The 56,237-nt window shown below is 72.5% G+C and carries 44 protein-coding genes (2 of these 44 cut by a window edge); 21 read left to right on the forward strand and 23 right to left on the reverse strand.

The genetic code is table 11. The features are described 5' to 3' along the window. The 3 genes in view from AC1Q7O_RS01480 to AC1Q7O_RS01490 are tightly spaced (at most 17 nt apart) and all read right to left on the reverse strand, a layout consistent with a single transcriptional unit that may run on beyond the window. Positions 1–315, reverse strand: the 5' end (the start) of a protein-coding gene (locus AC1Q7O_RS01480) for an energy transducer TonB family protein (RefSeq protein ID WP_492659257.1). 537 nt of this gene lie to the left of the window's left edge; only the first 315 of its 852 coding nucleotides appear in the window; it begins with the start codon at positions 313–315; the stop codon falls past the left edge of the window. Beyond that, on the reverse strand, positions 315–2,348 hold the full coding sequence (locus AC1Q7O_RS01485) for a ribonuclease catalytic domain-containing protein (protein WP_492659256.1): 2,034 nt from the start codon (positions 2,346–2,348) through the stop codon (positions 315–317). Before AC1Q7O_RS01485 ends, AC1Q7O_RS01480 begins: the two co-directional genes overlap by 1 nt. Positions 2,349–2,365: 17 nt before the next feature. Next, on the reverse strand, positions 2,366–2,956 hold the full coding sequence (locus AC1Q7O_RS01490; RefSeq protein WP_492659255.1) for a YqiA/YcfP family alpha/beta fold hydrolase: 591 nt from the start codon (positions 2,954–2,956) through the stop codon (positions 2,366–2,368). A gap of 125 nt (positions 2,957–3,081) precedes the next feature. Here AC1Q7O_RS01490 and AC1Q7O_RS01495 point away from each other — a divergent pair, with 125 nt between their 5' ends. The 6 genes from AC1Q7O_RS01495 to clsB all read left to right on the forward strand — a co-directional run bounded on the left by AC1Q7O_RS01495 (position 3,082) and on the right by clsB (position 9,734). Further along, positions 3,082–5,745, forward strand: a complete 2,664-nt coding sequence (locus AC1Q7O_RS01495; RefSeq protein ID WP_492659254.1) for a zinc-dependent metalloprotease — start codon at positions 3,082–3,084, stop codon at positions 5,743–5,745. A gap of 87 nt (positions 5,746–5,832) precedes the next feature. Then, positions 5,833–6,243, forward strand: a complete 411-nt coding sequence (locus AC1Q7O_RS01500; RefSeq protein WP_492659253.1) for a PaaI family thioesterase — start codon at positions 5,833–5,835, stop codon at positions 6,241–6,243. A 109-nt stretch (positions 6,244–6,352) separates the two neighbouring features. Then, complete coding sequence (locus AC1Q7O_RS01505; protein WP_492659252.1) at positions 6,353–7,150, forward strand: curli production assembly/transport component CsgG; 798 nt, start codon at positions 6,353–6,355, stop codon at positions 7,148–7,150. Between the two features lie 66 nt (positions 7,151–7,216). Beyond that, a complete protein-coding gene (gene nudB, locus AC1Q7O_RS01510; protein WP_492659251.1) occupies positions 7,217–7,690 on the forward strand; it encodes a dihydroneopterin triphosphate diphosphatase in 474 nt (157 codons plus the stop codon). Beyond that, positions 7,687–8,475, forward strand: coding sequence for an endonuclease/exonuclease/phosphatase family protein (locus AC1Q7O_RS01515; RefSeq protein WP_492659250.1), 789 nt, complete (start codon positions 7,687–7,689; stop codon positions 8,473–8,475). Before nudB ends, AC1Q7O_RS01515 begins: the two co-directional genes overlap by 4 nt. Beyond that, positions 8,472–9,734, forward strand: a complete 1,263-nt coding sequence (clsB, locus tag AC1Q7O_RS01520) for a cardiolipin synthase ClsB (protein ID WP_492659249.1) — start codon at positions 8,472–8,474, stop codon at positions 9,732–9,734. The genes AC1Q7O_RS01515 and clsB overlap by 4 nt, the downstream gene beginning before the upstream one ends. Here the strand turns inward: clsB and AC1Q7O_RS01525 are convergent. The 4 genes from AC1Q7O_RS01525 to hutU are packed head-to-tail and all read right to left on the reverse strand — an operon-like array spanning position 9,728 to position 14,923. Beyond that, positions 9,728–10,924: an alpha/beta hydrolase gene (locus AC1Q7O_RS01525; protein ID WP_492659248.1), complete on the reverse strand. Its 1,197-nt coding sequence runs from the start codon at positions 10,922–10,924 to the stop codon at positions 9,728–9,730. The two genes, clsB and AC1Q7O_RS01525, sit on opposite strands and share 7 nt — an antisense overlap. Positions 10,925–10,962: 38 nt before the next feature. Then, complete coding sequence (locus AC1Q7O_RS01530; protein ID WP_492659247.1) at positions 10,963–11,700, reverse strand: hypothetical protein; 738 nt, start codon at positions 11,698–11,700, stop codon at positions 10,963–10,965. A gap of 59 nt (positions 11,701–11,759) precedes the next feature. Next, positions 11,760–13,265 (reverse strand): histidine ammonia-lyase, encoded by a 1,506-nt coding sequence (gene hutH / locus AC1Q7O_RS01535; RefSeq protein ID WP_492659246.1) that lies wholly within the window; start codon positions 13,263–13,265, stop codon positions 11,760–11,762. Next, positions 13,262–14,923 carry a urocanate hydratase gene (hutU, locus tag AC1Q7O_RS01540; RefSeq protein ID WP_492659245.1) on the reverse strand — a complete coding sequence of 554 codons (1,662 nt, stop codon included), beginning with the start codon at positions 14,921–14,923 and terminating at the stop codon, positions 13,262–13,264. The genes hutH and hutU overlap by 4 nt, the downstream gene beginning before the upstream one ends. Before the next feature lie 67 nt (positions 14,924–14,990). Between hutU and hutC the strand changes: the two genes are divergently transcribed. The 6 genes from hutC (at position 14,991) to AC1Q7O_RS01570 (ending at position 21,310) form a co-directional block, all read left to right on the forward strand. After that, the gene (gene hutC / locus AC1Q7O_RS01545) at positions 14,991–15,710 is read left to right on the forward strand and encodes a histidine utilization transcriptional repressor HutC (protein WP_492659244.1); all 720 of its coding nucleotides are present in this window, start codon (positions 14,991–14,993) and stop codon (positions 15,708–15,710) included. A gap of 98 nt (positions 15,711–15,808) precedes the next feature. Then, entirely contained in the window at positions 15,809–16,357 is a 549-nt protein-coding gene (locus AC1Q7O_RS01550) for a HutD/Ves family protein (RefSeq protein ID WP_394511394.1), read from the forward strand. Then, positions 16,354–17,526, forward strand: a complete 1,173-nt coding sequence (hutI, locus tag AC1Q7O_RS01555) for an imidazolonepropionase (RefSeq protein WP_492659243.1) — start codon at positions 16,354–16,356, stop codon at positions 17,524–17,526. Before AC1Q7O_RS01550 ends, hutI begins: the two co-directional genes overlap by 4 nt. After that, on the forward strand, positions 17,523–18,323 hold the full coding sequence (hutG, locus tag AC1Q7O_RS01560; protein WP_492659242.1) for an N-formylglutamate deformylase: 801 nt from the start codon (positions 17,523–17,525) through the stop codon (positions 18,321–18,323). The genes hutI and hutG overlap by 4 nt, the downstream gene beginning before the upstream one ends. Then, positions 18,311–19,696, forward strand: coding sequence for a formimidoylglutamate deiminase (gene hutF, locus AC1Q7O_RS01565; RefSeq protein WP_492659241.1), 1,386 nt, complete (start codon positions 18,311–18,313; stop codon positions 19,694–19,696). Before hutG ends, hutF begins: the two co-directional genes overlap by 13 nt. A 60-nt stretch (positions 19,697–19,756) precedes the next feature. Then, the gene (locus tag AC1Q7O_RS01570) at positions 19,757–21,310 is read left to right on the forward strand and encodes a methyl-accepting chemotaxis protein (RefSeq protein ID WP_492659240.1); all 1,554 of its coding nucleotides are present in this window, start codon (positions 19,757–19,759) and stop codon (positions 21,308–21,310) included. An 89-nt stretch (positions 21,311–21,399) separates the two neighbouring features. On the opposite strand, the gene AC1Q7O_RS01575 is transcribed toward AC1Q7O_RS01570, so the two are convergent. The 7 genes from AC1Q7O_RS01575 to AC1Q7O_RS01605 form a co-directional block, all read right to left on the reverse strand. Beyond that, entirely contained in the window at positions 21,400–24,486 is a 3,087-nt protein-coding gene (locus AC1Q7O_RS01575) for an efflux RND transporter permease subunit (protein WP_492659239.1), read from the reverse strand. Between the two features lie 10 nt (positions 24,487–24,496). Beyond that, the gene (locus AC1Q7O_RS01580) at positions 24,497–25,591 is read right to left on the reverse strand and encodes an efflux RND transporter periplasmic adaptor subunit (RefSeq protein ID WP_492659238.1); all 1,095 of its coding nucleotides are present in this window, start codon (positions 25,589–25,591) and stop codon (positions 24,497–24,499) included. A gap of 6 nt (positions 25,592–25,597) precedes the next feature. Beyond that, positions 25,598–27,052, reverse strand: coding sequence for an efflux transporter outer membrane subunit (locus tag AC1Q7O_RS01585; RefSeq protein ID WP_492662652.1), 1,455 nt, complete (start codon positions 27,050–27,052; stop codon positions 25,598–25,600). Beyond that, complete coding sequence (locus AC1Q7O_RS01590; protein WP_492662328.1) at positions 27,049–27,687, reverse strand: TetR/AcrR family transcriptional regulator; 639 nt, start codon at positions 27,685–27,687, stop codon at positions 27,049–27,051. Before AC1Q7O_RS01590 ends, AC1Q7O_RS01585 begins: the two co-directional genes overlap by 4 nt. 94 nt (positions 27,688–27,781) lie before the next feature. Next, the gene (locus AC1Q7O_RS01595; protein WP_492662327.1) at positions 27,782–28,819 is read right to left on the reverse strand and encodes an asparaginase; all 1,038 of its coding nucleotides are present in this window, start codon (positions 28,817–28,819) and stop codon (positions 27,782–27,784) included. A gap of 37 nt (positions 28,820–28,856) precedes the next feature. Further along, on the reverse strand, positions 28,857–31,397 hold the full coding sequence (locus tag AC1Q7O_RS01600) for a cellulase family glycosylhydrolase (protein WP_492662326.1): 2,541 nt from the start codon (positions 31,395–31,397) through the stop codon (positions 28,857–28,859). 174 nt (positions 31,398–31,571) lie between these two features. Then, entirely contained in the window at positions 31,572–33,272 is a 1,701-nt protein-coding gene (locus tag AC1Q7O_RS01605; protein ID WP_492662325.1) for a GGDEF domain-containing protein, read from the reverse strand. Positions 33,273–33,310: 38 nt separating this feature from the next. On the opposite strand from AC1Q7O_RS01605, the gene AC1Q7O_RS01610 reads away from it, so the two are divergent. Continuing rightward, positions 33,311–34,123 carry a DUF429 domain-containing protein gene (locus AC1Q7O_RS01610; RefSeq protein ID WP_492662324.1) on the forward strand — a complete coding sequence of 271 codons (813 nt, stop codon included), beginning with the start codon at positions 33,311–33,313 and terminating at the stop codon, positions 34,121–34,123. A 9-nt stretch (positions 34,124–34,132) separates the two neighbouring features. Here AC1Q7O_RS01610 and AC1Q7O_RS01615 read toward each other — a convergent pair whose 3' ends face one another. Beyond that, positions 34,133–35,176, reverse strand: coding sequence for an alpha/beta hydrolase family protein (locus AC1Q7O_RS01615; RefSeq protein ID WP_492662323.1), 1,044 nt, complete (start codon positions 35,174–35,176; stop codon positions 34,133–34,135). A gap of 183 nt (positions 35,177–35,359) precedes the next feature. On the opposite strand from AC1Q7O_RS01615, the gene AC1Q7O_RS01620 reads away from it, so the two are divergent. Then, on the forward strand, positions 35,360–38,035 hold the full coding sequence (locus AC1Q7O_RS01620) for a TonB-dependent receptor (protein ID WP_492662322.1): 2,676 nt from the start codon (positions 35,360–35,362) through the stop codon (positions 38,033–38,035). A gap of 8 nt (positions 38,036–38,043) precedes the next feature. On the opposite strand, the gene AC1Q7O_RS01625 is transcribed toward AC1Q7O_RS01620, so the two are convergent. The 5 genes from AC1Q7O_RS01625 to AC1Q7O_RS01645 all read right to left on the reverse strand — a co-directional run bounded on the left by AC1Q7O_RS01625 (position 38,044) and on the right by AC1Q7O_RS01645 (position 41,938). Continuing rightward, the gene (locus AC1Q7O_RS01625) at positions 38,044–38,361 is read right to left on the reverse strand and encodes a hypothetical protein (protein ID WP_492662321.1); all 318 of its coding nucleotides are present in this window, start codon (positions 38,359–38,361) and stop codon (positions 38,044–38,046) included. A 70-nt stretch (positions 38,362–38,431) separates the two neighbouring features. Then, on the reverse strand, positions 38,432–39,265 hold the full coding sequence (locus AC1Q7O_RS01630; protein WP_492662320.1) for a metallophosphoesterase: 834 nt from the start codon (positions 39,263–39,265) through the stop codon (positions 38,432–38,434). A 56-nt stretch (positions 39,266–39,321) separates the two neighbouring features. After that, the gene (gene rocF, locus AC1Q7O_RS01635; protein WP_492662319.1) at positions 39,322–40,242 is read right to left on the reverse strand and encodes an arginase; all 921 of its coding nucleotides are present in this window, start codon (positions 40,240–40,242) and stop codon (positions 39,322–39,324) included. Between the two features lie 4 nt (positions 40,243–40,246). Then, positions 40,247–41,122 carry an LOG family protein gene (locus AC1Q7O_RS01640; protein WP_492662318.1) on the reverse strand — a complete coding sequence of 292 codons (876 nt, stop codon included), beginning with the start codon at positions 41,120–41,122 and terminating at the stop codon, positions 40,247–40,249. A gap of 66 nt (positions 41,123–41,188) precedes the next feature. Next, positions 41,189–41,938, reverse strand: a complete 750-nt coding sequence (locus AC1Q7O_RS01645) for a HesA/MoeB/ThiF family protein (RefSeq protein WP_492662317.1) — start codon at positions 41,936–41,938, stop codon at positions 41,189–41,191. A 67-nt stretch (positions 41,939–42,005) separates the two neighbouring features. Here AC1Q7O_RS01645 and AC1Q7O_RS01650 point away from each other — a divergent pair, with 67 nt between their 5' ends. Genes AC1Q7O_RS01650 through AC1Q7O_RS01665 form a run of 4 tightly spaced genes read left to right on the forward strand, consistent with a single transcriptional unit; the run spans position 42,006 to position 47,538 of the window. After that, positions 42,006–42,776: a hypothetical protein gene (locus tag AC1Q7O_RS01650; RefSeq protein WP_492662316.1), complete on the forward strand. Its 771-nt coding sequence runs from the start codon at positions 42,006–42,008 to the stop codon at positions 42,774–42,776. Positions 42,777–42,792: 16 nt separating this feature from the next. Beyond that, on the forward strand, positions 42,793–44,349 hold the full coding sequence (locus AC1Q7O_RS01655; RefSeq protein ID WP_492662315.1) for a hypothetical protein: 1,557 nt from the start codon (positions 42,793–42,795) through the stop codon (positions 44,347–44,349). Continuing rightward, entirely contained in the window at positions 44,330–45,268 is a 939-nt protein-coding gene (locus AC1Q7O_RS01660) for a glycerophosphodiester phosphodiesterase (RefSeq protein ID WP_492662314.1), read from the forward strand. Before AC1Q7O_RS01655 ends, AC1Q7O_RS01660 begins: the two co-directional genes overlap by 20 nt. Further along, positions 45,268–47,538: a hypothetical protein gene (locus tag AC1Q7O_RS01665; protein WP_492662313.1), complete on the forward strand. Its 2,271-nt coding sequence runs from the start codon at positions 45,268–45,270 to the stop codon at positions 47,536–47,538. Before AC1Q7O_RS01660 ends, AC1Q7O_RS01665 begins: the two co-directional genes overlap by 1 nt. A gap of 13 nt (positions 47,539–47,551) precedes the next feature. Here the strand turns inward: AC1Q7O_RS01665 and AC1Q7O_RS01670 are convergent, their stop codons facing one another. Further along, entirely contained in the window at positions 47,552–48,466 is a 915-nt protein-coding gene (locus AC1Q7O_RS01670) for a LysR family transcriptional regulator (protein WP_492662312.1), read from the reverse strand. 73 nt (positions 48,467–48,539) lie between these two features. Here AC1Q7O_RS01670 and AC1Q7O_RS01675 point away from each other — a divergent pair, with 73 nt between their 5' ends. Beyond that, the gene (locus AC1Q7O_RS01675) at positions 48,540–49,706 is read left to right on the forward strand and encodes an MFS transporter (RefSeq protein ID WP_492662311.1); all 1,167 of its coding nucleotides are present in this window, start codon (positions 48,540–48,542) and stop codon (positions 49,704–49,706) included. A gap of 591 nt (positions 49,707–50,297) precedes the next feature. Here AC1Q7O_RS01675 and AC1Q7O_RS01680 read toward each other — a convergent pair. Further along, the gene (locus AC1Q7O_RS01680; RefSeq protein ID WP_492662310.1) at positions 50,298–51,731 is read right to left on the reverse strand and encodes a S41 family peptidase; all 1,434 of its coding nucleotides are present in this window, start codon (positions 51,729–51,731) and stop codon (positions 50,298–50,300) included. Between the two features lie 187 nt (positions 51,732–51,918). Next, entirely contained in the window at positions 51,919–53,304 is a 1,386-nt protein-coding gene (locus AC1Q7O_RS01685; protein WP_492662309.1) for a metallophosphoesterase, read from the reverse strand. A 94-nt stretch (positions 53,305–53,398) separates the two neighbouring features. Between AC1Q7O_RS01685 and pelA the strand changes: the two genes are divergently transcribed. Further along, positions 53,399–54,694: a pectate lyase gene (gene pelA / locus AC1Q7O_RS01690; protein ID WP_492662308.1), complete on the forward strand. Its 1,296-nt coding sequence runs from the start codon at positions 53,399–53,401 to the stop codon at positions 54,692–54,694. Positions 54,695–54,731: 37 nt separating this feature from the next. Beyond that, on the forward strand, positions 54,732–56,237 hold the 5' portion of the coding sequence (locus AC1Q7O_RS01695) for a sensor domain-containing diguanylate cyclase (RefSeq protein ID WP_492662307.1). It continues 336 nt past the right edge of the window; only the first 1,506 of its 1,842 coding nucleotides appear in the window; the start codon lies at positions 54,732–54,734; its stop codon lies off the right edge, out of view.

The raw sequence follows: 56,237 nt of genomic DNA on the forward strand, positions 1-56,237 counted from the left end.
CTGTTGCTGCAGCTGCGCGATCTGCGAGCTCTGGGCCTCGGCCGCGTCGCCCACCTCGCTGTGCCGTGCCGGCGGCAGCGGCGACGTGGCGCGGCCCGTCTCCGCATTGCCGCCCCCCGCGAGGTTGGCCTGGGCCAGCACGGCGGCCTTGGTGGGCAGCTCGTTGGAGCGCGTGTTGACCAGCACCACCTCCAGCGGCGTGTCCTGGAACACGCGGTTGAAGGAGTCCGGCGAGCCCACGCGCCAGGCCAGCAGCACGCCGTGCACGCCCAGCGACGCCGCCAGCGCGATCTGCAGCGTGCTGAACCGGCGCATCAGGCTTGCGCAGCCGGCTCGGCCTCGCCGCCGCCGTCGTTCAGGTCGATGGCCAGTGCGATGGGCGCGGCGGCGGCTTCGAGGTCGTCGTCCTCGCCTTCCGCCTCGTCGGCGGCAGCCTGCTGTTCATCCAGCCGCTCGACCAGCGTGGCGTGCACGTCCAGCGTCATCTCGTCCAGCCCGGTGATGCGCACCTTCACGTGGCTGCCGCGCGGCAGGGGCTCGCAGCCCAGCGCCTTGAACACCAGCGGCAGGTCGTCGGCGCGCACCAGGCCTTCCTTCATGACGGTGGCGGTCAGCTCGGTGGTGCCGTTCTGCTGCAGCCAGCGCAGTGTCCAGAAGCGCTCGATGCCGTTCTGGAAGCCGTTGTAGGCGGCGTAGGCCGACTCGAAGCCCGAGATGATGGAGAACAGCTGCGCGTCCTTGGGCTTGAACGGCGCGGCCAGCGCGGCCGTGCGGCCGTGCCGCGCGCAGGCAATGATCTGCCACTGGTTCACCAGGTCCACGTAGCGGCGCAGCGGCGACGTGGCCCAGGTGTACTGCGCGACGCCCATGCCGGCGTGCGGCAGCGCCTTCACGCCCATGCGCACCTTGATGCCGGGCGCGAGGCTGGCCTGGCTGCGGTAGATGCCCGGCAGGCCCAGCTCGGCCAGCCAGCCGCCCCAGGCGGAGTTGGCCAGGATCATGGCCTCGGCCACGATCAGGTCCAGCGAGCTGCCGCGGGCGCGCACGCCGATCTCGACCGACTCGCTGCCGTTGGGCGGCTCCATGCGCTCGCCGGCCAGGCGGAAGTTGTAGTCGGGCCGGTTGAAGTTCTCCGGCTTGCCACGCACCACCTCGCGCTGGGCCTTCAGGTGCTTGGCCAGGCGCCACGTGAACGCGAGTTCGGGCGCGAACAGGTAGTCGGCCGGCGCGTCGCCCGACAGCGTGGCGTTGGTGACGATGCCGTCCAGCTTGTCATGCCGCAGGTTGGCGGCGATGTGCACGCGCTCCAGCTTGGTCTCGCGGCTCTTGATCTCGAAGGTGGCCTCGTCCATCGTGAAGTAGATGGACACGGCCGGGCAGTCGCGGCCCTCGATCAGCGTGTAGGCCTGCACGACGTCGTCGGGCAGCATCGTGATCTTCCAGCCCGGCATGTAGACGGTGGACAGGCGCTCGCGGGCGACCTTGTCGACGGCCGAGTCCGGCGTGATGGCCAGGCCGGGCGCGGCGATGTGCACGCCGAACGTGACCGTGCCCGTGCCCAGGCCCTGCACGGACAGCGCATCGTCGATCTCCGTCGTCTGCGAGTCGTCGATGGAGAAGGCGCGCGCGGGCGACAGCGCCAGCTCGTCCTTGATCTCTGGCGCCGTGAGCTGCGGGAAACCCACGCCCTTGGGGAAGTTCTCGAACAGGAAGCGCTTCCAGTGGAACTGGTAGGGGCTGGTGATGGCGCCGGCGCCCTGCAGCAGGTCCAGCGGTGCCTTGTGCGCCAACTTGCTGGCCTCGACGACGGCCTTGTACTCGGGGCCGTTCTTGTCGGGCTTGAACAGGATCTTGTAGATCTGCTCCTGGATGGGCGCGGGGCAGGTGCCGGCCACCAGTTCCTGCGCCCAGGCCTCGATCTGCAGCGCCTGCTGGCGCTTGCGCTCGATGCCCAGCAGCGCGGCCTTCACGGTCTCCTCGGGCGCCTTCTTGAACTGGCCCTTGCCGGCACGGCGGAAGTAGTGCGGTGCCTCGAACAGGCGGAACAGCGCGGCGGCCTGCTGCACGATGCCGGCCTTGGCGTCGAAATAGTCCCGCGCGAGGTCGGCAAAGCCGAACTCACCCTCGGGCGCGAACTCCCAGGCCAGGTCCAGGTCGATGTCGTCGGCCAGCTTGCGGGCCTCCGCCAGCAGCTCGGCCGGAGCCGGCTTGTCGAACTTCAACAGCACATTGGCGGACTTGACCTTGACCCGCTTGCCCGAGTCCAGCTCGACCTGCAGCGAGGCATCGGCCTCCGACATCACCCGGCCGGCGAGGAACTTCCCGGCATCATCAAACAGCGCAAACATAAGCGGCGGATTCTCCCTCAGCGAGTGAGGTGCTCCAGCAGCCCCGGCAGATGGGCCTCGAAGTCGGTCAGGCCGTGGTCGCTGCCTTCCAGCACCTCGCCGTCGCAGCCGGCGTAGCGGGCCAGCATCTCGCGCCAGTCCAGCAGCTCGTCGCCCTTGGCCAGCAGCGCGTAGTAGCGCGACGGCGTCGTCAGGCGCGGCGGTGGCGTCAGCGCGGCCAGCTCGGCCACGTGCTGGGCCGTGAAGTCGAATTTCAGCGTCGGGTCGTGCCAGGCGGTCTGCTCGCCGATGTGCTTGGCCAGGTCGCGGGCGGGGTTCACGGCCGGGTTCAGCACGGCCACGCTCCAGCCGCGCCGCGCGGGCTGCTCGGCCAATGCCGTCGCGTAGAAGCCGCCCAGCGAGCTGCCGATGATGGCCGCACCCTGCGCCGGCCAGTCGGCCACCAGGCTGGCGGCCAGCGTCATCGCGTCCAGCGGCGACGGCGGCAGCTGCGGGCATGCGAACGTCAGCCCCGGCTGTGTGGCGGCCCACTGCGCCATGCGCAGCGCCTTGGCCGAGCCTGGCGACGAGCGGAAGCCGTGCAAATAGAGCAGATGGGTGAGCGTCATGACGGAAGTTTTGGCGTGAAGTTTTGTGCGGCCACGACGGTGGCGTGTGCCGATTGACGCGAGTGTCGCCGCCGTCCACAGTGAACGTTTTCTTTCAATTTTTTCGGACGCTTCGCATGACCCGGATGCCCCGTACTGCCCTCGCGTCGGCCGCGCTACTCGCGCTGGTTGCCGCTGCCCAGGCCCAGACCCCGCCTGCCGCCGCTCCCGCCGCCTCCACCCCGGCCGCAGCCGCCCGCCCGCCGGCCGACCCCACGGCCCCCAAGCCGTTCGCCGACGTCATCAAGGGCGCCAAGGAGCAGCCGGGCCTGTTCCCCATCTGGCGCAAGGACGAGAAGGTCTGGATCGAGATTCCGAAGGAAGCCTTCAACAAGCCCTTCCTGTTCAGCGTCAACGTCGCCAACTCCATCGGCGAGCGCGGCCTGTATGCCAGCCAGATGCTGGGCGATGAGATGGCCGAGTGGCGCCGCATCGGCAACCATGTCCAGCTGATCGCGCTGAACACCAAGTTCCGCTCCGACAACGCCTCATCCAAGCTCGCCATCGAGCAGGCCTTCTCGCCCAGCCTCATCACGTCCGGCCCCGTGGCCAGCGCCGAGCACCCGGACCGCAAGTCGGTGCTGGTGGATGCCAGCGGGCTGCTGCTGGGCGACATCCCCGGCTACTCCACGCGCCTGGAGATCGCCTACCGCCTGCCGTTCGCGCCGGACCGCGCCAACTCCTTCATCGAGCAGACCCGCGCCGACGCCAAGGTCTCCACGCTGACCTCGCGCGTGCACTTCGCCACGCCGCGCATTCCCGCGCCGCCGCTGGTGCCCGCGCCCGTGGCCGTGCCCACGCCGCCGCAGGCCACGCCGGACCCGCGCTCGATGTTCTTCAGCTTCGTCTACAGCTTCCGCGCGCTGCCCGAGACGCCCGCCGCCATCCGCCACATCGACCCGCGGCTGGGTCATTTCATGGAGAGCTACAGCAACCTCGGCGACGACCTCAAGGCCAACCCGCGCGTGCACATGGTGGCGCGCTGGCGCCTGGAGAAGAAAGACCCGGCCGCCGCGCTGTCCGAGCCGGTGCAGCCCATCGTCTACTGGATGGACAAGAACATTCCCGAGAAGTACCGCGCGGCGGTCAAGGCCGGCATCGAGGAATGGAACAAGGCCTTCGAGAAGATCGGCTTCAAGGATGCCGTGCAGGCCCGCCAGCAGCCCGACGATGCCGACTGGGACAACATGGACTCCACGCACGCGTCCATCCGCTGGTTCACCGGCTCGGACGTCGGCTTCGCCATCGGCCCGAGCAACCGCGACCCGCGCACCGGTGAAATCCTCGATGCCGACATCGGCATGAGCGACGTGTTCGGCCGCGGCTCGCGCCGCCTGGCCGCGGACGACGTGCCCAGCCACGCCGGCCACGACCATGGCAACGCCTGGGCCGGCGAGCGCAGCCGCATGGCAGTGGCCGACCAGCTCTGCACCTACATGGCCGACCAGGCCGCCGAGTTCGGCTTCGCGCTGGACCTGCTGGCGCTGCGCGACGGGCTGGACATGAACGGCCCCGAGGCCGAGGCGCTGGCGCAGGCCGTCGTCAAGGACGTCATCATGCATGAGGTGGGCCACACGCTGGGCCTCAAGCACAACTTCCGCTCGTCCACGACGGTGACGCAGGCGCAGCTGAAGGACTTCGCCTGGACGGAGGCGCACGGCATCTCCAACTCGGTGATGGACTACAACGCCTACAACCTGCCGCTCAAGGGCGAGGGCAAGACCAGCGTCACCAACACGACGCTGGGCGCCTACGACTACTGGGCCATCGAGTACGCGTACAAGCCCATCGCCGCCGAGCAGGAAGCCGCCGAGCTGGCCCGCATCGCGGCGCGCTCCACCGAGCCGGCGCTGGCCTACGGTGACGACTTCGACCAGGGCGTCGGCGGCCCGTTCGACGGCTTCGACCCGCGCAGCAACCAGCGCGACCTCGGCGACGACCCGCTGGCCTACGCCCGCAAGCGCCTCAAGCTCAGCCAGGAGCTGTGGGACCGCGTGCAGGCCCGCAAGCCCGAGGCCGGCGAAGACCCGATGCGCAACCGCCGCTCGGTGGGCGAGTCCTTCCGCCAGCTGGGCATGACGGCCCACAACGTCAGCAAGTACGTCGGCGGCCTGTACGCCGAGCGCATCGTGCCGGGCGTCACGCCGGGCCAGGCCTTCAAGCCGGTGGACAACGCGCAGCAGCGCGATGCACTGCGCTTCATCGCCAGCGGCCTGTTGTCCAGTGACTCGTTCAAGTTCCGCCCCGAGTTCCTGGCCGCGCAGACGCTGGACTACAACGAGTGGGCCGACCGCGGCCAGCCGCTGGCCATCGCCGACGCCGTGGCCGGCCTGCAGGGCCGCGTGCTGGACCGCCTGATGGCGCCCGCCACCGCGCGCCGCCTCATCGAGCAGAGCAGCTACCTGCCCGAGGCCCAGCGCAAGGGCGCGGTGTCGCTCAGCGAGGTCTATGGCACGCTGCAGGGCGCCATCTTCAGCGAGCTGAAGACCGGCGCCGAGGTGGACCGCATGCGCCGCAGCCTGCAGCGTGAGTACCTGCGCCGCCTGCAGCTCCAGCTGAACCGCGCTACCAACGGCGCTGCGACCTATGCCGACGTGTTCGCGCTGGCCCGCTGGCATGCCACGCAGCTGGCGCGCGACCTGCGCGCGGCATCGGCCAAGCCGGGCCTGTCGGTCGAGACGCGCGCGCACTACGCCGAGTCGCTGGACCTGCTCGACAGCATGCTCAAGGCCACGCTGACGCGCAGCTGATCGGGGGCATCAGCACCAGACAAGGCCGGCAGCGATGCCGGCCTTTTTCGTTGTCACTACGATGCGCAGCGCATCACAGGAGACCCCATGCCCGACAGCGCCCAGTTCAACCAGGCCGGCGCCCACCACCTGCCGGGGTATCTCGGCATCGTCATCACCCACGTCGATGGCGCCGAGGTGCACGCCGAGCTGCCGGTGCGCACCGAGCTGATGGCGCCCAACGGCTTCCTGCATGCCGGCAGCGTCGTCACGCTGGCCGACACCTGCGCCGGCTACGGCTGCGTGGCCAACCTGCCCGAAGGCGCCGTGGGCTTCACGACCGTGGAGCTCAAGTCCAACCACCTCGGGACCGCGCGCGAGGGCACCGTGGCCTGCGTCGCCAAGGCCGTGCACCTGGGCCGCACGACGCAGGTCTGGGACGCCACCGTCACGCACAAGGACAGCGGCAAGACGATGGCGCTGTTCCGCTGCACGCAGATGGTGCTGTACGCCAAGTGAGCAGCCCCGCGGACGGGGGAGGGCGCCGGTGCGCGTCCCTTGTTCTAGGGGCGGGCGGCCCGGCCGGCGCAGGCAGACTCGCCGCTCGTTTCCGCAACGCACCTCCACGATGAACGTCCGCCCCCTGCTCGCTCTTCCTGTCGTCGCCCTGCTGCTGGCCGCCTGCGGCAAGTCGTCCACGTCGCTGGGCGAGGGCGGCTCGGTCATCACCGGCTCGGCCGGCGCGGCCGGCGCGCACAACGCGGCCCGGGAACTCGTCAAGTGCGACACGCCCGTGGCGACGATGGCGCTGGTGGAGAACCCCAACGGCTACAGCTATTCCAGCAGCTACCAGCTGCCGTCCAGCCCCGTGCCGCTGGTGCGGCTGCTGGCGCAGCAGAGCGGGTGCTTCCGCGTCGTGGACCGCGCGGCGGGCCTGAAGGCCACCGTGCGCGAGCAAGAGCTGAAGGACGCCGGCATCCTGCGCAAGGACGGCAACACCGTCGCCAAGGGCAAGGGCTACGAGGCGCAGTACAGCCTGACGCCCAGCCTCACCTTCAGCGAGCAGGACGCCGGCCGCCAGGTCGGCAGCATCATCCAGGCCATCCCCTACCTGAACAAGCTGGTGGGTGCGGCCGAGCACGTGAAGATGAAGCAGGCCCAGGCCGCGCTGCTGCTCACCGACAACGAGACCACCGAGCAGATCGCCGCGGCCACCGGCTCGGTGGAGGTTGCCGACCTGGGCGTGGGTGGCGCCATGGTGGGCAAGCTGGGCGGCGCCGCGGGCGCGGGCTGGAGCAATTCCAACGAGGGCAAGGTCATCGCCGCCGCCTTCCTGGACGCGCACAACCAGTTGGTCGTCCAGGTGCGTGCGCTGCAGGCCAAGGAACTGCCGCCCGAGGTCAAGCGCAAGGCGCAGGGCGGCTGATGGCGTGAGGCCGGGGCGGCCCGGCGCTCGGCCCGTAGGTCGCATCTGCGCGGCTATGCTGGAAGCATGCAGTCGGCCAAGCCTTTCAAGATTCCCGAATCGGTCCTCGTCGTCATCCACACGCCGGACCTGCAGGTGCTGCTCATCGAGCGCGCCGACCACCCCGGCTACTGGCAGAGCGTCACCGGCTCCAAGGACGCGCCCGACGAGCCGGTGGCCGAGACGGCGCGCCGCGAGGTGCTGGAGGAGACGGGCTTCGACATCGTCGCGCTGGGGGCCGAGCTGCGCGACTGGCAACTCGCCAACGTCTACGAGATCTACCCGCACTGGCGGCACCGCTATGCGCCGGGCGTCACGCGCAATACCGAACACGTCTTCGGCCTGCAGCTGCCCGCGCCGCTGACGCCGACGCTGGCGCCGCGCGAGCACCTGGCCTGGCAATGGCTGCCCTGGCATGAGGCGGCCGACCGCTGCTTCTCGCCGTCCAACGCCGAGGCGGTGCTGCAGTTGCCGCGCTTCGCCGCGCTGCCCACGCCATGAGCCCCACGCGCCTCTCCCCGCATGCCCCCGGCGACGTGCTGCGCGTCGCCACGTACAACATCCACAAGGGCGTGCGCGGGCTGGGGCCCGTCAGGCGGCTGGAGATCCACAACCTGCAGATGGGCGTGGAGGCGCTGGACGCCGACCTCGTCTGCCTGCAGGAGGTGCGGCTGTTCCACCACCGCGAGGCGGCCTACTTCGACCGCACCTGGTTCGGCTGGCCAGAGAAGGGGCAGGCCGAGTTCCTGGCGCCCGAGGGCTACGAGGTGGCCTACCGCACCAACGCGACGACGAAGTACGGCGAGCACGGCAACGCGCTGCTGTCGCGCTGGCCGATCGGTGACGTCGGGCATCACGACGTGTCCGACCACGCCTTCGAGCAGCGTGGCCTGCTGCATGTGCCGGTGCATTGGCGGGGCGGCGTGGTGCATGTGGTCGTCGCGCATTTCGGGCTCATCCACGCCAGCCGCGTGCGCCAGGTCGAACGGCTGGCCGTGTTCGTGCGCGACCACGTGCCCGAGGGCGCGCCGGTGCTGGTGGCGGGCGACTTCAACGACTGGGGCGAGCGGCTGGACACGGCCATGCGGGCCCACGGCCTGCGCCGCGCGGCCACGCCCACCGGCCGCGCGCGTGCGGCCACCTTCCCGTCACGGCTGCCGGTGTTCGCGCTGGACCGGGTCTACACGCGCGGCCTGCGCTGCACGGGCGTGCAGGTGCCGCGCGGCCCGAGCTGGGCGCGCATGTCGGACCACCTGCCGCTGGTGGTGGAGCTGACCTTGGAATGAAGCGACTGTTCGCGCGACAGCGGCGCCGGCAGCGCGCCGCCGACACCGGCTTCGTCGGCGGCAACGAGGTGGAGCTGCTGCGCGGCGGCGACCAGCTGTTTCCACGCATGCAGGCGGCCATCCGCCAGGCGCGCAGCGAGGTCTGGCTGGCCACCTACATCTTTCATGACGACGCGACGGCGATGGCGCTGGCCGATACGCTGCTGGCGGCGGACCGGCGCGGTGTGCGCGTGCGGCTGGTGGTGGACGGCTTCGGTAGCAACGCCAGCCTGGCTGCGCTGCGCCAGCGCTTCGCCGGCAGCGGCGTTGCGCTGGCCGTGTTCCGGCCCATGGACCGCTGGTGGCGCTGGTTCCAGCGCGGCCAGCTGCGCCGGCTGCACCAGAAGCTGTGCGTCGTCGACAACGAACATGCCTTCGTTGGCGGCATCAACGTCATCGACGACCGCATCGACCTGCGCCACGGCGCCAGCGACCTGCCGCGGCTGGACTTCGCCGTGCACCTGACCGGCGGGCTGGTGGACGAGGTGGCGCGGAGCGTGCGCTCCATCTGGTCGCGCGCCTGGCTGGGGCGGGACTTCGACGACGCGCTGCTGGACTACGTGCCGCTGCGCCGCCGCTTCGGCCTGTGGCTCTCGCAGCTGTGGCGCGGCCCGCAGCGCCTGCCCGAGGCGCTGCCGCGGCTGGCGCCCGTCTGCGCGGCCTTCGTGCTGCGCGACAACCTGCGCCGGCGCCGCACCATCGAGCACGCCTATGCCGATGCGATCCGCAACGCGCAACGCAGCGTGGACATCGTCTGCCCCTACTTCTACCCGGGCCAGCGCATCCGTCAGGCGCTGCGCGGCGCGGCGGACCGCGGTGTGCGCGTGCGGCTGCTGCTGCAGGGCAAGCTGGACTACCAGCTGGCCGGCTGGGCCGCCGAGGCGCTGTACGCCGACCTGCTGCGCCACGGCATCGAGATCTACGAGTACACGCCGGCCTTCCTGCACGCCAAGGTCGCCGTGGTGGACGGACACTGGGCCACGGTGGGCAGCTCCAACATCGACCCGCTGTCGCTGCTGGTCAACCTGGAGGCCAACGTCGTGGTGCTGGACGGCAGCTTCGCGGCGCGGCTGGCGGGCGAGATCGAGGCGGCGCTGCAGGCCTCCAGCCGCGTCGGCGAGCGTGCCGGCAAGGGCCTGCGCGCACTGGTGCACCGCGCGGTGGTGGTGTGGTTCGCCTACGTCTTCCTGCGCATCGCCGGCGCCGCCGGGCGCTACTGAGCGCGGCCGTACAGGAAGTCCAGCATCGCCGGCACGCGCCGCGCCCAGCTGGCCTCGTCGTGGCTGCCGCGCGGGTCCTCGACGAAGCGCAGCCGCTCGCCCGTCCAGCCGCGCTCGCGCAGGCGCTGCGTCAGCTCGCGCGCCAGCACCACAGCCTGCTCGCCCTCCTGGCCGCCCATGTCCACCCACAGCCGCGGCCGGCTGGGCGGCGCGGCAGCCGCCGCGTCGCGCAGCACGAAGCGGTCGTCCCACCAGACGGACGGTGACACCACCAGCGCCGCGCCGAAAGTGTCGGCGTGGTGCAGCGCCAGCCACAGCGACGCCAGCCCGCCGAAGGACGACCCGCCCACGGCCGTGCTCGCCGCGTCGGGGCGGGTGCGGAAACGCGCGTCGATGGCCGGCTTGAGCTCCTCGACGAGAAAGCGCGCATAGGCCGGCAGCCCGCCGCCCTGGCGCTCGGCAGCAGCGCGGCCCAGCCGCTCAGCAGGAACCTGCATGGCCGACGGCGTGTAGTCCAGCGTGCGCGACGCGGTGCTGGCCACGGCGACGACGATGAACGGCCGCAGCCGCCCCTCGCCGACGCCGCGCTGCGCCGCCTCGTCCACCTGCCATTCGGCGCCGGCGGCCTGCGCGTCGAACACGTTCTGGCCGTCATGCAGGTACAGCACCGGGTAGCGAGCGTCGGTGTCGCGTTCGTAGCCGGGCGGCAGCCAGACCTGCACATCGCGCGGCTGCACGTGGGCCGAGGCGACGACGCCCAGCCGCTCGATGCGGCCCGTGCGCGACGGCGGCACTTGCGCCGGCGCGGCGCCGAACGCGCGGGCCACGTGCTGCTCGCCGCCGGCCAGCAGCAGCGCGTGGTTGCGGCCCGGCTCCCAGCCGTCGTCGCCGGGCTGCCCGGCGCCGCGTTCGATGCGGAACTTGTAGGCCAGCGGCTGGCCGCCGGTGGCGTCGTCCGGCAGCGTCAGCCGCAGCGCGTAGTGGCCCGGCACCGGGCCCGGCGCGGCCAGCAGCGGCCGGTCCCACGACAGCGGTGCCGCGGCGCCACGCAGGCCCAGGCGGTCGCGGGCCGGGTCGAAGCGGCCGGCGGCGATCTCGTTGCGCAGGTCGACGTCGAAGACCAGCGTGGTGTCGGCGGCGGCGCCGGTGGCCAGCGTGGCCAGGAGCAGGGTGGTGATGAGGGCGCGCATCGCGCAAGCGTAGGCGGCCGGCCGCGCACTGCCGTCCGTCATGGCGGCGGGTCGGCGCGCACGGCGGCGTCGAAACGGCGCAGCCAGTCGGGTGACACCTTCAGGCTGCAGGCGAGGTGGCGCCGGGGCGGCGTGGGCATGCCGGGCAGCAGCACCGCCTCCAGCTCGCCCGCGTCCGGCACGCCGCGCGCCTGCATCTCGCGCAGCTCGGCGGCCACGCTGATCGCGAAGTCGGCATGGCCGCGCGCCAGCATCGTCGCCAGGCGTGCCGTTGCCGCGCTGACCCGCACGGGGGGCGGCTGGCGCTCGGCGATCCAGGCGTCCAGCGGCCCGCCGTAGGCCACGCCGTCGTAGACCAGCAGCTTCAGCTGCGGCGCCAGCAGCGCCGCGCGCGCGTCGGGCAGCGCACGCAGCGCCGGCGCCGCACGCCGGGCGGCGAGAAACACCTGCTGATCCTCCCGGTGGATGGGCAGCGAGAAGCGCGCGAAGCGGCGGCGCTCGACGGTGTCGAACACGCCCAGCACGCACAGCGGCCGCTGGTTGCGTTCCAGTTCCTGCAGGCTGCGCTTGAAGGGCACCGCCTCCCAGCGCAGCGCCAGGCCCGCGCGGTGGGCCCACACGGTGGTGCGACCGGCCATCGGCAGCGCGGGCGTGCCATCGGGCCCGCCGCCGGGCAGCGGGATGTGCTGCACGGTCATGGGGCCCTCTTCGGCAAGCGCGGGCATTGCCCAGCCGGCCAGGGCGGCCAGCACGGCGGGAAGGGCGCGGCGCAGCATGGTGGGACAGCACGGGGCGCCCCGATTCTGCGCTGGCAGGCCGGGCCGCGCCCGCGCGTTCAACCCTCCAGGTGCGGGGCGCCGGGGGCGGCCAGCGCGCCCGCCTGCACCAGCGCCGTCGCGCGCTCGATGTCCGGCGCGAGGTAGTGGTCGGCCGGCATGCTCGCGCAGTCGGCGCGCAGGCGCTGGTGCAGCGCCTCCACCGGCGCCGAGCTGCGCAGCGGGCGCAGGAAGTCGATGCCCTGCGCGGCCGCCAGCAGCTCGATGGCGACGATGTGGGCCGTGTTGTCCAGCATCGCGTGCAGGCGGCGCGCGGCGAACGTGGCCATGGAGACGTGGTCTTCCTGGTTGGCGCTGGTGGGCAGGCTGTCGACGCTGGCCGGGTGGGCCAGGCTCTTGTTCTCGCTGGCCAGCGCGGCGGCCGTCACGTGGGCGATCATGAAGCCGCTGTGCAGGCCGGCGTCGGCCGTCAGGAACGGCGGCAGGCGCGAGATGCCGGGGTCGATGAGCATCGCGATGCGGCGCTCGGCGATGGCGCCGACCTCGGCGATGGCCAGCGCCAGGTTGTCGGCCGCGAAGGCCACCGGCTCGGCGTGGAAGTTGCCGCCGGAGATCATCGTGTCCTCGAACACCAGCGGGTTGTCGGTCACCGCATTGGCCTCGCGCACCAGCACCTGTGCTGCGTGGCGGGCCTGGTCCAGGCAGGCGCCCATGACCTGCGGCTGGCAGCGCAGGCAGTACGGGTCCTGCACGCGCTCGTCGCCCTCGCGGTGGCTGGCGCGAATGGCGCTGCCGGCGGCCAGCTCGCGGTAGATGGCGGCCACCTCCATCTGGCCTGGCTGGCCGCGCACGGCGTGGATGCGCGCGTCGAACGGGCCGTCGCTGCCGCGGGCGGCGTCCAGCGTCATCGCGCCACTGGCCAGCGCCGTCGCGAACAGGCCCTCGAAGCGGATCAGCGCATGCAGCGCCAGCGCGGTGCTGGCCTGCGTGCCGTTGATGAGGGCCAGGCCTTCCTTGGCGGCCAGCGTCAGCGGCGCGAGGCCCAGGCGGGCCAGCTCGTCGCGGGCCGACACGCGCTGGCCCTTCACCAGCGCCTCGCCTTCGCCCATCAGTGCCAGCGTCAGGTGGGCCAGCGGGGCCAGGTCGCCGCTGGCGCCGACGGAGCCCTTCTCGGGCACATAGGGAATGAAGCCGGCGTTGAACGCGTCCAGCAGCGACTGCACGACGACGCGGCGCACGCCCGAGAACCCGCGCGCCAGGCTGCCGGCCTTGGTGGCCAGCATCAGCCGTACGACCTCCGGGCTCATCGGTGCGCCGACACCCACCGAATGGCTGCGAATGAGGTTGAGCTGCAGCGCGGCGAGCTGGTCCTTGGCGATGCGCGTGCTGGCCAGCTTGCCGAAGCCGGTGTTGACGCCGTAGACCGGCGCATCGCCCGCGGCCGCCGCGGCGACGAGCGCGGCGCTCTGGTCGACGGCCGTCCAGTCGTCGAGCTGCAGCTCGGCGCGGCCGGCGGCGATGTCGGCGAGCTGGGCGAGGGTCAGGTGTCCGGGGATGAGTTTCATAGCGAGGGGAGGTTCAGTTCGTTCTTGCGGGCGCAGTCCGCGGCGGACGGGTAGCCGGCGTCGGCATGGCGCATGACGCCGGTGGCCGGGTCGTTCCACAGCACGCGCGACAGGCGTTGCGCGGCGGCGTCGGTGCCGTCGGCCACGATGACGACGCCCGAGTGCTGCGAGTAGCCCATGCCCACGCCGCCGCCGTGGTGCAGGCTCACCCAGGTGGCCCCGCCGGCGGTGTTCAGCAGCGCGTTCAGCAGCGGCCAGTCGGAGACGGCGTCCGAGCCGTCCTGCATGCCCTCGGTCTCGCGGTTGGGGCTGGCGACGGAGCCGCTGTCCAGGTGGTCACGGCCGATGACGATGGGCGCCTTCAGCTCGCCGGTCTTCACCATCTCGTTGAAGGCCAGGCCGGCGAGGTGGCGCTCACCCAGGCCCAGCCAGCAGATGCGCGCCGGCAGGCCCTGGAAGGCGATGCGCTCGGCGGCCATGTCCAGCCAGCGGTGCAGCGCCGCGTGCTGCGGGAAGAGTTCCTTCAGCTTGGCGTCCGTCTTGCGGATGTCCTCGGGGTCGCCCGACAGCGCCACCCAGCGGAACGGGCCCTTGCCCTCGCAGAACAGTGGCCGCACGTACGCGGGCACGAAGCCGGGGAAGTCGAACGCGTTGGTGACGCCCTGATCCTTGGCGACCTGGCGGATGTTGTTGCCGTAGTCCACCGTGGGGATGCCTTGCGCCTTGAAGGCCAGCATCGCCTTCACATGCGTGGCGCAGCCGGCGGCGGCCGCGGCCTTCAGTTCAGCGTGGCGGGCCGGGTCGCTGGCGGCGGCCTTCCACTGCTCGACGCGCCAGCCCGGCGGGCAGTAGCCGTGGATGAGGTCGTGGGCGCTGGTCTGGTCGGTCACCAGATCGGGCTTCACGCCGCGCGTCACCAGCTCCGGCAGCACGTCGGCCGCGTTGCCCAGCAGCGCGATGGACCTGGCCTCGCCGGCGGCCGTGTACTTCGCTATGCGGGCCAGCGCGTCGTCCAGGTCGGTGGCCTGCTCGTCCACGTAGCGCGTCTTCAGGCGGAAGTCGATGCGGCTCTGCTGGCACTCGATGTTCAGCGAGCAGAAACCCGCGAACGTGGCGGCCAGCGGCTGCGCGCCGCCCATGCCGCCCAGGCCGGCCGTCAGGATCCAGCGGCCAGCGGCCACGCCGCCGTAGTGCTGGCGCGCGGCTTCGGCGAAGGTCTCGTAGGTGCCCTGCACGATGCCCTGGCTGCCGATGTAGATCCAGCTGCCGGCCGTCATCTGGCCGTACATCATCAGGCCCTTGCGATCCAGCTCGTGGAAGTGCTCCCACGTGGCCCAGGCCGGAACCAGGTTGGAGTTCGCCAGCAAGACGCGTGGCGCATCGGGATGCGTGCGGAACACGCCCACCGGCTTGCCGGACTGCACCAGCAGCGTCTCGTCGTCGCCCAGCTCGCGCAGCGACTTGAGGATGGCGTCGAACGCGTCCCAGTTGCGCGCCGCCTTGCCGATGCCGCCGTAGACGACCAGCGCGTCCGGGTTCTCGGCCACGGCGGGGTCGAGGTTGTTCTGCAGCATGCGGTAAGCAGCCTCGGTCAGCCAGCTCTTGCAGCTGAGTTGCGTGCCGGTGGGCGCCTTGACGGGGCGGGGCAGGGCGGTCATCTGAACTCCTTAAAAGCGGAGCGGACTCTAGTTGTCTATACAAGTCAAGTCAACTAGCATGCCGCCCATGGCCAGAACCGCATCCAGCCCCGAACCCCAGTACCTCAAGGTCAAGAACCATCTGCGCGAAGGCATCGCCAGCGGCCACTGGGTGGCCGGCGACCTGCTGCCCAGCGAGGGCGCGCTGGTGGTGCAGTTCGAGGTCAGCCGCATGACCGTGAACCGCGCGCTGCGCGAGCTGGTGCAGGAGGGGCTGATCGAGCGCGTGCAGGGCGTGGGCAGCTTCGTCGCGCAGCTGCACCGCATCTCCAGCACGCTGAACGTGCGCGATGTTCACGAGGAAATCCTGGAGCGCGGCGGGCAGCACGAGGCGCGCGTGCACGCGCTGCTGCGCGGCAAGGCCTCGCCGCAGCAGGCGGCCGAGCTGGGCTTGAAGCGCGGCGCGCCGGTGTTCCTCAGCCTCATCGTGCACCTGGAGAACGGCCACGCCATCCAGTGCGAGGAGCGTGCCGTCAACCCGGCCTGCGCGCCGGACTACCTGCAGCAGGACTTCACGCGCGTCACGCCCACGCACTACCTGCTGGACGTGGCGCCGCTGTCGGAGGCGCGCTACATGATCGAGGCGGCGCTGCCCGGCGAGGTGGAGGCCAAGCTGCTGGGCATCAGCCGCCGCGACCCCTGCCTGGTCGTCAAGCGCATCACCTACAGCCGCGGCGTGGCGGTAACCTCCGTGAAACTGACCCACCCGGGTGCACGTTACCAATTGCAAGGGAGCTTCTCGGCATGAGCTTTGCCGCCGGGAGCTGCGGAGAATGCGCAGTTCCCTGCAGAGCAGGGCCAAGGGCGGCGGTGTTGGCACCGCGGCCCCAATGCAAGGGTGAGAACATGAGTTGGAGCAAGGTCAGCGCGGCGGATGTGCAGCCGCAGGCCTGGAAGAACCAGGGCGGCACGACGCGCGAGCTGCTCGCCTGGCCGCATGCGCACGACTGGGCGCTGCGCATCAGCGTGGCTCGCGTGAGCCGTGACGGGCCGTTTTCGGCCTTCCCCGGCGTGCACCGCTGGCTGGCCGTCATCGGCGGCGCAGGGCTGCGGCTGTTCGACTGGCCGCAGAGCATCGGCGACGAGCCGTTGCGCTTCGACGGCGGCCTGGCTCCCGAGGCGGCGCTGATTCGCGGCGAGACGGACGTGTTCAATGTCATGGAGCGCCGCGGCAACCTGGAGGTGGAGCCGGCCAGCCACGTGCTGCTGCCGCGCACGCCGTGGGTGGGCCTGTTCACCGTGGAGGGCGGCCTGCTGGAGCACGGCCACCGCGCGATGCCGCTGGCGCCGCTGACGCTGGCCTGGTGCGAGGCGCCGGCCGCGCAGAGCTGCGTGTTCACCGGGCCCGACGCGACGGGCAGCCATGCGTGGTGGCTGACGTGGAGCGGTGAATGAAGTTGTGGCGAGGGGGGCGGCTGGCCACGCTGGCCGGCGACAGCGGCTGGGGCCTCATTGACGACGGCGCGCTGCTGGTGGATGGCGGCGTGCTGCGCTGGGTCGGCCCCAGTGCCGAGGCGCCGCCGGCCGACGAGGTTGTCGAGCTGCACGGCGCGCTCGTCACGCCGGGGCTGGTGGACTGCCACACGCACCTCGTCTACGGCGGCAACCGCGCGAACGAGTTCGAGCAGCGGCTGCACGGCGCGAGCTACGCCGACATCGCCAAGGCCGGCGGTGGCATCCGCTCGACGGTGGCGGCCACGCGTGCCGCCACCGAGGCCGAACTGCTGGCCGGCGCTGCCAAGCGCGCGCTGGCATTGACGCGTGAGGGCGTGACGACGCTGGAGGTCAAGTCCGGTTACGGGCTGGATGCCGCCACCGAGGCGCGCATGCTGCGCGTCGCGCGCCAGCTGACCGGTGTGGACGTGCGCACCACCTACCTCGCCGCCCACGCGTTGCCGCCCGAGTTCAGCGATGCCGACGCCTACATCACGGCCGTCTGCGACTGGCTGCCCGCGCTGCACGCGCAAGGCCTGGTGGACGCGGTGGACGCCTTCTGCGAACACATCGCCTTCAGCCCGGCGCAGGTGCGGCGCGTGTTCGACGTGGCGAAGGCGCTGGGCCTGCCCGTCAAGCTGCACGCCGAGCAGTTGAGCGACCAGGGCGGTGCGCAGCTCGCCGCCGGCTACCGCGCGCTGAGCTGCGACCACCTCGAGTTCGTCAGCCCCGCCGGCGTGCAGGCCATGGCCGAGGCCGGCACGGTGGCCGTGCTGCTGCCCGGCGCGTTCTACGCGCTGCGAGAGACGCAGCTGCCGCCCATCGCGGCGCTGCGCGAGGCCGGCGTGCCTATTGCCCTTGCCACCGACCACAACCCCGGCAGCTCGCCGACGCTGTCGCCGCTGCTGATGCTGAACATGGCCTGCGTGCTGTTCCGGCTGACGCCCGAGGAGGCGCTGCGCGGCCTGACCGTGAACGGCGCCCGCGCGCTGGGCCTGCGCGACCGCGGCCGACTGGTTGCCGGGCAGCGTGCCGACTTCTGTGTCTGGGACGCTGGACACCCGCGCGAGCTGGCCGCATGCTTCGGGCATAACCCGCTGACAGAGCGGGTGTTCCAGGGAGTTTCATGAGCGTCTTCCAACTGCAGCGCGGCCGCGTGCCGCTGCTGATCAGCCTGCCGCACGTGGGCACCGACATCCCGCCCGAGCTGGCCGGCCGCCTGGTGCCGCGCGCGCTCGCCAGCGAGGACACCGACTGGCACCTGGAGCGGCTGTACCGCCCCATCGCCGAGGCGCTGGGCGCCAGCCTCATCGTGCCGCGCTACAGCCGCTACGTCATCGACCTGAACCGCCCACCCGACGACCGGCCGCTGTACCCCGGTGCGTCGGGAGGCACCGGCCTGGTGCCCACGCATTTCTTCACCAGCGAGCCGCTGTACCGCGACGGTGCCGAGCCCGATGCGCTGGAGATCGCCGCGCGCCGCGAGGCCTGCTGGCGCCCGTACCACGACGCGCTGGCCGCCGAGCTGCAGCGCCTGCACGCCGAGCACGGCCGCGCGCTGCTGTTCGACGGCCACAGCATCCGCTCGGAGCTGCCGTGGCTGTTCGACGGCCAGCTGCCGGCGCTCAACCTCGGCACGGCCGACGGCGCGTCCTGCGCGCCGGCCATCACCCAGCGTCTTGGCGAGCTGCTGGCGGGCCAGCAGCGCCACAGCCATGTCGTCAACGGCCGCTTCAAGGGCGGCTACATCACGCGCCACTACGGCCGGCCGGGCGAGGGCGTGCACGCCGTGCAGCTGGAGATGTGCCAGCGCTGCTACATGGACGAGGCGCGGGACCCGCGCGACGCCTACGACGAGGCCGCCGCCGCCGCGGTGGCGCCGCTGATCGAACAACTGCTCAGGGAGATGCTGGCATGCCCGGCCTGAAGAAGCTGCACGCCCCGCTCGCCTGGGTGCATGGCGGCTGGCAGCGCGACGTGCTGCTGACCGTGGACGCCACCGGCCACTGGTCCGAGATCAGCGTCAACACCACCGCACCGCCCGAGGCCGAGCTGCTGGCCGGGCCGGTCATTCCCAGCCTCGTCAACGCGCACAGCCACGCCTTCCAGCGCGCCTTCGTGGGCCTGGCCGAGCGCCGCGAGGCCGGCGAGGACGATTTCTGGAGCTGGCGCGACCGCATGTATGCGCTTGCGCTGCGCATCTCGCCGCACCAATTGCGGGCGGTGGCCAGCCAGCTCTATGCCGAGCTGCTGCGCGGCGGCTACACGCAGGTCTGCGAGTTCCACTACCTGCACCACCCGGCGCACGGGCAGGACTTCGACGACGAGCTGGACATGGCCTGGGCGCTGGCCGCCGCGGCCGAGGACACCGGCATCGGCCTGACGCTGCTGCCTGTCGTCTACACGCGCAGCGGCTTCGACGCCGCCGGGCTGCGGCCCGACCAGCACCGCTTCGCCGCGGATGCCGACTGGGCCTGGCGCGCCTGCCAGCGCGTCAACGCCGCGGGCCTGCCGCGCGTGAACGCCGGCGTGGCGCTGCACTCGCTGCGCGGCGCGTCGCCGGCCGACATCGCGCGGCTGCTGAGCCTGGTGGGCAGCGCCGACCTGCCCATCCACATCCATGTGGCCGAGCAGACGGCAGAGGTGGCCGACTGCCTGCGCGCCACCGGCCTGCGCCCGCTGCAATGGCTGGCCGAGCATGGCCGCCTGGACCCGCGCTGGCAGCTGGTGCATGCGACGCACGCGGAGCCGGCCGAGATCGAGGCCGTGGCGCTCAGCGGCGCCGGCATCGTCATCTGCCCGGGCACCGAGGCCAACCTGGGCGACGGCTTCGCCGATCTGCCGCGCTGGCTGCACAACAACGCGGCGCTGACGGTGGGCTCCGACAGCCAGGTCACGCGTGGCTGGGTGGAGGAGCTGCGCTGGCTGGAGTACGGCCAGCGGCTGCTGCACCGGCAGCGCAACATCGCGTCGCTGCCGGGCAGCCAGCCGTCCAGCGCGGCGCGGCTGTTCGACGCGGCCGTGCAGGGCGGCGCCCGCGCGGCCGGCTTCACGGCCTGGGGCCTGACGCCCGGCGCGCGCGCCGACGCGCTGGTGCTCAACCGCGAAGCCGACGGGCTGCGCGGCGTGCCGGACGAGCACCTGCTGGACGCCGTCGTGTTCGGCAGCAACGGCTCGCCGTGGCAGTCGGTCTGGGTGGCCGGGCGGGCACGGCCCTGGCGGGCGCCGCAGCGCGTCGGTGATGCGTTCGAGGCGACGATGCGAGAGCTGTGGCGCCCAGAAGGCAACCCGCAAGCCTGAGGCTTGGCGGTCCGGCGGCAAAAGACTAGGCTCCCGCCACAACCTCGTGAGGGAGTGGCGATGAAGCTGAGCGATTTCACGATCAAGGCGCGGCTGCTCGCGCTGGCGGCGCTGGCGGTGCTGGGCCTGTTGATCGTCGGTCTGCAGGGGCTGTACAGCCTGTCGCAGTCCAACGACCGGTTCTCCCACTACGTCGGCAACGACGTCGAGTCGCTGACGCAGCTGGCCGGCATCCGTGCCGGTGTGGGCAACCTGCGGCGCTACGAGAAGGACCTGCTCATCAACCTGGCCGATCCCAAGGCCGTGGAGCGCTACCGCAAGGACTGGGAAGACACCTTCGACAAGGTCTCCACCAGCCTCGACAAGATCAGCCAGCTCGACGTGCCGCCCGACGTGAAGCGCATGCCGGCCGAACTGAAGCAGGCGCTGCAGGACTACCGCACGGGCTTCGGCGGCATCCAGGCGCGCGTTGCCAAAGGTGAGTTCGCCGACACCGCGGCGGCCAACCAGGCGATGGAGCCCGTCAAGGCGCCGGTGCGCGCGGTGGACAAGGCGCTGGCCGAGATGACCGAGAAGGTCGACCAGAACTCCGCCCAGCAGGTGAAGCTGCTGGGGGAGAACGAGCAGGTCATCCGCCGCAACCTGACGCTGGTGGTCGTCGTCGCGGTGCTGCTGCTGGCGGGCTACACGGTGGTCAACATCCGCTCCATCCTGGCGCCGCTGTCGCAGGCCGTGAAGGCGGCCGAGCGCATCGCCGGGCACGACCTCAGCCACGCGGTGCGCGTGGACGGCAGCGACGAGACGGCCGCCGTCATGCGCGGCGTGCAGGGCATGCAGGCCTCGCTGGTCACCGTCGTCTCCGGCGTGCGCCAGAGCACCGACAACATCGCCAACGCGTCGCGCGAGGTGGCCACGGGCAGCCAGGACCTCAGCAACCGCACCGAGCAGGCGGCGTCCAACCTGCAGGAGACGGCGTCGGCGATGGAGGAGCTGACGGCCAGCGTCACGCACAACGCCGAGTCGGCGCGGCAGGCGCAGCAGCTGGCCAGCGACGCGACGGTGGTGGCGCGCCGCGGCGGCGGCGTCGTGGACGAGGTGGTCGAGACGATGGGCCGCATCAGCGCGTCGTCGGCCAAGATCGCCGACATCATCTCGGTCATCGACGGCATCGCGTTCCAGACCAACATCCTGGCGCTCAATGCCGCGGTGGAGGCCGCGCGGGCGGGCGAGCAGGGCCGCGGCTTCGCCGTCGTGGCCGGCGAGGTGCGCACGCTGGCGCAGCGTTCGGCCGAGGCCGCCAAGGAGATCAAGGCGCTCATCACGCAGAGCGGCGAGAACGTCGAGAACGGTGCCGCCCTGGTCGGCCGCGCCGGCGAAACCATGCGCGAGATCATCGACGCCATCGCCCGCGTCAGCCACATCGTGTCGGAGATCAGCCTGGCCACCGGCGAGCAGAGCACCGGCATCGGCCAGATCGGCCAAGCCATCGCGGGCCTGGACCAGATGACCCAGCAGAACGCCGCGCTGGTGGAGGAATCCGCCGCGGCCGCCGTCAGCCTGCAGCAGCAGGCCGACGAGCTGGCGCGGTCGGTGGCGGTGTTCCGGCTGGGCTGAGCGGCGGATTCGCGCGGCCTGCCAACAGAACTGCCGTCGCAGAGGACGGCAGTTCAAGGTTCAGGCACCGGTGGCGGTGCCGAGGGGCGTCAGACCGAGGCCGGTGCTTCGTGCACCTTCGCCTTCCTGCGCGTGAAGCGCTGGATGAAGTCGTCCACCACCTCGTAGAGCACCGGGATCACCAGCAGGCTCAGGAAGGTGCTGGTGATGAGCCCGCCGATGACGACGATGGCCATCGGGGCGCGGAAGCTCGGGTCGGTGCCGAAGCCCAACGCGATGGGGAGCATGCCGGCGCCCATGGCCAGCGTCGTCATGACGATGGGCCGCGCGCGCTTGTGGCAGGCGTCCAGCAGCGCGTCCAGCCTTGAGAGGCCCTGCTCGCGCTGCGCGACGATGGCGTACTCCACCAGCAGGATGGAGTTCTTCGTCGCGATGCCCATCAGCATGATCATGCCGATCATGGCCGGCATGGACAGGTCCGTGCCGGTCACGAACAGCGCCAGGATGGCGCCCGGGATGGACAGCACCAGCGCACCCAGGATGGTGACCGGCTGCACCCACGCGTGGAACAGCAGCACCAGCACGATGTAGATGCAGGCGACACCCGTGCCCATGGCCAGCGCGAAGCCCTGGCCCAGCTCGGCGAAGGCCTCGGCGTCGCCCACCTCGGCCTTGGTGATGCCCGGCGGCAGCGTGGCGATGCTGGGCAGCTTGCTGGCGGCGGCCTGCACCTCGGACAGCGGCTGGCCGTTCAGCTCGATCTCGAAGTTGACGTTGCGCAGCCGGTCGAAACGGTCGATCTGTGCCGGGCCGCTGGTCAGGCTCAGCTCGGCCACCTGGCGCACGGGCACCGGGCCGCGGGAGCCGGGCACGGTCAGCTCGCCCAGCAGCGCGAGGTCGGTGCGGGCCGCGTCGGGCAGGCGCACGACGATGGGCACCTGGCGCTGGCTGAGGTTGAGCTTGGGCAGCAGCTGGTCGTAGTCGCCCGCCGTCGCGATGCGCAGCGTGTCGGCAATCGCCGCGGTGCTGACGCCCAGGTCGGCGGCGCGGGCGGCGTCCGGCCGCACGATGAGTTCGGGGCGCTGCAGGCTGGAGCTGCTGGTCACCTGGCCGATGCCGGGCAGCCCGCGCAGCTCCTGCTCCACCTTGGCGGCGTGGGCCGCGAGGGCGTCGCCTTCCTCGCCGGCCAGCACCAACTGGTACTTCTCGTTGGAGCCGCCGAACGACACCTTGATGCGCGCGCCGGCAATGCTCTCCAGCTTCTCGCGCAGCTCGCGCTCGATTTGCTGCTTGCTGGTGCCGCTGCGTTCCTTGCGGGGTGTCAGGTTCAGCGTCAGCGTGGCCTTGCGGGCCTCCGGCGCGCCGCCCATCGCGAACGGGTCGCCGCCGGCACTGCCGCCGCCGACCGCCGTGTAGATGAGCTTCACGTGCGGGTGCGAGGCGGCAGCCGCGCGCGCCTGCTCGGCGGCCGCGCGGGTTTCCTCATAGGTGCTGCCGGGCGGCAGCTCGATGCTGATCTGCGTCTGGCTCAGGTCGTCCGGCGGGATGAATGCGCCGGGGATCTTGCCCATGAACAGCGGCGCGCAGGCGGCCACGCTGAAGGCCGCCGTGATGGCCAGCGTCTTGCCCTTGTGCGTGAACGCCCAGCGCGCGGCGCGCAGGTAGGCGGGCATCCACGACGGCTCCTTGTGCTGGCGCTTGGGCGCCTTCAGCACGTAGGCGGCCATCATCGGCGTCAGCATGCGGGCCACCACCAGCGAGAAGAACACCGCGATGGCCGCCGTCCAGCCGAACTGCACGAAGAACTTGCCGACCACGCCGCTCATGAACGCGGTGGGCAGGAACACGGCGATCAGCGTGAACGTGGTGGCGATGACGGCCAGGCCGATCTCGTCTGCCGCCTCGCGGGCGGCTTCGAGCGGCGTCTTGCCCATCGTCAGGTGCCGCATGATGTTCTCGATCTCGACGATGGCGTCGTCCACCAGCACGCCGATGACGAGCGACAGCGACAGCAGCGTGATGACGTTGAGCGTGAAGCCCATCCAGTGCATGACGAGGAAGGCGGGGATGGCCGACAGCGGCAGCGCGACGGCGCTGACCAGCGTGGCGCGCCAGTCGCGCAGGAAGAACCACACCACCAGCACGGCCAGGAAGGCGCCCTCCAGCAGCAGCGACAGGCTGCCGTCGTAGTTCTCGATGACCGGGTCCACGAAGTTGAAGGCCTCGGTGACGGTGATGTCCGGGTGCGCGGCCTTGAGCTCCTCCAGCGCGGCGCGCAGCCGCTCGGCCACGTCCACCTCGCCAGCGCCCTTGGCGCGCACGATCTCGAAGCCCACCACCGGCTTGCCGTTCAGGAAGGCGCCGGCGCGGCGTTCGGCCAGCGTGTCGCTGACGGCGGCCACCTGGTCCAGCCGCACGTGGCGGCCGTCGGCGAGCGGGATGTCCAGCGCCGCCAGCTCGGCCGCGCTCTGCACGGTGGCGATGGTGCGCAGCGACTGCTCGGCGCCGCCCAGCTTCGCGCGGCCGCCGGGGGCTTCCTGCTGCACGTTCTTCAGCTGGCGCGACACCTCGGCCGCCGTGACGCCCAGCGCCAGCATGCGCGACGGGTCCAGCTCCACGCGCAGCTCGCGGCTGACGCCGCCCACGCGCGACACCGAGCCCACGCCGCGCACGGCCAGCAGCCGCTTGGCGACCTGGTTGTCGACGAACCAGGACAGCGCCTCGTCGTCCATCGTGCTGGACGAGACCGTGTAGGTCAAGATGGGCATGCCCGACAGGTTCATCTTCGTGATGACCGGGTCGCGCAGGTCGGCCGGCAGGTCGGCGCGGATCTGCGACACCGCGTTGCGCGTGTCGTCCTGCGCCTCCTGCAGCGGCTTCTCCAGGCGGTACTCCACGGTGACCGTGGCCATGCCGTCCTGCACCTTGGTGTAGATGTGCTTGACGCCCTGCACGGTGGCGATCGAGTTCTCGATCTTGCGGGCCACCTCGGTTTCCATCTGCGCGGGCGCGGCGCCGGGCAGCGACGCGCTGACGACGATGGTGGGCAGCTCGATGTCGGGGAACTGCTGCACCTTCATCTGCTTGAAGCCGTACAGGCCGGCCACCGTCAGCATGATGAACAGCATGATGGCGGGCACCGGGTTGGCGATGCTCCAGCGGGAGACATTGAACATCGTTCGCTCCTTACTGGGCCACGCGCACGGTGTCGCCGTCGGCCAGGAAGCCGACGCCGGACTCGACGACCGCGGCACCCGCGGCCAGGCCCGAGCGCACCTCGACGCGGTCGGCCTCGCGGCGGCCGATCTGCACCTTCTGCTGGCGCACCTTGCTGCCATCGATGCGGAACACGTAGCTGAAGCCGTCGCGCAGCAGCACGGCGCTCTGCGGCAGCGTCAGCGCGGCGCTCTCGCCGAGCACGAAGTCGCCGCGCGCGAACAGGCCGGCGCGCAGCTCGTCGCCGCCCTTCAGGTCCACGTAGACCAGGCCGTTGCGCGTCTGCGCGTCGATCTGCGGCGCGACGCGGCGGACGCGGCCTTCCAGCGCCGGCGCACCGCTGGGCTGCACGCGCACCTTCTGGCCGGCCTTCAGCTGCGCCAGCTCGGCCCCGGGCACCTCGGCGCGCCACTCCAGGCGGCCCTGGCGCTGCAGGCGGAACAGTTCCTGCCCCGGCTGCACCAGCGCGCCGGGCGTGGCGATGCGGGCGCTGATGACGCCGTCGTCCGGCGCCGTGATCTGCGTGTACGACAGGCGCAGCTGGTCGGCCTGCACCCGCGCCTTCGCGGCGGCGACGCGGGCCTGCGCGGCGGCGTCGGCGGCCAGCGCCTGGTCGATGGCCTGCGGCGACAGCGCGTCGCTGCCCTGCAGCGTCTTCACGCGCTCGGCGGTCAGGTGGGCGTCGCGCGCGGAGGCCTCGGCCTCCAGCAGCGCGGCCTTCGACGCGGCCAGGTCGGCTTCCAGCGTGCCGGGGCTCAGGCGGGCCAGCAACTGGCCTTTCTTCACACGGTCGCCCACGTCGACGTTGAGCTGGGCCAGGCGCTGGCCGCCGATCTCGGCGCCGATGACGACGTCCTGCCACGCGGCGATGGAGCCGGTGCCCGACAGCGTCTGCGGCCACGTGGCCGACTGCGCCAGCACGCGCTTGACGGTCAGCGCCGGCTTGGGCGCCGCGCTGGCGGCGGCCTGCTGCGCCTCGGCGGGGCCGGACAGCGCGATGACGAAGGCCGCGGCCAGCGCGAGCGTCAGGGTGGCGGTGAGGAGGGTGGGGATGCGGGTCTTCATGGCGGGTCAGCGGGAAGCGGCTGTGTTCTGGGAGGTGTTCGTGAGCGAGGCGTCGGTCCAGCCGCCGCCGAGGCTGCGGTAGAGGCCGATCCAGGCGAGTGCCTGCTCGGCGCGCACGCCCAGCACGGCGTCGTAGGCGGCCAGCGCGTTGCGGAAGGTGGTGTTGCGTTGCGCGCCGCTCTGCAGCCCGGCCTGGGCCTGGGCGGCGGTGCGCAGTGCGATGCCTTCCCACTCGCGCTTGACGGCGTCCACCTCGCGCTCGCGCTCGGCGCCGGCGGTCACGCGTTGCAGCTGCTGCTCGACCTCGGCCACGGCCTGCTGCCAGCGGGCCTGCAGCCCGGCGGCGGCTTCGTCGGCGGCGGCCTCGGCGCCCTCGGCGCGGGCCTTGCGCAGGCCGGCGTCGAAGATCGGCAGGCTCAGGCTCGGGCCGAACGACCAGGTCGACGCGTTGCTCGTCGCGCCCCCGGCGCGCAGCCGCGTCTCGCCGGCCAGCGCGGCCAGGCTGAGCTGCGGCCAGCGCTGCGCCTCCACGCTGCGCTGCGTCTGCACCGCGGCGATCCAGCGCTGGTGCGCGGCAGTCAGGTCGGGGCGCTGCGCCAGCAGCTGCGCGGGCAGCGCGGCCACGTCGAAGGCCGGCGCGCGCGGCTGGCTGCGGCGCAGGTCGAAACCCTGCGGGGCGACGGCGGGCGGTGCCAGCTCGGCGGCCAGCGCCTCGGCGCGTTCGCCGCACAGCAAGGCCAGCGTCTGCAGCGCGATCTGCGCTTCGGCGCGCCACTGGCTGCGGTTGGCCGCGGCGACGGCGCGCTCGGTGTTCAGGATGGCGGCGTCGCTGGCGCTCATCAGCCCGGCCTTCTGCTGCTCGCGGCCCCAGGCGGCGATCTGCTCGGCGAAGCGCGTGTCCAGCTCGGCGCTTTCCTCGCGGGCCTGCGCCAGCCGCAGCTGCACATAGGCCTGCGCCACGTCGGCGGCGAGGCTGACGCGCGCCGCATGCCAGTCGGCCGTGGCGGCCGTGGCCTCAGCGGCACCGGCCTCGGCGGCGGCGCGCTGGCCGCCGAACAGGTCGATCTCCCAGCTCGCGTTCAGCGTGCCGCTGGCCGTCGTGGCCGTGCCGGCCATGCCGCTGAGGTTGCGGCCGCGCTGGGCCTGCGCGTTGGCCGTCAGCGCGGGCAGCAGCGCGGCGCGCGCCTGGGCGGCGCCGGCCTCGGCCTGCCGGCGGCGCGCGGCGGCCTGGGCCAGCGTGGGGCTTTGCGCCTGCGCACGCTCGACGAGGCGGGCCAGCGTGGGGTCGCTGAAGGCCTGCCACCAGGCGGCCAGCGCCGTCGTGCTGCCGCCGTGCGGCAGCGGCGAGCGCCAGGCGGCGGGAATGGCGGCCGGGGCGGGCGGCGTGGCGGGCGGGGCGCTGGCGCAGGCGGCCAGCAGGGCCAGCAGCGGCGCGGCGAGGAGGAGGGGGCGTCGTGTCATGTGGGCTTGTGGCGGTTGCTTTCGTAGGCCACCAGGGCGCAGCCCCAGTCGGCCAGGCGGTGGCAGGTCTGCTCCAGCAGCGGGTCGTCGGCCAGCAGCTCGGGGTGGAAGGCGTCCAGCATCGGGCGGGTCATGGAGTAGTCGTGCGCCATGGCCTGCAGCCCCATCGCCAGCTGGTGGATGGCGGCGTTGGGCTCGTCCATGCCGGCGTGCCGGGCCAGCAGCCGGGCGAAGCGGTCGAACAGCGGGCCGACGTCGCGCGCCACCGTGTCCATGAAGATGGCGCTGGGTGCCTGCATCTCGCGGAAGAACAGCTGCGCGCTGCAGGCGCCGTCGTCGAACAGGAAGGGGTGGATGAAGCGGCGGATGGACTCGTGCAGACTCAGGCCCGGGTCGTCGAAGCCTTCCAGCAGCTCGCTGAGCTCGGTGACCGGCAGCCGCAGCACCTCGCGGTACAGGCCGTCCTTGTCGCCGAAGTGGTAGTGGATGGCGCCGGGGTTCACGCCGGCGGCGGCGCAGATCTCGCGGGTGGTCACCGCATCGAAGCCGCGCTCGCCGAACAGGCGCATGGCTTCGGCCAGCAGCCGCTCGCGGGGCGGTTGGGCGTCGGGTGAGGGGGGCTTTGCAGCGGACATGTTGCCGACTGTAAAACCAACCAAGCGCTTGCTTGGTCTCGTTTTGTATCGTTTTTATTCACGCCCGGCCGGGTCGGGCAGGGCGGGCGGCGGGTCAGCCGGGGGCGTGGCCCAGCGCCTGCAGCGCCGCCGCCGGCCGCAGCGAGCCGACGTCCAGCCCGTTCCAGTTGCGCAGCGCGAGGTGGCTGTAGCCGTGCAGCAGCTCATCCTCGCTGCGCAGCAGCGCCTGCGCCACGGCGGCCATCGCCGCCTCGGCCGCGCGGGCGGCGCCGTCGTCGATCTTCAGCGCCACGCCCAGGCCCAGCTCGGGCAGGGCGGCGCAGTAGACGCCCTCGGCGCCGATCTTGCAGAACAGCCGCTCGCCGAAGGCCTGCATGACGCGGGTGTCGAAGCGGTCCGTGCCGCCCACCATGAACGGCGCGCGGGCGACGGCCCGGCGCAGCCGCTGCGCCGCGCGTGCGTGCCCTGCCGACAGGCCCTGGCCGGTGCCGGCGCGCGCGAAGGCCAGCGCCAGCGCGCGCAGCGGCAGCGCGAACGTGGGGATGGAGCAGCCGTCGATGCCGCGCGGCGCGCGCTCGACGTCCACGCCCGTGGTGGCCGACAGCGCCGCCGACACCTCGCGCATGACGGGGTGCTCGGCGGCGACGTAGCCGCGTGCGAACTCGGCGGGGTCCGCGCCGGCGTTGCGCGCCATCGCACAGGCCACGCAGACAAAGCCGCTGTGCTTGCCCGAGCAGTTGTTGTGCAGCGGCGTGGCCGTCTCGCCGCGCGCCACCATCGCGCGCAGCACCGGCTCGCGGCCGGGCCACTGCGTGCCGCATTCCAGCGCGCTCGCGTCCAGCCCCAGCCTGGCCAGCACGCCGGCCGCGGTGGCGACGTGCTCGGGCTCGCCGCTGTGCGACGCGCAGGCCAGCGACAGTTCCTCGTCGGTCAGCTGGAACGTGTCGGCCGCGCCGCTGGCCACCAGCGGCAAGGCCTGCAGCAGCTTGACGGCCGAGCGCGGGAAGACGGGGCGGTCGACGTCGCCCAGCGCCGTGTGCACGGCGCCGGACGCGTCGACGATGGCCAGCGCGCCGGCATGGCGGGACTCGACGGCGCTGCCGCGCAGGACTTCGATGAGGACGGGGTTCATGCGGCCAGTCTAGGCCGGCCGCACTCCGCCCCGGGTGCTACTGCGCGTTCACCTTCAGCCAGTTCAGGTTCCACTCCTTGCCGACGGACTTCAGCCGCAGCGTGTGGTTGCCGGCCGTCATCGCGAACGGCGCGCTGGTCTGCGTGACCCAGGTCTGCCAGCCGCCGGTGTTGGGCACGGCCATCACGTTGACGGCCTTGACGCCGTCCACCCAGACCTCGAAGCCGGTGCTGCCGTTGGCGGTGGCGAGGCGGTAGTCGATCGTGAAGTTGCCGGCGCTGGCGACGCTGATCTTGAACTCGATCCAGTCGTCCGGGTCGAAGTGGCCCACGTCCTGGCCGCCGCCGGTGTCGCTGCAGTTCTCCAGCTCGACGCCGCTCATCGCGGTGAAGGCCTCGGCCTGCAGCGTCGCCGGCACGGCCACGTATTGCAGCGTGGTGCTGGCGGCGTCGCTGTAGTAGCTCTCGTTGGCGGCGGTCACGGCCGTGACGACGTAGTAGTACGTCGTGCCCGGCACCGCGCTGGTGTCGGCGTACGTGGCGGCAGTCACCTTGTCGGCCAGCCTGGCGTAGTTGCCGGCGGCGCTGCTGGCGCGGTAGACGTTGTAGCCCGTCACCTTCGCGTCGGTGCTGGCGGTCCAGCTCAGCGTGTTGCCGTTGGCGGCTTCGGTCAGCTTCAGGCCCGCGGGGCGATCGGGCAGCTGGAAGACCTCCGGCGCCGTCGCGCTGACCAGCCACTGCGCCAGGCCCGAGTGCGGCTCGTTGGCCTGCGTCGCGTAGCTCTTGAACAGCGCCTCGATCTCGGCGACGGTGGCGGTCGTGAAGTCCACCTTGCCGTTCATGTCGACGACGTCCTTGCCGGGCACGGGCGGCTTGTCCAGCAGGTACATCTCGGCCCAGGTGTTGGCGCTGCCGTTGTCCTTGAACACGCCGCTGAGCGTGTAGCTGCGGCCGCCCTGGAGCGTGATGGCCTGGTAGACGCCACCGTTGATCTCGCCGGTCACGCCGGCCGGGCGCGTCACGCGCAGCACGGCGCCGTCGCTGCCCGTCGGCGCCTTGCCTGCGGTGGTGTCGTTGAAGTCCAGCGCCAGCGTGCCGCTGATGGCCAGCGTCGTCCAGCCGGTGTTGCTGCCGAAGCCGCCGTTGGCGATGACCTCCGCGTTGCTGGCGGTGTCGACGATGCTGATCTTGTCGAACGTCACGTCGGGGTCGCTGCCGCCCACCGCGCCGGTCTTGATGACGAAGTAGTAGGTCTTGGGCCCGGTGCCGCCAACCTTGATCGTCGGCGGCTTCGTCGCGCAGGCGTTGGCGAAGCTGGCGTTCCAGCCGGCGCAGTCCCAGGTGCTGGCCTTGGCCACCATGCCCACGCCGGTGTCGAAGCTGGCGTTGGGCGCGTTCGTCACCAGGCCCCAGGTACCCTTGCCCGAGCCGCCGGCCGGGCTGACGATCTTGTACGACCACGACGTGGACGCCCAGCCGTACTTGGCATAGGTGTCGTAGGTGGCACGGCCGATCTGGCCGCCCAGGTCCAGCCCCGCACCCTGCCAGGGCTGGAACTCGCCGACCAGCAGTGGCACCTTCAGCTCGCTGACCTGCTTGTTGTAAGCACACACGCCGGTCGCGCCCGTCGGGCCGCAGCGCAGCCAGTCGCGGTGCACCGCGTAGGGCGTGTCGCCGGGGCGGTCGCCGAACAGGCCCGGGTAGGGGTGGATCTCGAAGGCCACGTTGGTCATGCCCTTCGTGGTCGGGTTGCCGTAGGCGTCGATGCTGCCGTAGTGGCTGGGCAGCAGCACGATGTGCTTGGCGTCGATGGCGCGGATGGTTTTGTAGAGGTCCTCCACGCGCGTGACCATCGCCTCGGGTGTCGAACCCCAGGGCTCGTTGAGCGGGTCATAGGCGGCCACCACCGGCTCGTCCTTGTACTTGGTGGCGATCTGCTGCCACACCCAGCGCGTGCGGTCCTGCGCGTCGGTGTCGGTCCAGTACTTGTTCTGGCCGGCGCAGCCGGTGTGGTCGTTGGGCGTCTGGCCGCCGTGCGCGCCGTGCAGGTCCAGGATCACGTACATGCCGCGCTTCTTCGCCTCGGCGATGCTGGCGTCCAGGTATTTCCACGCGTCGGCCCGCAGCGTGCGTGGCTTCTTCTCGTCCTCGATGACGCTCCACAGGATGGGCAGGCGCACGACGTTGAAGCCGAAGGCCTTGAGCTGGTCCCAGTCGCGGGCGGTGATCCAGCTGTCGCGGAACAGCTGGATGAGCCGCTCCTTCTCGCTGTAGCCGAAGCGCTCGGTCAGCTTGGCCTCCAGCGTGCACTGGTCGGTCACGCCGTTGCCTCCCTGGCCCATCATCCAGAACTCCTGGACGAGCCAGTTGCCGAGGTTGGTGCCCTTCAGCAGCACCTGCTTGCCGTCGGCGTCCACCCACTGCGTGCCGGCGGTCTTCAGCATCGTCAGGCCCACCGGCGTGGGCGTGGGGGGAACGGGCGTCGTGCCTGCGTCACCGCCGCCCGAACCGCCGCAGGCTGTCAGCGCCGCCGCGCCGATGAGGCCGGCCAGCCATGCGCCCGATGCTGCACGGCCCATGCGGCCGGCAGCGCTTCTCAAGAACCCTGAATGAAACACTGGTTGTCTCCGTTGTAAGAATTTGGAACCGGTTCCAATTCAGTATCGGAGACACGCGGCCGCCGTGTCAACGGGCGGAACGCGGGGCTTGTGAATCGTGGGGGGCGCCGGCCGGAGGAGGCGCCGCGGCGACGCTCAGTCCACGTGCACGCGGTTGCGCCCGCCGCGCTTGGCGGCGTAGAGGGCGTGGTCGGCGCGCTGCAGCAGCTGGTCGGCCTGCAGCGGCGGCGCGCCACCGGCGATGCCTACGCTGATGCGCACGACCAGCCCCGGCGCCGTGGCGGCCCAGTCGTGCTCGGCCACGGCCAGGCGCAGCCGCTCGCAGATCTCGGCGGCCTGCGGCGGCGCGATGCCCACCAGCACGGCCAGGAACTCCTCGCCGCCGATGCGAGCCATCAGGTCGGCGCTGCGCAGCCGGTGGCGCAGCAGCTGGGCGAGCTGCTGCAGCACGGCATCGCCCACCGCGTGGCCGTGCGTGTCGTTGATGCGCTTGAACCAGTCCACGTCCAGCGTCGCGACGCTGATGACCTGGCCCGCCACGCGGGCGCCTTCCACCAGCAGCGGCAGCGCGAACTCGGCATGCCGCCGGTTGTGCAGGCCGGTCAGCACGTCCTCGTGCGCGGCGCGGTCCAGCGCGTTGGCGTGCTCGCGCAGGCGCTGCTGCTCGTTCTCCAGGTGCAGCGCGCGGGCGCGCTCGCGGCGCGCGTCGGCGGCGGCGCTGTCGGCGCGGGCCTGGGCCTGCTCCACCTGTTCGCGGATCAGGATGACCTCGGTCTGCAGCACCAGGTTGTCGCGCGTGATCTGGCGGTCCAGGCTCACCAGCGCCTCCAGCCAGGCGAGCGCCTCGCGGAACTGGCCGCTGGCCTTGTGCGTGTCGTACAGCGCGCGCACCAGCAGCCGGCGCAGCTTGGGCGGCGGCTCCACGGCGGCGTCCAGCAGCGCCTGCAGCATGCGCGCGGCCTGCACCGGCTCGCCCTTGAGGCCCAGGAACACGGCGCGCCGCGCATCGGCCTCCACCGCCAGCGTGCGGTAGCCGTGGTCGTGCGCGAGGTGGCCGAACTCGTTGAGCAGCGGCAGCGCCTCGTCCAGCCGGCCGCCGGCCAGCAGCGCGTTGATGAGGTTGGACAGCGACACGGCCACCTGGTAGGGGCTGCCCGACGCCTCGCGGGCCAGCGCGGTGGCCTGGCGCGCCATGTCGCGCGCCTGCTCCACCGCCTCGGCCAGCGCGGCGCTGTCGCCCGCGACGCCGGCCTCCTCGACGCGGCTCAGCCAGAAATAGGCCAGGTTGTTCAGGCAGGCGAAGCGCACCTCGGTGGCGCCGTGCCGCTCGGCGATCTCCAGCGCCTGGCCGACGCAGGCCTGGGCCTGCCGCGTGTTGTCCAGGCTGGCGTAGGCGATGCCGATGCGGCACAGCGCCCAGGCCTCGCGCACCGCGTCGCCGGCGCGGCGGGCGGCCCCCAGCGCCTTCATGCCGGTCTCCAGCGCGTCGCGGCCCATCAGCAGCTGGCTGTAGACGAAGGCCTGCGTCGTCAGTGCGTCGGCGCGCAGCCGGTCGTCGCCCAGCCGCTCGGCCAGCGCCAGCGCCTCGGTGGCGCAGCGCGCGCTGGCGGTCAGCTGCCCCAGCCGCGGGTATTGGTGGGCCAGCAGCACCAGCACCTCGCCACGGCGGCGCTGCTCGGTGGGCGGGCAGGTGGGCAGCAGCAGCTCCAGCGCGTCGGTGGAGGCCTGGTAGGCGCCCGCGCAGGCCAGCTGGCGCTGTGCGGCCACGGCGGTGTCGAAGGCGGCGGCGTCGAAGCCATCGGTGGGCAGGCAGGGAAGATCGAGCAGGTCGGACATGGGCGCTGGCGATTCTGCCCAGCCCCAGAATGCCGGCCATGCACGAGCGCACTGTTTTCGGGATCGACTTCACGAGTGCGCCTCGCCGCGCCAAGCCCATCCGCGTCGCCGCGGGCCGCCGTCACGGCGCCGTCATGCGGCTGGACGGCCTGACAGCGCTGGACAGCCTGGACGCCTTCTCCGACTGGCTGGCCCGCCCCGGGCCGTGGCTGGCCGGTTTCGACCTGCCGTTCGGCCTGCCGCGCGAGCTGGTGGAGGCGCTGGGCTGGCCCACCGACTACGCCACGCTGATGGCCCACTACGCGGCGCTGGACCGCGCCGACATCCGCGACCGCTTCGCCGCGTTCTGCGACGCCCGGCCGGCCGGCGCCAAGTTCGCGCACCGCGCCTGCGACGGCCCGGCCGGCGCCAGCCCCAGCATGAAGTGGGTGAACCCGCCGGTGGCCTGGATGTTGCACGCCGGCGTGCCGCGGCTGATCGCGGCGGGCGTGCACCTGGCCGGCCACCTGGCCGGCGACGAGAGCCGAGTCGCCCTGGAGGCCTACCCCGGCCTGCTGGCGCGCGAGCTGATCGGCCGCCGCTCGTACAAGAGCGATACCAAGACCGCGCAGACGCCCGAGCGGCTGATCGCCCGCAAAGACATCGTCGACGCGCTGGAGCAGGGCCGCACCCGGCTGGGCCTGCGCCTGAAGCTCAGCCACGCGCAGCGCGACGAGCTGGTTGCCGACGCCAGCGGCGACAGCCTGGACGCCGTGCTGGCGCTGCTGCAGGCCGGCTGGGCCGCCGAGCAGCCGCGCTACGGCTGGCCGGAGGGCGTGGACCCGCTGGAAGGCTGGATCGCCGGGGCGTGATGCGCGGGCTCAGCGCAGGTGCTGCACCAGCCAGTGCTGGACGGCGCTGACCAGCACGGGCGACATGCCGTCCTCGGCCAGCGCACCGGCGCGGGGCGGCGGCACCGGGCCGGTGCGGTCCAGGCCGTGGGGCATGCCCGGCACCAGCAGCACGAGCGCATCGCGGTGGCCGGCCAGCGCGCGGTTGGCGGCGGGCACGCAGACGTCCGGCGACACGATCGTGTCCGCCCCGCCATAGACCGCCAGCACCGGCGCGCCCGAGCGCAGCAGGTCCTGGTCCAGCGGCGCGTCGTACATGGAGAGCAGCATCGGGTTGTCCAGCGCGGCGACGGCGCCCCGCGCCTGTTCCGCGCTCCAGCCCGCGTCGCGGAAGGCCGCCACGGCGGCCTCGCGCAGCGTGGCGAGCGTCGAAGCCGGTGCCTGGCTGGCACGCCCGTCCATCCAGCGTGATGTGGCCGCCACGATGCGGCCCGCGGTTTCGGCCGGCATGCCGGCGCTGACCAGTTGCTGGCGCATGCTGGCGCCGAAGACTTCGCCGCGTGCTCCGATTGGCGCGGCGAGCACGACCACACCCGCGATGCCGCCGGACGTGGCGGCGGCCAGCGGCAGCGCCCCGCCGCCCTGGCTGTGGCCCAGCAGAGCGATGCGCTGGCCGTCGATGTCCGCGCGGGACCTCAGGTAGGCCACCGCGGCCACGATGTCACGCGACACGACGGGCAGCGACTCGTCGAAGGACCCGGTGGATGCACCGAAGCCTCGCTTGTCGTAGCTCAGCGTCGCGACGCCTGCCGCGTGAAGCCGCTGGCGCAGCGCGCCGTAGCCGCCCCGTCCCCACGGCCCGGCGCCGACGGCGAGCACGACGACCGGCGCTCGCGCGGCCGCCGCGCCGCCCGACTCCGGCAGTTCCAGCGTGGCGGCGATGCGCACGCCGGGCTCGGTGTCGTACGAGACCTCCTGGGACGACACCGCCCAGGCCAGGCTGCCCCACAGGCACAGCAGCACGCCCAGCCCCAGTCGCAGGGAGGCCAGGCATCGGTGGGGCGCAGGTCGCATGAGGGCTCTTTGGTGGACGCGGTGGTGGCGGGCTCCGCATCATCGCCGCCGCGACCGCGGCCAGGGGGCGGTGTTGTCCAGCGCTGACACCGTCGCGACGCGTGCAGCGCCGGCGTGCGGCGCGCTTTTTGCTGCGTCGAGAATCGCGCCTTTCTCAACCAGCCCTTCCGAGGTGACCTCACTGTGAACACCCCCGTCCGCTCGCCCCTGCTGCCGCTTGCCGCGGCCCTGTTGTGCTGTTTCGCGCCCGCGCTGTGGGCGCAGGCGGCCACCGGCGATGGCGCGGCGGGCGAGGAGAAGGCGGCGCTGGCGCGCGTCACGGTCACCGGCTCCAACATCCGCCGGGCCGACGCCGAGACGCCCAGCCCGGTGCAGAAGCTGTCGGCCGCCGACATCGCCCGCACCGGCTACAGCACGCTGGGCGAGGTGCTGCAGCACCTGTCGGCCAACAACATGGGCTCGCTGGGCCAGTCCACGCCGGGTGCGTTCGGCGCGGGCGGCAGCGGCATCTCGCTGCGCGGCCTCACCGTGGGCGCCACGCTGGTGCTCATCGACGGCCACCGCATGGCTTCCTACCCGCTGCCTGACGACGGCCAGCGCGACTTCGTCGACATCGCGTCCATCCCGGTCGAGGCCGTCGAGCGCGTCGAGGTGCTGAAGGACGGCGCGTCGGCCATCTACGGGTCGGATGCGATGGCCGGCGTCGTCAACGTCATCCTCAAGCGCAGCCACGAGGGCACGACGCTGCAGGCCGAGCTGGGCGGCGCGTCCAAGGGCGGTGGCCGCATGGCCAAGGTCTCGGGCATCCGCGGCTTTGGCGACCTGGACCGCGACGGCGTCGCGGGTTATCTCGCGGCGGGCTTGCGTCGCCAGGGCGCGGTGCTGCTGAGCGACCGCCCGGCGCTGGGCGGCTCGGACTGGACGCGCTATGGCGGCGAGGACCTGGGCCTGGTGGCCAACCCCGAGCTGCAGATCGCGCCCGAGACGCGCACCTACAGCGTGCTCGGCAAGTTGACGGCGCTGCTGCCGCAGGACTGGACGCTGTCCGTCTCGGCCTCCGTGCTGGGCAGCCGCGCGACGCAGGTGGGGCTGCTGAACTGGGTGTCGCCCGACGGCGGCATCACCACCTTCAACTTCGGCCCCGCACACCCGCAGCCGCAGCCCACGGCGCTGAACGGCACCAACGTCATCGACCCCGCCACCGGCAGCCCGGTGGACTATGAGTTCACCGACCTGCCGGCGCAGCGTTCGCGCACGTCCACGCAGTCGCAGCGGGTCGTCGCCGAGCTGCAGGGCGGCTGGGCCGGCTGGGACCTGCAGGCCACGCTGGGCCTGACGCGCGTGGCCACCGAGCTGAGCCTGCGCAACTTCGTCAGCCTGCCCGCGCTGCAGGCGGCGCTCACCAGCGGCAAGTACGTCATCGGCGGCAACAACACGGCGGCCGCGCTGGCCGGCCTGACGCCGGAAGGCCGCTCCACGTCCACCAACACGCTGAACTTCGTGTCGCTGCGCGCCAGCCGCGACCTGATGAAGCTGGGCGGCGGCAACCTCGCGCTGGGCACCGGCGTCGAGTTCTCGAAGCGCTCGCTGGACGAGCATTTCCCCGAGGGCTTCTCCGGCGGCGCGCAGGCCAGCAACATCTACGCCTTCGGCGTCGGCAAGCAGACCATCTCGGCCGCCTACGTCGAGCTGGCCGCGCCGATCACGAAGCAACTGGAGATCGACGCCGCCGCGCGCATCGACCACTACGACACCTACGGCTCGTCCGTCACGCCCAAGGTCGGCGTGAAGTACGTGCCCGTCAAGCAGCTGACATTGCGCGGCACGTACGCCGGCGGCTTCCGTGCGCCCAACCCGGTGGAGATCGGTACCAGCGGGTCCAGCGCCGGCTACCTGCCGCCGCTGGTGGACACGGCGCTGTGCGCGCTGGTCAAGCCCGGCGAGGCCTGCGACATCGGCGTGGGCGGCACGCAGCTGCAGCTGCCGGGCAAGGACCTGAAGCCCGAGAAGTCGCGCTCCATGACGCTGGGCTTCGTGTTCGAGCCGCTGCCGACGATGAACGTGTCGGTGGACTACTACGACATCAAGATCCGCAACCAGATCGTCTCGGTGGGCCTGTTCGGCCAGGGCCAGATCGACACGCCCGATGCCTACGGCACCAAGCTCTACCGCGTCAACAGCCCGACGACGGCCAACGCCGCGCCCACCGGCGCCGACGACACCATCCTGTACGGCACCTACCCGTTCATCAACCTGGGCAGCGCGCGCACCAGCGGCGTCGACCTGGACTGGCGGCTGCGCGTCGACGCCGGCGCCTGGGGCCAGTTCACGCCGCAGCTGCAGTGGTCGCACATGATCCGCTACACCATCGACCGCGGCCCCGGTCAGGTCTACGAGATGGCCGGCACGCACGGGCCCAGCTTCGTGTCCACCAACACCGGCACGCCCAAGGACCGCGCGTCGCTGAGCCTGGCCTGGGCTCGCGGTCCGGTGGAGCTGACGGGCACGCTGAACTACGTCAGCGGCATGAAGGTAGAGGACAGCAGCTACAACCTGCCCGACTGCGCATCCGCGCTGTCCACGGTGTTCCCGAACGGGTTGCCCGCCGGCGGCTCGCCGCTGTGCCACGTGCCGTCGTTCACGACGTTCAACCTGAACGCCAGCTGGCAGGTGACGACGGGCCTCAGCCTGCGCGCCTCGGTCACCAACCTGTTCAACCGCGCGGCGCCCATCGACGCGTTCGCGTCTGGCTCCACGGGCGGCGGCGTGTCGTCGGGCGGCGCGCACTACAACCCGTCGCTGCATCAGGAAGGCGCCGTGGGGCGCTACCTGACGGTGGGGGCGACGTACCGGTTCTGAAGACCGCGCTACTTGGGGCCCAGTGGCGGGCCGATGCGCACATCGGCCTCCTTCACCCAGACGATGTGTTCTTCGCCGGCGCTGTCCACGAAGCCGACTTGCAGCCAGCCGTTGTACGTGGTGTGGATGGTCAGGTAGACGTCCGCCTGGACGGGGCGCTGCGTGAGTCGGCAATGCGCGGCGGGTGCGCTGTACCGTGGCGTGGCGCGGTCCTTGGCAGATCGCCCCTCCAGCGGTGGGTGCAGGCCGATGACGGTGGCGTCGATCCGTTTGGCCAGTGCGGCGCAGTCTTCCCTGGCCGAGGCGACGGTCGAGAGCAGCAGCATTGACGACACCAGGGCAGCGCCTCGCCATGTGTGCGACGCTGCGCAGCGCCAGGGCCGCGGCGTCATGCGCTCAAAGGTCAGGAATGACCTCATGCTCACCCGCCTGCGCCAGGTGGCTGACGAGCGGCAGCCCCGGCCCCCACGCATGGATGAGCCAGCCGGCCGGCTCCTGCGTGATGGCCAGCGGCGCGTCGGTGCGCAGGTCCAGCGCGAGCTGGTGGGCCGTGGACGGGGCGCTCAGCGCCGCCACGTGTGCCACCTGGCCCAGCGTCAGCCGGTGCAGGTGGCCGCAGACGACCCGCTGCACCTGCGGGTGGCGGGCGATCAGCGCCTCGAAGCCGCTCAGGCCATGGCGCAGCGACATGGTGTCCATGACGGCCAGGCCGGTCGCGTGCGGCGGGTGGTGCAGCGCCACCAGCGTGGGCACGTCGGCGCGGGCGGCCAGCAGCGCGTCGGCCTGGGTCAGCTTGGCATCGTCGAAGCCGCCGTCGGGGCGGCCGTCCTGCAGGCTGTCCAGCACGACGAGGCGCAGCGGGCCCGGCAGGTCCAGCGCGTACTGGATGGCGGCGGCGCCAGGCTCGCCGCAGCGCACCCCGGGCGCGTCGGCGAAGGCGGCCTGCAGCGGCGCGCGTGCGTCGTGGTTGCCGGGTGCCAGCGCCAGCGGCAGGCCAGCGTCGATGAGCGGTTGCAGCAGCTCGCGCAGCTGCGCGTACTCGGCCGGGTGGCCGGCGTCGACGAGGTCGCCGCTGATGAGCACGGCCACCGGGCGTGGACGGATCTGCAGCACGCGTTGCACGGCATTGCGCAGCGCGCCAGCGGTGTCGACGCGGCCGGAGATCAGCCGGCCGGGGTGGGTGATGTGGGTGTCGCTGAGCTGGACCAGCAGGTAGGGCGTGGCGTCCATGGCCCGGACTCTAGCGGGCCAATCACGTGCATTTTCCCGTCCGGCCCGGCAGGCGCTCACTTCCTCATCAAGGTGCTCTTGCCGAACAGCGACTCGATGAGGTCCAGCGCCACCTGGGCGGTCTGGTTGCGCACGTCCAGCGCGGGGTTCAGCTCCATCAGGTCCAGCGACGCGAGCCGGCCGGTGTCGTGGATCATCTCCATGCACAGGTGGGCTTCGCGGTAGGTCGGGCCGCCGTCCACCGTGGTGCCCACGCCGGGCGCCATGACGGGGTCGAGGAAGTCGACGTCGAAGCTGACGTGCAGGTGGGTGTTGTCGTCCAGCGTCGCCAGCGCCAGCTCCATCGTGTGGCGCATGCCCATCTCGTCGATGAAGCGCATGTCGAAGACTTCCAGGTCCTGCTCGTGCACGAAGCGGCGCTCGCCTTCGTCGACGCTGCGGATGCCGATCTGGCGCACCCACTTGGGGCTGATGGCCGGCACGTGGCCGCCGATCTCGATGAGCTGCTGCGGCCCGAAGCCGCACAGGCAGGCCACCGGCATGCCGTGGATGTTGCCGCTGGGGGTCAGCGCGCTGGTGTTGAAGTCGGCGTGGGCGTCCAGCCACAGCACGCGCAGCTTCTTGCCGACGTCGCGGCAGTGGTGCGCCACGGCGGCGATGGAGCCCAGGCCCAGGCAGTGGTCGCCGCCCAGCAGGATGGGCATGCGGCCGGTCTTGAGCTCGCTGTAGACGGCGTCGTGCACGGCGGTGTTCCAGGCGACGACCTCGTCCAGGTGGCGGTAGCCGTCCACGGGCGGCAGCCAGGGGTTGGCCGGGCCGGCGAGGTTGCCGCGGTCCAGCACGTCCACGCCGCGTGCGCGCAGCGCCTCGGCCAGGCCGGCCACGCGCATGGCCTCGGGGCCCATGCTGGCGCCGCGGGCGCCGGCGCCGATGTCGGTGGGGGCGCCGATGAGGGAGACGTTGCGCAGTTTGGTCATGGCTTCAAGGAGAGTTGATGCTGGCGAGTTCGGGTTCGGCTTCGAGCAGGGCCCAGGCTTCCTCGGCGGTCTCGACGTAGTGGAAGAGCTGCTCGTCGCCGGGGCTGATCATCCCGGTCTCGAGCAGCAGCTCGACGTTGAGCAGCCGGCTCCAGAAGTCGCGCCCGAACAGCAGGATGGGGCGGCGGCGGCTCTTGCCGGTCTGGATCAGCGTCAGCGACTCGAACAGTTCGTCCAGCGTGCCGAAGCCGCCGGGGAAGCACACCAGCGCGACGGAGCGCATCAGGAAGTGCATCTTGCGCAGGCCGAAGTAGTGGAAGCGGAAGCACAGCTCCGGCGTGATGTACGGGTTGGGGTACTGCTCGTGCGGCAGCACGATGTTCAGCCCCACGCTCTTGCCGCCCACTTCGTAGGCGCCGCGGTTGCCGGCTTCCATGATGCCGGGGCCGCCGCCGGTGGCGACGACGACGGGCCGGCCGCGCCGGGCGCTCTCGGTCGTCACGATCTGCGCGAAGCGGCGGGCTTCCTCGTAGTAGCGGCTCATGGCGAGCTTGCTGCGGGCGATGCGCAGCTGGGCCTCGTCACCGCTGGCCTCGGCGGCGCTGACCAGCGCCTGCGCCGCCTCGGCGGACGGGATGCGCGCGCTGCCGAAGATGACGACGGTGGACTTCACGCCCTGTTCGTCCTGCAGCAGCTCGGGCTTCATCAGCTCCAGCTGCATGCGCACGGCGCGCATGTCCTGGCGCAGCAGGAAGCTCTCGTCCTTGAAGGCCAGCTCATAGGCGCTGCCCGGGCCGTCGTAGTCGGGGTGGGGTTGCAGCGTGCGGCATTCTTCCTTGGCGGTCGGGAAGTTGCGCGTCGGGACGTCGGTAGGCTTCATGGGCGTGAGCATTGTGGGCAGGTCAGCGCTGGATTTTGTGCCCCAAAACAAGGCTGCCGCGGGATTTCATCCAGCGCCGCAGACGCTGCACTGCGGGTCGCGCTGCATCGCGATCTCGCTCCACTGCATGCGCCGGCCGTCCAGCATCAGCAGCCGCCCGCGCAGCGGCTCGCCGATGCCGGCCAGGACTTTGAGCGCCTCGGCCGCCTGCACGCTGCCGACGATGCCCACCAGCGGCGCGAACACGCCCATCGTCGAGCAGGCCGCGTCCTCGAAGCCGGACTCGGGCGGGAACAGGCAGGCGTAGCAGGGGTGCTCGCCCGAGCGGCTGTCGTAGACGCTGATCTGGCCGTCGAAGCCGATGGCCGCGCCGGAGACGAGCGGCCGGCCGTGTCGCACGCAGGCTGCGTTGACGAGGTGGCGGGTGGCGAAGTTGTCGGTGCAGTCGATGACGACGTCCACGCTGGGCACTTCGGCGTCCAGCAGCGCGGCGTCGGCCTTCTCGCTGAGCGCGCGCACCTGCACGGCCGGGTTCAGCGCCGCCATGCGCGCCGCGGCGGACTCGACCTTGAGCCGGTTCAGGCTGCCCATGTCGTGCGCGATCTGGCGTTGCAGGTTGGTCAGCGACACGGTGTCGTGGTCCACCAGCGTGATGCGGCCCACGCCGGCCGACGCGAGGTACAGCGCCACCGGCGAGCCCAGCCCGCCGGCACCGATGACCAGGGCGCTGGCGTCCAGCAGCCGCTGCTGACCCTCGATGCCGATCTCGTCGAGCAGCAGGTGGCGCGAGTAGCGCAGCAGGTCGTCGTCGTTCATGGGCGGCAGGATAGCGCCGCCTCTGCGGTACAAACGCGGCCGAAAAGAACAGTGCAGGGAGAGGTCCATGGTGATCGGAAAGTACGCGGCCGTGCTGGCGGCGGCAGTGGTGCTGGCGGGTTGCGCGGTGCAGGGCGGCCAGGCGGGCCGGCCGATGACGGTGGGCCTGGACGAGGCGGAGCTGCTGGGCCAGACGGTCGGCAGCTTCAAGCTGGCCGACGGCGGCGAGGGGCGGCTGCGGCTGTTCAACGGGCGCTACACGATCAAGCTGCAGCGGCATTTCAAGGTGCTGGCGGTCGAGCAGGCGCAGGTGGCCAAGGTGCTGGCCGCCGAGGCGGTCGGCGGGCGCACGCTGCTGGTCGTCGAGAAGGGCACGAACGGCTGCCCGTACAAGACGCAGCTGTTCGCCATCCAGGGCGGCGAGGCCTTGAGCTGGGACTTCGGCGACTGCCGCACGCAGCCGGAGATGCGCTTCGGCGCCGACGAGGCGACCTTCGACCACGTGCAGGGTCGCCGCGTCACGCGTTTCACCTACAAGGACGGCCGCCTGCTGCGTGGCGACTTCACGCTGCCGGCGGAGCCGGCCGCGCCGCCGGCCCAGGCCCAGACCCAGGCGCAAGGCAGTTCGCCGCCGCCGGGCGGCCCGCGCTACGTGCCGGGCCTGCCGGTGAGCGCCGCGCCGCTGCTCGGCGCTGCCGCGCCCGCGGCGCCCGATCGCCCCGCCGCCACGGCGCGCCCCGCGCCGGCCGCCGCACCGGCGCCGGCACCCAGGCCCGCGCCGGCACCGGTGTTCACGAGCCAGGAGCAGAAGCCCATCCGCATCGTGCTGGACAAGTGAGCCAGGGAGCCCGGGCATGACCTACCGACAGACGCTGGCCGTGGCGCTGCTCACGGCGCTGTACCTGTGCTGCGAGCTGGCCTTCAACGCGCGCCTGCTGGACGTGGTGGGCGGCTCGGCCAGCCCGGCCGAGGTGCACCACATCGAAATCTTCGGCCGCGGCCTGTCCGGCATCGCCGTGGCGCTGGTGCTGCTGCAGCTGCTGCTGGGCGCGCGGGCCCGCTCCGGCCGGCGCACGCCCAGCGCGATGGCGATGCTGTTCTGGTGCCTGCTCAGCGCCGGGCTGGTGTACGGCTCGCTGCAGCTGCTGGTGGACCACCTGGTGGCGCGCAGCGACGCGCAGATGCGCCGTACCAGCCTCACCATCGTGCTCGTGCAGCGGGCGTTGGTGAACGGGCAGGTGCAGCTCGACGGGCTGGACGACGACCCCGGCCTGTTCGCCCGCCCGGAGGGCAAGGCCTTCCTGGCGCTGTTTCCGGCCATGGCGGTGTCGGTGGAGCGGCTGGACGACAAGGTGCGCGACGTCAAGCTGGAGCTGATCTCGCGCGGCGTGCTGGGGCGCCTGGGCCAGGCGCAGGGCGTGTACCGCCAGTACGAGCAGGCGGTGGCCCAGCTGCGCGAGCAGTACGAGCGCTACCGCCGCGCGCCCGGCCCGGTGGACCTGGAGGCCGAGATCCCCAGGCGCCAGGACGAGGCCTGGAACGACTACCTCGCCGACCTCGGCAAGCGCGGCTGGACGCCGTCCACCGTGCCGGGCATGGCGCGCCGCAACGTGCTGCAGAAGGTGCGCGCGCGGGTGCCGGTGCCGGCCGACTGGCAGCTGGGCGACGAGGCGGGCTTCCGCGAGGCCGTGGCCACGCAGGTGCGCCGGCAGGCCGGCCAGGCCGCGGGCCGGCTGGTCGTCGGCGGCCAGCCCGTGCCGCCGGGCCTGGGCTGGGAGGCCTTCTTCGGCCATGCCGGCGTGCAGGCGGAACTGCGCAAGCGGCTGCAGCTGCCGGCGCGCGTGACGCTGCTGCCGGCCTACGGCAGCGCCGAGCTGTTCGAGAAAGGCGTCGTGCAGCCGCTGGTGCGCGAGGTGGCCCAGCGCGAGCTGGCCGCCTACGAGGCGCCGGTGAAGGCGTTCGAGCCCGGCGGTGCGCACTTCCAGAAGGGCGAGGACGCGGCGCGCGCCGTCATCGTGCCGCCGGTGGCGCTGTTCTTCTCGCTGCTGGGCGCCATCGGCCACCTGGCCAAGCTGGTGTACCTGCTGCTGCGGCTGGTGACGGGCGCCGTGCCGGCCTGGCGCGGGCTGCGCCGGCTGTGGCTGGTGCCGGTGGGGCTGCTGGCGGCGAGCGCGGCCGGGCTGTCGCTGGCCAGCAATGCGGTGACCGACAGCCGGCTGTACGGCTACATGCACGCCCAGGTGCTGCACGGCGCCGGGGACGACACCGCCGGCCGCGCCCAGGCCCGCGCGCTGCTGACGGGGCTGCACTGGGTGGCCGTGGGCCAGGGCCTGGGCTATCCGGTCAATGAGTGGGTTCGCACCCACGTGTTGCACAACTTCGATTTCGGCTATGAACCACCTTCCCGCTGACGCCGCCCGCCGGCCTTCCCCGCTGCTGACGGCGCTGTTGGCCGCGGCGCTGCTCGCGGCCCCGGCCGCGCCGGCCTGGGCCGGCTGCCACGGCCTGCAGCTGCACGCGCACCGCGGCGCGCCGGGCGGCCCCGAGAACTCGCTGAGCGCCGTCCAGCAGGCCTGGGACGGCGCCTGGGATGGCGCCGAGATCGACGTGCAGCAGTTGCGCGACGGCCAGTGGGTGCTGCACCACGACCTGAAGCTCGGCCGCACCACCAGCCTGCAGGGCCGCGCCACCACCGAGCTGGCGCCCGAGGCGTGGCGCGAGGTGCGCATGAAGGACCGCCAGGGCCGCCTGGTGGCCGAGGCCGCGCCCTTCCTGGCCGACCTCACGGCCCAGCTGCCCGCGCGCGACGACAAGGTGCTCAACATCGAGCTCAAGCAGCTCAACCTGAGCTGCCAGGCCGCCGAAGGCGCCGCCCAGGGCCTGAGCCGCAGCCGGCCCGACGGGCGCTGGTTCCTCACCGCCATCGACCGCCGCGTGCTGCAGTGCGTGCGCCGCGCCGACCGGCAGGGCTACCTGGGCCTGATCGTGCTGGACCCGCAGGCCCTGGCGCGCGAGGCGCCCGCACGCGCCCAGGCGCTGGCCCAGCGCGTCAAGCCGCCGGTGCTCGACCGCGCCTGGCTGCAGCGCCTGCAGCAGGAGGTGGGTACCCCGGTGGGCGTGCACGTGGACATCAACACGCTGGGCGCCAACCCGGCCCTGCTGGCCGATGCGCTGGCGCTGGGCGTGCCGGTGTTCACCTACCACCTCGGGCCGGACCGCGAGCACGCGTCGGCGCTGCGGCGCCAGGCCCGCGGCAGCGGCCTGCTGCCCACGGGCGCCATCATCGACGGCACGCCCGCCGCCTTCTGCGACCAACTCGGCCAACCCTGATGGACAGCACCTCCACGCCCGCCGGCATCGGCCGCGTCCGCGCCCAGGTGGGCGCTCATCTGGAGCCGGTCACGCGCTTCGGCACGGCGGACCTCGTCGAGGAGGCGCCCGAGCAGGCGCTGGCCGTGCCGCTGACGCTGACGTCGGACCAGGACGTCACGTTCGCCATCGACATCCAGCGCGGCCCCGGCGCGCTGCCGGCCGGCACGCAGAAGCTGGCGGGCGAGGCCGCGGTGGACCAGACGCTGCAGGCCTGGCTGGCCACGGCCCGCCAGCAGGCGCCGCAGGCGCTGCAGCGCTGGGCCGAGGCCGACACCGGCAGCTACCGGCGTCTGCTGCCCGGTGCCGCCGGCTTCCTGACAAGCCCGGGCGCCGTCGGGCACGAGCACCGCTGCACCACCTGCGGCGGCAGCTGCCAGGTCACCTGCGGCGCCTGCCACGGCCAGGGCCAGCTGCGCTGCAACACCTGTTCCGGCGACGGCCGCGTGAACTGCCACTACTGCCACGGGCGCAAGCGGCAGAACTGCATCAACTGCAGCGGGCGCGGGCAATGGAACGACTACGAGACGCGCCAGGTGTGGGACGCGTCGCGCAGCAGCTGGGTGTCGGTCACCGACACCATCCACCGCAGCTGCCTGACCTGCAACGCCAGCGGCACCACCACCTGCCACTACTGCGAGTACGACGGCAAGGTCAGCTGCTCGGGGTGCTTCGGCCGCGGCCACAACCCGTGCAACACCTGCCGTGCGACCGGCCGGGTGGACTGCGACGCCTGCCGCGCGACCGGCATCCAGCACCGCCGCGGCACCCTCGCGGCCCGGGCCGAGCGCGAGGAGACGCTGACCATCGACACGGCCGATGCCGCGTTGCGCGCGCTGGTGCTGCAGCGCGTGCCGCTGGCGGACCTGCCCGCGCTGGGCGCGCTGCTGCGCGTGCGCCACCAGGTGGCGGGCGCCGGCGTGCGCAGCACGCACGAACTGCGGCTGGACGTGCACCGCGGCACGCTGCGCGCCGGGCAGGAGTCGTTCGTCATCCACGGCTTCGGCCCGCAGACGCGCATCTTCAGCTTCGAGAACATCGCGTCGCGGCTGCTGGCCGACGACCTCGTGGCGCTGGAGCAGGCCGTGGCGGCCGCCTCGGGCTGGCGGCGCCAGCGCGGCAACGGGCTGCTGGACCACCTCGGCGACTTCCTGCGCTCCGAGCTGAACCTGCTGCTGGGCGAGCGCATGGGCGACGCCGGCAGCACGCCGGAGCAGGCGGCCCAGGCCGTGGAGCGCCAGTTCGCGGGCATGGTCGATGCCGACTACGTCACCCGTGCCACGCAGGCGCTGCGCCAGGCCGTGGCCAAGGTGTATGCCTCCGAGCTGATGGAGCCGTCGGCCTACCTGCTGGGCCTGGTGGCGCTGGCCGCGGCGGCGATGTTTGCGCTGGGCTGGCCGCTGTCCAACCCGTGGGCGGCGGCGGGCGTGGCGCTGGGCGGTGGCGTGCTGGCCTGGTTCGGGCTGGAGTGGCTGACGCAGCGGCGCATCCGCCGGCCGTTCGAGGGCGACTACGGCCGCCGGCTGGTGGCCCAGCTGCGTGCCAACGGCAGCGTCAGGCGCTGGCGGGTGGGCATGGTGACGGCGGGTGCCGTGGCCGCCATCGGCGCGGCGCAGCTCGTGCCCTGGCTGCCCTACGTGGGCGATCACCAGCGCCAGCAGCGCGACACGGCGGCCGTGCAGGGGCAGCTGGCCCAGTGGGGGCGCCAGGCCACGCCGGACTTCCGGCTGCGCCAGTACCCGGCGCAGCCGGCGCTGCTGGCACGCGCCGAGGCGGGCGACACGCGGGCCCAGCTGGTGCTGGCCTGGCGGCTGCTGCTGGGCGCGGGCGGCGTGGGCAAGGACGTGGCCGCGGCTGGCGAGTGGCTGGAGCGCGCGCGCCCGGGCGCGTCGGGCGACAACCTCTGGCGCGCCGCGCACGCGGTGCAGGTGCTGAACCAGGAGGCCCTGCCCGACGCCATCCGCGCCGCGGCGGCCGACCTGGGCCGCGCGGCCGACGCCGGCCTCGTCGAGGCCCGTTACTGGGAGGCGCGCATCTACCTGATGCCGGGCAGCCCGCTGCACGACCCGCGCCGCGCGCAGCAGGCGCTGGCCCAGGCCGCGCAGCTGGGGCACGCGAATGCGGCGTTGCTGCTGGGCCAGCGGCTGGAGTCCGGCGACGGCCTGCGGCGCGACCCGTCCGCCGCCCGGCGCTGGCTGCAGCAGGCCGCGGCGGCGGGGCTGAAGCCTTAGCCGCGGCGGGCGCCTACGCGTCGGGCCACAGCGGCTCGCTCATGCTGCGCCGCATCGCCTCGATGAAGTAGCGCAGCCGCGCCGGTGGCGCCGGCGGGTTGGGGTAGAGCAGGTGCACCGGCAGCGGCGTGCCACGCCAGCGCGGCAGCAGCTGCACGAGTCGGCCCTCGGCGATGTCCTGCTGTACCGACCAGCCCGACAGCAGCGCTGCGCCCAGCCCCTGCCGCGCCGCCTCGCGCGTGGCGTAGAGGCTGTCCGTCGCCAGCACGGGGCGGATGGCCAGGCGCTGGCGCACGCCGTCGTCGCGCTCCAGCGGCAGCTCGTGGCGGTAGAACGTGGAGATCGCGATCCACGGCAGCCCGGCCAGCGCGTCGGGTTCGTCGATGCGCCGGCCGGCCACCAGTTCGGGCGCGGCCACCAGCACGCGTGGCACGCGTGCCAGCGGGATGGCAACGACGGCGCCCTCGGCCGTGCCGCCGACGCGGATCGCGCAGTCCAGCCCCTGCTCGATGAAGTTGGGTGCGGCATCGTTCAGCAGCCAGTCCACGCGCAGGCCCGGCGCGTCCTTCAGCGCGCGCACCAGCGGGCCGACGAGGTGCTCCTGGCCGAACGCATGCGGCACCTGCACGCGCAGCAGGCCCTCGGGCCGCGCCGGCTCGGCGCGCAGCGACTGCTCGAAGCACTCCCATTCGACGGCCAGCGCCTTGGCGCGCGCGTAGGCGCGCTCGCCGGTCTCGGTCAGCCGCAGTGCATGCGTGGAGCGCTGCACCAGCGGCTGGCCGAACTGGCGCTCCAGCGCCTGCAGCCGCCGGCTGACGGTGGGCTGCGTCGTGCCTAGCTGGCGCGCCGCGGCCGACAGGCTGCCGGCCTCGACGATGCGGATGAAGGTCTGCATGAGCAGCAGGCGATCAACGGACGTGGTGTTCATGCGTGCAGCGTATGACAGTCAGTCGGGCTCTGCGTCTAGCAGGGAGATGGCCGGCTCGCCACACTGCGCACCCATGAAGTCCACCCCTCAGATCACCCCCCTCAGCGGCACGCTGACCGTGCTGCTCGCCACGGCCACCGGCCTGGCCGTCGCGTCCATCTACTACGTGCAGCCGCTGCTGGGGCTGCTGGCCGCGCAGTTCGGCGTGGGCAGCGCCGCCATCGGCCTGCTGCCCACGCTGACGCAGCTGGGCTACGGCCTGGCCATCCTGTTGCTGTCGCCGCTGGGCGACCGCTACGACCGGCGCCGCATCATCGTGCTGAAGGCCTCGGGCCTGGTCGCCGCGCTGGCCTTCGCGGCCGTGGCGCCGGGGTTCGCGACGCTGTGCGCCGCCAGCATCGCCATCGGCCTGATGGCCACGCTGGCGCAGGACCTGGTGCCCGCCGCGGCGACGCTGGCGCCCGAGGCGGAGCGCGGCAAGCGGGTGGGGCAGGTCATGACGGGGCTGCTGCTGGGCATCCTGCTGTCGCGCGTGGCGGCCGGCGGCGTGGCGGCACTGGCGGGCTGGCGCGCGGTCTACGGCGTGGCCGCCGTGGCGGTGGCGCTGCTGATCCCGCTGCTGTGGCGCAGCCTGCCGCGCTTCGTGCCGGCCTCGCAGGCGGGTTACGGCTCGCTGATCGCGTCGATGGCCGGGCTGTGGATGAAGCACCCGCCGCTGCGGCGTGCGGCGCTGGCGCAGGGGCTGCTGTCGGTCGCGTTCAGCGCGTTCTGGTCGACGCTGGCGCTGGTGCTGGCGGGGCCGGAGTTCGGCCAGGGCAGCGCCGTGGCCGGCGCATTCGGGCTGGCGGGCGCGGCGGGTGCGCTGATCGCGCCGCTGGCCGGCGGGCTGGCGGACCGGCGCGGGCCGCAGGCGGTCATCCGCGTGGGCGCGCTGCTGGTGTTCGTTGCGTTCGCGGTGCAGGCGGTGGCGCCGGCGTCGCTGTGGCTGCTGGTGTCTGTGGCGGTGGTGTTCGACCTGGGCGTGCAGGCAGCGCTGGTGTCGCACCAGAGCGTGGTCTACGCACTGGATGCGGCATCGCGCAGCCGGCTCAACGCGGTGCTGGTCAGCGTGATGTTCGTCGGCATGGCGGCGGGCGCGGCGCTGGGGTCGGTGCTGCTGGCCCAGGTGGGCTGGCGGGCGGTGCCGGTGCTGGGGGCCGTGGCGGCGGTAGGGGCCTTGGCGGTGGCTCGGCGGCGCTGAGCCGTGGACGTTTCGCTGGCAGTTCTGCTGCTCGCTGCATTGCCGGGAGTCCCGCCTGGCGGCGGGGTAACTTTCTTCTGCGGGGCCAGAAGAAAGTCACCAAAGAAGAGGCCCTGAACCGCACACGAGCGCGACGCCGCCAGCAGCGGCGCGCGAAAACACCCATCTGTACGGCGGGACGAAGCGAGCCGCTGCGCTCTCGCGTCTGACTTGTGGCGAGCGCCATCCATCGCACTGGCGGTCCGTTCGACGCGCGGCTGCACGCCGTGCTCACCAGAACAGCCCCATGCAGCGCCGCCCGAGCGGCGCGGTTGTTCGGTATTCCGGCGGGTCGGCGTCGGCGTGCAGCCGCGACTTGAGCGGCGCGAAGGTCCTAGTTGTGTTGCTCGGGACAAGTGGTGGGCGAGAGCGCAGCGGTTCGCGTCGGGGTGTGGTCCGGTTCGAGCTTTGCGAGCGAGTCATCCCGCCCTCGCGGGGCGGATTCCCGCGGCACTGCGCCGGGTCAGAAGGACGCTCGCAAAAGCATCCAACCCCAACGAAAAACGGGCCTCACATGGAGGCCCGTATTCAAACTCGGAGTACTACCTCGACCTACTCGGTCGTCTTGGCTTCCGCCTTGCGCTCCAGCGGTGCCTTGGAGGCGATGACCGGCTGGCCCTTGAGCTTGTTCAGCGCCTGCATCAGCGGGAAGTCCTCGGCCGAGCCGAACTCCGGCAGCGGCTTGGGCGGCTCGGCGCGCTTGGCGTACTCGGCCTCCAGCTTCTGGCGGGCTTCCTCGCGGGCCTTTTGGCGCGCCTCGTTGTCTTCGGGGCCGTTGTTCAGGTGCTTCTCAAGGTCGGCCTCGCGCATGCGCAGCGCGGCGAAGACATTGCCCTCGGCGGTCTCGTCCAGCTGCACGTCGGGCACGATGCCCTTGGCCTGGATGGAGCGGCCGCTGGGCGTGTAGTAGCGCGCCGTCGTGATCTTGAGCGCCGTCTCCGGGCTCAGCTGGCGGATGGTCTGCACCGAGCCCTTGCCGAAGGTCTGCGCACCCATGACGGTGGCGCGCTTGTGGTCCTGCAGCGCGCCGGCCACGATCTCGCTGGCGCTGGCCGAGCCTTCGTTCACCAGCACCACCAGCGGCACGTTCTTCAGCGCGGCGGGCAGGCGCTTGATCGGGTCGTCACCGCCGCGGCGGCGGTAGTCCTCGGGGTCGGCCTTGTAGCTGGCCTTGGACTCGGGGATCTGGCCGTTGGTCGACACGACTTCCACGCCCTTGGGCAGGAAGGCCGCCGAGATGGCGACGGCGCCGTCCAGCAGGCCGCCCGGGTCGTTGCGCAGGTCCAGCACCAGGCCCTTGAGGTTGGGCTCCTGCTTGTAGATCTCTTCGAGCTTCTTCGCGAAGTCGTCGACCGTGCGGTCCTGGAACTGGCTGACGCGCAGCCAGGCGTAGCCGGGCTCGACGACCTTGGCGCGCACGCTCTGGACCTTGATCTCCTCGCGGACGATGGTCACCGGGAAGGTGCGGTTCTCGGACTTGCGGTAGATCGTCAAGCTGACCTTGGTGGCCGGGTCACCGCGCATCTTCTTGACGGCCTGGTCGATGCCCAGGCCGCGCACGGCGGCGTCATCGATGCGGCTGATCAGGTCGCCGCTCTTCAGGCCGGCGCGGAACGCGGGCGAGCCTTCGATGGGCGAGACGATCTTGACCAGGCCGTCTTCCATGCCGATCTCGATGCCCACGCCGACGAACTTGCCGGATGTGCCCTCGCGGAATTCCTTGAAGCTCTTCTTGTCGAAGAACTGGGAGTGCGGGTCCAGGCCGGCCACCATGCCGCCGATGGCGTCGTTGATGAGCTTCTTCTCGTCGACCTGCTCGACGTATTCCGCCTTCACGAGGCCGAAGACGGCCGCGAGCTGCTGCATTTCGTCCAGCGGTAGCGGGGAGAGGCTGCTGCGCGCATTGGCCTGCAGCTGCATCGTGGTGAGGGCGCCTGCGACGGCACCGAGGGCAACCCAACCCGCAACTTTCAATTTGGAGCTCATGAAGCCGAGTCCTCTATCAACATGATCCTGTCGAAACAGCTTGACAGGTGGGGCCGAGTGTAGCCCTGGGGGTTGCAATCGATCAGCGATTTACCCGACAGAAACCCTTCAATTCAAGGCCGCAGTGACGGATTGCGCGGGCGTTACGAGTGCATCCGGAGGTGCCGGAAGTCAGCCCGCCGCGGGCTCACCAGCAGCGCAGCTTCTGCCCCGCCAGCGCGCAGGTGGACAGCGGCTGGCCCAGCGTGTCGTAGGCCTGCAGCCGCCAGCCCTGCGGTGTGGCGCTGAGCAGCGTGAAGCCGAAGTCGGTGTGGGTGTGGAAGGTCTCCGGCCGCGCCCCCCGCAGCGGCTCCATCGCGAGCGCCGCGGCGGCGTCGATGCGGCCGGAGGCGGCCGACCCGCCGTTGCCGATCACCAGGCTGGCCGGGTGGTTGGACGCGAAGCCCAGCGCCTGGTGGATGTGCAGGTGGCCATGCAGCGTGGCCTGCACGCCCGGCGGCAGCAGCCGGGGGCCGAAGGCGTCCTGCAGCAGCGGCGTGAGGCCGGAGCGGACGAGGCCCGGTCGACCGGTGGGGCTGGGGTTGAAGGCCAGGCTGGGGTGGTGGCTGAGGAACAGGCTCTGCGCGCGCTGCGCGGCGAGCTGGGTGACGTCGTCCAGCTGCCGGCGCCACTGCGCCCAGGCGGCCGACGCCGGCGGCGGGGCGGCGCTGCCGACCTCGGCGGAGTCGAACACGATGAGCTGGCTGCGCGGCGACAGCGGCACGGCGAACGGGGCCGTGAAGTCGCCGGCGTTGACGCCGCCGGCCGCGGCGGGCTCGCACGCGCGGGCCGCGCCGGGCTGGGCGTCCAGATAGCGCAGCCAGCCCTGGCCGGCGCGTGCGCAGGCCTCGTGGTTGCCGCGCACGAACACCCACGGCGCCGCGGCCAGCAGGGCCTGGGCGGGCGCGAAGAAGTCGGCCTGCCAGGCGTCGTCGCCGTAGCCCCAGGGGCTGTTCGCGCAGCCGGCCATGCCGGCGGGGCAGGGGCTTTCGCGGTAGTGGTAGTCACCGACGTGGATGACGAGGTCGGGCTGCAGCGCCAGCGCTCGCGCCAGCACGCGCGGGAAGGGCCAGCGGAAGGCGTCGTTGCAGGCCTGGAAGTCGCGCTCCGACGCCTTCAGCCGGCAGCCGGTGTCGCCCATGACGACGATGCGGCGCAGTTCGGCCGCGGGCGCGCGCAGCGTGATGCCGCCCACCTGCACGCTGGCGGCGCCGTCCGGCCAGGGGGCCTCGCAGGCGCGCAGCGTGAAGCTCGTCGGTTTGCCCAGCGGCTGCTTGTTGCCGGGGGGCGGGGGCAACTCGGCGGGCGCGCTGCGCTCGGTCATCGCGGCGCTGCCGCCGTCCCAGCTCAGCGTGGGGCAGGCCTCGCCGGTCAGCGCGCGCACGGCCCAGCCGGGGCCGGCCACCGCCTGCACCCAGGCCTGCTGCAGCCCCACCGGCGGCGGGGGCGGCGCTGCCGGCGGCAGCGGCGGCGCGGCGCAGCCGGCGATCACCAGCAGCGAGGCGAGCAGGGTGAAACGCGCGCGATGAGTCATGTGTCGATCAACTGTGTGAGCGGCGCAAGATTAGCGCCCTGGCGGCACCGCCGTGCCGGTAGATTGCCGGCCGACGCCAACTTTGCCGCCCGCCATGTCCGCTGCCCCCCGCCTTGCCCTGCTCGCCCTGGTCCTGTCGTCGTCGGTGTTCGCCGCGCAGATCGGCACCATCCCGCCGGCCCAGCCGCTGACGGCCGAGCGTGTGGCCGCGCTGCCGGCCGCCGAGCGGGGCGCCTGGGCCGACTACCTGGCCCGCTCCGGCGCGCAGCGCGCCGCCGACCGCGCCGCGCTGGCCGCGGAGCGCCGCGGCCTGGCCCAGCTGCCGCCGCCTGCCGCCAGCGGCAACGGCGCGGCGACCATGCCGCTGGACAAGCCGGCCGGCTGGTATGCCGGCGACGAGGCCCGGGCCGTGGCCCGCAACATCCTGAGCTTCCAGACGCCCGCCGGCGGCTGGGGCAAGAACCAGCCGCGCAACACGGCGCCGCGCCAGCCCGGCCAGCACTGGGTGGCCGACAGCAACCCCAAGGCGCCGGTGCCGGGCGACTTCGACAAGCCCGACGCGTGGAGCTACGTGGGCACCATCGACAACGACGCGACGACCACGGAGATCCGCTTCCTGGCCCGCATGGCGGCGGCCCACCCCGGCGACGCCGGCGCCGCCTACCGCCAGGCCGCCGAGCGCGGCCTGCGCTACCTGCTGGCGGCACAGTTCCCCAACGGCGGCTGGCCGCAGGTGTGGCCGCTGCAGGGCGGCTACCACGACACCATCACGCTGAACGACAACGCGATGGTGGACGTGGCCGAGCTGGCGGGCGTGGCGGCGCGCGGCGAGGCGGACTTCGCCTTCCTGCCGGCCGCGCTGCGCGCCGAGCTGGCCGCGGCCGAGGCGAAGGCCGTGCAGCTGCTGCTGGCGATGCAGATGCGCGTCGACGGCAAGCCGGCGCTGTGGGCCCAGCAGCACGACGCGCTGACGCTGGCGCCGGCCTCGGCGCGCAACTACGAGCCGCCCGCGATGAGCAGCGGCGAGAGTGGCCGCGTGCTGGCCTATCTGATGAGCATCCCGCGGCCCACGCCGGCCATCGTGGAGGCGGTGAACGGCGGCATCGCGATGCTGAAGCGGCTGGCGGTGCGGGACCGCGCCTGGGTCATGGTGGACGCGGTGCAGGGCAAGCGGCTCGTCGAGCAGCCGGGCGCCGGGCCGCTGTGGTCGCGCTACTACGACGCGGCGACGCTCAAGCCCGTGTTCGGCGACCGCGACAAGACGCTGCACGACGACGTGCACGACATCAGCCCCGAGCGCCGCCGCGGCTATGCCTGGTGGGGCGCCTGGCCTGCGGGCACGCTGGCGGTCTACGACGCCTGGGCCGCGACCTGGAGCCGGCAACCCTAGGCCGTAACATGGAAACCAGCCCCCTGCTGCGTTTTCCATGTCCGTTCAGCGAACGTTCCGCCAGTTCCAGCGCCTGCTGATCGCAGGCAACCTGATCGTGCTGGCCCTGCTGGCCGGCACCACGCTGCTGGCGATGCGCAGCAGCCGCGAGGCCCACACGGCGCGGGCGCGTCAGTCGGTCGAGAACCTGGCGCGCTCGGTCAGCCAGAACGTGGGCGCCGAGATCCGCCAGATCGACAGCACGCTGGCGTCCATCATCCAGGAGCTGGACCGCCTGCAACCCGACGGCCCGCTGGATGCCGGCGCGGCGCGCACCATCATCGATGGCTGGCGCCTGCTGCTGCCCGAGGTGGACGGCATCCGCATCACCGACGCCGACGGCCGCGTGCTGACCAGCGACACGGCCGCGCCGGTGTCGGTCGGCGACCGGCCCTATTTCAACCAGGCTCGCGAGCGGCCGGACGTGCTGGCGCTGTCGGAGCCGTTGATGAGCCGTGTCACCGGCCGCTGGAGCCTGGCGCTGGCACGCGCCTGGCGCGGCAGCGACGGGCGCTTCCGGGGGCTGGTGTACGCGGTGCTGTCGGCCGAGCATTTCATCGACCGCTTCGAGGCCGTGGCCCGCGGCACGCGCGGCGCGGTGGCACTGCGCACCGACGGGCTCAACCTCGTGGCCCGCTACGTGCCGGGCGCCACCGACCGGCTGGCCGGCATCGGCGGCAGCCAGGTCTCGGCCGAGCTGGCCGACGTGCTGACCCACCGCCGCGAGAGCGGCTTCTACGTCACGCGCACGGCGCTGGACGGCGTGGAGCGCGCGTCGGCCTACCAGCGCGTGGCGGGCCGCCCGCTGACGGTGCTGGTGGGCCTGGACACCGAGGACTTCTACCGCCCCTGGCGGCGGGAGGCCGTGCAGCTGGGGCTGCTGAGCACGCTGCTGGGGCTGATGATGGCGACGCTGTCGGGCATGGTGCTGCTGCGCCAGCGCGACCTGCTGCGCGCCCAGGCGGCGTCGGCCCAGCTGGCCGCCGAGCAGCAGGCCATGCTGGACAACGAGATCGTCGGCATCGCCAAGGCCGCGGACCGCCGCACCGTCTGGCACAACCGCGCGCTGGCGCGCATGCTGGGCTGCGCGCCGGGCGAGATGATCGGGCGGCCCACGCGCGAGGTCTATGCCGACGAGGCCGACTACCGGCGCGTCGGCCAGGCCTACGCCGAGCTGACCGAAGGCCGGCAGTACCGCACCGAGGTGCAGATGCGCCGCCACGACGGCAGCCTGGTGTGGGTGGACCTCAGCGGCGTGCGGCTGCCCAACGGCGAGTCCATGTGGGTCATGGTGGACATCTCGCGCGTGAAGGCCAGCGAGGCCGACGCGCAGCACCGCGCCGGCCACGACGCGCTGACCGGCCTGCCCAACCGCAGCCGGCTGGAGCCGGCCATCGCCGGCGCGATCCGCCAGGCGCGCCAGGCCGGCAGCAAGCTGGCCGTGGCCTTCATCGATCTGGACGGCTTCAAGGCCATCAACGACGAGCTGGGCCACGAGGCCGGC

It is taken from the genome of Roseateles sp. GW823-FHT07B05, assembly GCF_058794515.1.

Excerpts from the sequence above, each read along its gene's own strand:
- AC1Q7O_RS01485 (WP_492659256.1), bottom strand. The coding sequence starts at position 2,348 with ATGTTTGCGCTGTTTGATGATGCCGGGAAGTTCCTCGCCGGCCGGGTG.
- AC1Q7O_RS01490 (WP_492659255.1), bottom strand. The coding sequence starts at position 2,956 with ATGACGCTCACCCATCTGCTCTATTTGCACGGCTTCCGCTCGTCGCCA.
- AC1Q7O_RS01495 (WP_492659254.1), top strand. The coding sequence starts at position 3,082 with ATGCCCCGTACTGCCCTCGCGTCGGCCGCGCTACTCGCGCTGGTTGCC.
- AC1Q7O_RS01500 (WP_492659253.1), top strand. The coding sequence starts at position 5,833 with ATGCCCGACAGCGCCCAGTTCAACCAGGCCGGCGCCCACCACCTGCCG.
- AC1Q7O_RS01505 (WP_492659252.1), top strand. The coding sequence starts at position 6,353 with ATGAACGTCCGCCCCCTGCTCGCTCTTCCTGTCGTCGCCCTGCTGCTG.
- nudB (WP_492659251.1), top strand. The coding sequence starts at position 7,217 with ATGCAGTCGGCCAAGCCTTTCAAGATTCCCGAATCGGTCCTCGTCGTC.
- AC1Q7O_RS01515 (WP_492659250.1), top strand. The coding sequence starts at position 7,687 with ATGAGCCCCACGCGCCTCTCCCCGCATGCCCCCGGCGACGTGCTGCGC.
- clsB (WP_492659249.1), top strand. The coding sequence starts at position 8,472 with ATGAAGCGACTGTTCGCGCGACAGCGGCGCCGGCAGCGCGCCGCCGAC.
- AC1Q7O_RS01525 (WP_492659248.1), bottom strand. The coding sequence starts at position 10,924 with ATGCGCGCCCTCATCACCACCCTGCTCCTGGCCACGCTGGCCACCGGC.
- AC1Q7O_RS01530 (WP_492659247.1), bottom strand. The coding sequence starts at position 11,700 with ATGCTGCGCCGCGCCCTTCCCGCCGTGCTGGCCGCCCTGGCCGGCTGG.
- hutH (WP_492659246.1), bottom strand. The coding sequence starts at position 13,265 with ATGAAACTCATCCCCGGACACCTGACCCTCGCCCAGCTCGCCGACATC.
- hutU (WP_492659245.1), bottom strand. The coding sequence starts at position 14,923 with ATGACCGCCCTGCCCCGCCCCGTCAAGGCGCCCACCGGCACGCAACTC.
- hutC (WP_492659244.1), top strand. The coding sequence starts at position 14,991 with ATGGCCAGAACCGCATCCAGCCCCGAACCCCAGTACCTCAAGGTCAAG.
- AC1Q7O_RS01550 (WP_394511394.1), top strand. The coding sequence starts at position 15,809 with ATGAGTTGGAGCAAGGTCAGCGCGGCGGATGTGCAGCCGCAGGCCTGG.
- hutI (WP_492659243.1), top strand. The coding sequence starts at position 16,354 with ATGAAGTTGTGGCGAGGGGGGCGGCTGGCCACGCTGGCCGGCGACAGC.
- hutG (WP_492659242.1), top strand. The coding sequence starts at position 17,523 with ATGAGCGTCTTCCAACTGCAGCGCGGCCGCGTGCCGCTGCTGATCAGC.
- hutF (WP_492659241.1), top strand. The coding sequence starts at position 18,311 with ATGCCCGGCCTGAAGAAGCTGCACGCCCCGCTCGCCTGGGTGCATGGC.
- AC1Q7O_RS01570 (WP_492659240.1), top strand. The coding sequence starts at position 19,757 with ATGAAGCTGAGCGATTTCACGATCAAGGCGCGGCTGCTCGCGCTGGCG.
- AC1Q7O_RS01575 (WP_492659239.1), bottom strand. The coding sequence starts at position 24,486 with ATGTTCAATGTCTCCCGCTGGAGCATCGCCAACCCGGTGCCCGCCATC.
- AC1Q7O_RS01580 (WP_492659238.1), bottom strand. The coding sequence starts at position 25,591 with ATGAAGACCCGCATCCCCACCCTCCTCACCGCCACCCTGACGCTCGCG.
- AC1Q7O_RS01585 (WP_492662652.1), bottom strand. The coding sequence starts at position 27,052 with ATGACACGACGCCCCCTCCTCCTCGCCGCGCCGCTGCTGGCCCTGCTG.
- AC1Q7O_RS01590 (WP_492662328.1), bottom strand. The coding sequence starts at position 27,687 with ATGTCCGCTGCAAAGCCCCCCTCACCCGACGCCCAACCGCCCCGCGAG.
- AC1Q7O_RS01595 (WP_492662327.1), bottom strand. The coding sequence starts at position 28,819 with ATGAACCCCGTCCTCATCGAAGTCCTGCGCGGCAGCGCCGTCGAGTCC.
- AC1Q7O_RS01600 (WP_492662326.1), bottom strand. The coding sequence starts at position 31,397 with ATGGGCCGTGCAGCATCGGGCGCATGGCTGGCCGGCCTCATCGGCGCG.
- AC1Q7O_RS01605 (WP_492662325.1), bottom strand. The coding sequence starts at position 33,272 with ATGTCCGACCTGCTCGATCTTCCCTGCCTGCCCACCGATGGCTTCGAC.
- AC1Q7O_RS01610 (WP_492662324.1), top strand. The coding sequence starts at position 33,311 with ATGCACGAGCGCACTGTTTTCGGGATCGACTTCACGAGTGCGCCTCGC.
- AC1Q7O_RS01615 (WP_492662323.1), bottom strand. The coding sequence starts at position 35,176 with ATGCGACCTGCGCCCCACCGATGCCTGGCCTCCCTGCGACTGGGGCTG.
- AC1Q7O_RS01625 (WP_492662321.1), bottom strand. The coding sequence starts at position 38,361 with ATGCTGCTGCTCTCGACCGTCGCCTCGGCCAGGGAAGACTGCGCCGCA.
- AC1Q7O_RS01630 (WP_492662320.1), bottom strand. The coding sequence starts at position 39,265 with ATGGACGCCACGCCCTACCTGCTGGTCCAGCTCAGCGACACCCACATC.
- rocF (WP_492662319.1), bottom strand. The coding sequence starts at position 40,242 with ATGACCAAACTGCGCAACGTCTCCCTCATCGGCGCCCCCACCGACATC.
- AC1Q7O_RS01640 (WP_492662318.1), bottom strand. The coding sequence starts at position 41,122 with ATGAAGCCTACCGACGTCCCGACGCGCAACTTCCCGACCGCCAAGGAA.
- AC1Q7O_RS01645 (WP_492662317.1), bottom strand. The coding sequence starts at position 41,938 with ATGAACGACGACGACCTGCTGCGCTACTCGCGCCACCTGCTGCTCGAC.
- AC1Q7O_RS01650 (WP_492662316.1), top strand. The coding sequence starts at position 42,006 with ATGGTGATCGGAAAGTACGCGGCCGTGCTGGCGGCGGCAGTGGTGCTG.
- AC1Q7O_RS01655 (WP_492662315.1), top strand. The coding sequence starts at position 42,793 with ATGACCTACCGACAGACGCTGGCCGTGGCGCTGCTCACGGCGCTGTAC.
- AC1Q7O_RS01660 (WP_492662314.1), top strand. The coding sequence starts at position 44,330 with ATGAACCACCTTCCCGCTGACGCCGCCCGCCGGCCTTCCCCGCTGCTG.
- AC1Q7O_RS01665 (WP_492662313.1), top strand. The coding sequence starts at position 45,268 with ATGGACAGCACCTCCACGCCCGCCGGCATCGGCCGCGTCCGCGCCCAG.
- AC1Q7O_RS01670 (WP_492662312.1), bottom strand. The coding sequence starts at position 48,466 with ATGAACACCACGTCCGTTGATCGCCTGCTGCTCATGCAGACCTTCATC.
- AC1Q7O_RS01675 (WP_492662311.1), top strand. The coding sequence starts at position 48,540 with ATGAAGTCCACCCCTCAGATCACCCCCCTCAGCGGCACGCTGACCGTG.
- AC1Q7O_RS01680 (WP_492662310.1), bottom strand. The coding sequence starts at position 51,731 with ATGAGCTCCAAATTGAAAGTTGCGGGTTGGGTTGCCCTCGGTGCCGTC.
- AC1Q7O_RS01685 (WP_492662309.1), bottom strand. The coding sequence starts at position 53,304 with ATGACTCATCGCGCGCGTTTCACCCTGCTCGCCTCGCTGCTGGTGATC.
- pelA (WP_492662308.1), top strand. The coding sequence starts at position 53,399 with ATGTCCGCTGCCCCCCGCCTTGCCCTGCTCGCCCTGGTCCTGTCGTCG.